Here is a 57,671-nt window from a genome sequence, read left to right on the forward strand (position 1 = left end):
TTGAGATGTACAACGACACGGTGTTGGGGTTCAACAAATCGGGCAAGGAAGCGGTGCGGCAGCAAGTGGAAGAGCCGATTTACATCCGCCCGGCGGAGCGGGTGAACTGGCTGTAAGCAGGGAGCCCAGAGGGGAACCCGAAGAGCAGGGGGCGACATGCGTCGCCCCCTGCTCTTTTTTTTCTGGGGTGCCGTATAATTTTTTGTAGAGAAGAGCTCGAAATTTATAAATGAACTGAGATGTTTTGAATTGAAACTGGCTTGATTAGGAGATGAGGTATCCGGTTTCTATTACGTTGGCCGGAAAATTTTATGAAGTGGCAATATATAAAATTTTGGGCTTACCTAGTTAATCGATAAAAATTGGTTTAAAACGGAATTGGTTGGTGGAATGGTTTGAAAAATTTTCAATTATTTTGACTTTTGAAGAATATTTTCAAAAATTGTTGTAAAAAAATCGGTATAAATGTTTTGATATACAAGGAACCCCTGATACAATTACAAATTAACTATTTGAAAATGTTGATTTCTTGGGCGATGAGGCCAAGGTGGGGTTATAAAGAAGCGTGACGAAACTTGTAAAAACAATAGAAGATATCCCGTTTTCGGCTCAAGCTGTATCCTTTGCCGAAATCATTAAAAATGGCGAAATTCCAAAACAATATATGGACAGTGAATATGTTATGCATCAATTTGTGGAACGTCTGGTTCACTATATTTTAAGTGTTCCGCAAGGTAAATTCTCAATGTCGGAGTTAGGGAAACTTTTGGAGAAAATGGATCCAACTCTCCAGGTTTTCTTTTTTAAACGGCTTAAAGAAAATAGTCCCAATAGCCTGAAGCAATTTGCACCCTTGTATTATGGGTTTATGGCCGAATTTCATCCTTTATTATTTACCTGAGCTCCCCAGAGCAATAAAAAAAGCAACCTTGTTGTACAATTATAATGAAAAAGTCCTAGAAGGATTCTGATTAGCAGTATATAATCAAAAGAGAGTACAATAATTTTTTTGTGAGGAACGGATAATGAATTCAATTTTACATCGTGCCGTGGCGAGTTTTTACAACTTGATTTATGAAGGACAAGCATTTGCCTCAACCATGGCCAGAATTGATGCGGCTGAACAAGAACGGTATTTTGGTCGGGTAGAAGGGCTTAACTGGGTTTTAGACCGCTGTCAAGAATTAGAGGATGTGGATATGAACCTGACGACAGCATCCCTTCAGAAGTTATTAGGGGATGTTAAGTCAGATCTGGAACATGAACTCTCCATACAACGTAGGGAAAAAGGGCGTCGCGCGGATGGAAGAGAAGAAGCCCTAATTTTTGTAACTGATTATCTCATCAGTTTAATCACTGCCACGGAAATCGAATCAACGAAAAGCCCTGTATAATTGCCTGCCCATCAGTGTTGGACCATTCCAGGAATGGTCCAAGCTCTGCTCTTTGTACTGAATACTCGGAACTAACATGGGGTTGTCTCGAAAAACAATGGTCCGTGAGTGGATTATTTTAGCCTTATGTTTAGGGTTGGGGGCCCATGTGGCATTGGGATTTCTTCTGCATGGTGGACAGAACTGGCCAATTGAATCTTATGGGTATTATGGTATTTTTTTTGGAGTCTTTATCTATGTGGTAGTCCAGATTGGTCGATCTCTATGGTGGTTTAAAAAAGGAGGTCGGAGTACACAAGGTTTATAAAAAGTCTATTCCCAAAAAATAATTACCGCTTTATTCTTAGAATTCGGTGAGGGCTAAAACCTTACATTGATGAGAGATCGGATTTCTCTATGGGAATGCCTTCTTCAATAAGCATAATGGGAATTTGATCACGAATAGGGTAGACCACAGTATTGTCTTTTCGAAGGAGTCCTCCATCAATTTGTTCAGTGACGAGTTGACCTCCCTTCGTCTTCAATTCTCCTTTTGAGATTTTTTGATTCAGTCGTTGAACAACGGTTTGATCCAATAAACACACCTCTTGCTTTGTCTCCGGACAACAGAGTATTGCCAAGAGGTCAGTAGCAATCTCACCTTTCCCTTTAATTGTATCCTCAGGGTGCACCATCTGATTCCTTTCAATACGTGCCAGCAAATTGACGGACTCTTCTCCCAATGAAGATTAGCACTGGCCTTCTTTTGTAGCAAGAAATTTTCAGAAAATTCGTATTTTTGAGCGCACAAATCATTGTGTCTCTGATGCTGCGGAGTGAGTAGGTTTTTGGTAGACTGCTCGCATTTCATAGCTCAACCTATTTTATGCCTGCCCTTACTGACCATACTTTCAAACGATATCTCCTGACTGGTTTATTTCTTATTATTCCAGCCTGGGGGACCTTATTGATCCTCTATACGCTACTCGAAGCCTTAGAGCATATGACGGTTGACATTGTGTGGGCGTTATATGGCGTAAGGATTCCAGGTTCAGGGATCACCTTTTTTTGTCTTCTTGTCCTCTGGGTGGGCATGGGAACGACCCATTTACTTGGGCAGCAAATCCATCGAAAATTGGAAGATTCTTTGGAGCGTATTCCCTTTGTGCGTAGTATTTACTATACCCTTAAAAGTATGGCGGATGTCCTCAAATTCCGCGATCGATTTGGCCAAAGCAAAGTCGTCGCATTTCCGTTTCCTCGTGAGGGGCTTTGGGCTTTAGGGTTTGACATGGGATTACCTCCACCCAGGCTACAAGTTGCCCCTGAAGGAACTCTAAGGATGGTCTTTGTTCCGACAGCAATCCATCCGTTTACCGGCTATCTGGCCTTTGTCCCAGAAGAGAGTGTGAATCGAATTCAGTTACCACCAGAAGAGGCAATGAAAATGGAGTTTTCAGCCGGACTCTACCGCCCCCGACCGGGATGGTTGTCACCAGCAAATGTTCCGACGAAGGATCGTTGACCTGGAAATGGATAGGTCATCCCCGGTGATAATCAGACGGGCAACCATGTCCGATTTGAATGCTATTGTGGGTTTCAACTTGGCTTTAGCCAGGGAAACTGAAAATCGCGCATTAGATGTGCGGATTCTTGAGTCGGGTATAGAGGCAATTCTCAAAGATTCGGGTAAGGGATGGTATGCAGTTGCAGAAAAGTCTCTTATTGGTGGCGGACTTATAGTAGTTGGGCAGATACTGGTCACCTTTGAGTGGAGCGATTGGCGAAACGGGAATTTTTGGTGGCTTCAAAGTGTGTACGTGCATCCAGATCAGCGTCAACAGCAAATCTTTCGGCAGCTTTATGAGTATGTGCAAAGCCAAGCCTACTTGAACAAGGAACCCGTTTGTGGATATCGCCTCTATGTGGAGGAGAAAAATCATCGGGCCCAACAGGCCTATGCCCACCTCGGATTTCAAGAAACGGCTTACCATATGTATGAGAAAGAGCATTCCTGGATATTCCCGTCCTTTCCCTAATCAATTGTGTGAATGACTCTTCCCTGCTATTGGTGAATGGGTTGGAGGACAGGTAGGACTGGCAATATGCGTTTTCCGAAATTGAATCAGGGTGTTCAGGCCTATCTTTTTAGCATGTTAGGAATTGGCTGGGCATGGACTGGCTCTGCGGTATTGGCCAATCCTTCTGCCTCCCAGGATTTGGTAGAACCCCGCCCCCATGTGCAAGATCTTGGGATCATTATAGGCCGGTATGCTCCGGGGGAAATGAATGCCATCACCGATGTCCAAGGGGTGAAAGTAGGACATGTCACCATTCATGAAGGCGAGGGGGCCTTGCAGGTAGGTCAAGGCCCTGTTCGGACCGGTGTGACGGTCATTATTCCGCGTGAAGATGTTTGGCATCATAAAGTTCCAGCAGGAGCGTTTGTATTAAATGGGACAGGGGAAATGACGGGATTGGCCTGGGTCGCGGAATCAGGGTTTTTAGAATATCCCATCGCGTTAACGAATACGTTGAATGTCCCTCGTGTGGCAGATGGCGTCATGAGCTGGATGATTCAGCGGTATCCCGACATTGGGATAACAGATGATACGCTCACGCCTGTGGTGGCTGAATGTGACGATAGCCGACTGAATGATAGTCAGGGAAGGCATGTGTCTCCGGAAGATGTGGTTCACGCCCTGGAAACGGCAACAAGAGGTCCTGTTTCAGAGGGATCAGTTGGGGCAGGGACGGGGATGGTGTCCTATCAATTTAAAGGTGGCATTGGTACCGCCTCTCGAGTGCTTCCATCTGAAGATGGAGGATATCGTGTCGGCGTCTTAGTAAATGCTAACCATGGCCGTCGTCATGAACTAACGATCGCGGGAGTGCCGGTGGGCCAAGTTTATAATACCGACCTGCCAATTGTTTCACGCAAAGACCCCGAAGAATCGATCGTGCCAGCTCTGGACGAGCTTCCGGGAGAGGTCCCCCCTCAAAGACGGCAGGACAGCGGGTCCATTATCATCATTATCGCGACGGATGCTCCGCTTGATGCACGCCAACTGTCTAGACTCTCGCGCCGGGCTACCATAGGCTTGGCGCGAACCGGGTCCATTTCCCATCATGGCAGTGGAGATTTTGTCCTGGCGTTTTCCACCGGCAATGTTATTCCTCATTATCCGGAACACCGGACATTTTTTATGGCACATCTTGCCGATACCCATATCAATCCCTTGTTTCAAGCCACGGTGGAGGCCACGGAAGAGGCCATTCTCAACGCCCTGCTGCAAGCCACAACGGTGACAGGAAGAGATGGGCGACGTTTTGAGGCCATCTCTGTTGAAAGACTCCGTTTGATTTTCAATGCCTATGGTCGCACAATTCAGTAAGCAACTTAGGTCAGGGGTTAATGTTCTTTGGTTTTATCGGGACGGGTTAGGAAAAGAGGACAAAAATTCACCAAATCTCTTTCATGGACATCGTTTGGCGGGGATTGCTAGACTTCGAAACAATTGAATTATGATGCAGTGTCACGTTGCCCTTTCCCAAGAAGCTCATCCCGAAGTTGCCGCTCAGGCGGTAGCCGCATCAGTGTATGAGGCATTAGGCCAGGCGGAATGTCATCTCGCATTTGTCTTTTTTTCTCCCCATTATTCCTCAGACATTCAACGCATGGTCGAAATCATCCACCAGAACCTTCGTCCTCAGGCACTGGTGGGGTGTATGGGACAAGGGGTAATTGGGGGCAATCAGGAAATTGAGGAACATCCTGGTCTGGTGCTCTGGGGCCTGAGAAGCACCGATATGCGAGTGGTGCCCTTCAAGTTAACGCCAAACTCAGAGGGTGAGGAAGCGTCATTGGCTGGCTGGCCTGTGGCATTAGAAGCCACCACCCATCCTTACACGTTTTTCCTTTTTGCCGATCCGTTTTCTACCCCCATAGATGAATTATTGTCCCTGTTGGAGGAGCATGCTCCAGGATCATCCGCTATTGGAGGAATTTCGAGTGGAGGCATGGATGTCGGGGAAAGCCGCCTGGTCTTAAATCGAGACATTATGGGATCCGGGGTCGTCGGCGTGGCTGTTAAGGGTGGATTGGAAATCCGGACGGTGGTGTCTCAAGGGTGTCAACCTATTGGTGAACGGTATGTTGTGACCAAGGTCGATCGGAATATCATTCAGGAGCTTGGGGGAATCCCGCCATTGGAACGATTGGAAACCACCTTGAAAGCGTTAGATGAACACGAACAACAACAAGTGGCTCACGGGCTGCAAGTGGGCATTGCCATGGATGAACATCGCCACGAATTCGGCCAAGGGGACTTTTTGATCCGCGGGCTGTTAGGAGCCGATCGACAATCTGGGAGTCTCGCCATCGCAGATTTTGTCCAGGAGGGCCAGACGATTCAGTTCCATGTGCGGGATGCTCATGCCGCGAGTGAAGACTTCCATTTACTTTTATCGAAGGAGCGAGTGACCCATCCGGACGGTCTGCCTAAGGGCGCGTTGTTATTTAGTTGTAATGGCCGTGGGAGGCGATTTTTCGAAACTCCTCACCATGATGTGTCCACTTTGCAACAACAAATGGGGACCATTCCGATAGCGGGATTCTTTGCAGGTGGAGAAATTGGTCCCGTAAGCGGGAAGAATTTTTTGCATGGGTATACGGCCAGTATGGCGCTGTTTTATGAAGAAATGTCTCGCCCATCAAAAACGGGCATGGTATTGGATACGTTTCATTCTAGCAAAGAGAGAGGTTCATGAAAAACGGTATGATGTTACAATCAGGTCTTCGATTACCCGTATTTATTATAGGATCCTGGATCCTCCTCCTCATTATATTTGTATTGAATCCTCTGTCTGGGAAGGCTGCGGAAGAAGCGATGATGACCACGCCTTCTGGATTACAGTATGTCGATCTCGCCATTGGTTCCGGGCGTGAAGCCCATCCGGGAGAAACCGCCATCGTCCATTACACGGGAACACTCACCGACGGAAAAAAATTCGATAGCTCTAAAGATCGTAATTCACCTTTTTCCTTTCGATTAGGAGCGGGCCAGGTGATTAAGGGTTGGGACGAGGGCGTCGAAGGGATGAAAATCGGTGGTATCCGCAAATTGGTAATCCCGCCTCAATTAGGATACGGTTCCCGAGGGGCCGGAGCAGCGGTTCCCCCCAATGCCACTCTTATCTTTGAAGTCGAATTGCTCGATCTGCGTTGATGAACGAAACCCCGCTTGTTCCCGCCCATCGTGCGCTCAATGCCAAGCTGGTGGATTTCGCCGGCTGGCTCATGCCCATTCAATATACTGGTGTCCTTGAGGAATATTTTGCGGTCAGGAAGTCGGCTGGTTTCTTCGACGTCAGCCACATGGGACGCATCGAGGTATCGGGGGACCAGGCTGAAGCCTTTCTTCAATGGGTCAGTACCAATGACGTCAGTCGCCTCCAGAAAGGGCAGGCTCAATATAGCATGGTCTGTCAATCCTCCGGAGGCATTCTCGATGACGTGTTTGTCTATAGAACCGGGTCCTCCTCGTTTTTGGTTTGCGTCAATGCCTCCAATCGGGAAAAGATGCTCCAATGGTTCTTGAAGCATCAGTCGGAAAAATTTCCGCGGGCGATCATTCGTGATCAATCAACAGAGATGGCTCAAATTGCCATTCAAGGGCCGGCATCAAAAGCCATTATGCAAAACCTCATAGGAATGCCAATCGAAGCCCTGAAGCCCCGGAATTGTTTGGCGCTGGAGGGCGCGGAGTTTTCCGGGTTACTTAGTCGAACGGGATATACCGGAGAGCTTGGATATGAATGGTATGTGCCTGCGGCGCAAGCGGTCTCCGCGTGGGATCGACTATTGAAGGCCGGCGCGGAATTCGAAGCCAAGCCCGCAGGGCTAGGGGCGCGGGATCTTTTGCGATTAGACGTGGGCTACTTGCTGTATGGCAACGATATGGATGAGGACACCTCCCCGCTGGAAGCAAGTGCCGAGTGGGTAGTGGCCTGGGATAAAGGCGAGTTTCAAGGGCACCTCGCGCTACGCAAACAGCAGAAAGATGGTCTCACTCGTCAGCTTGCCGCCTTTGAAATGGTGGAACGCGGTATTCCCCGCCACGATATGACTATTTTCAGCAATGAACAATTGGTGGGTAAGGTCACCAGTGGAAATTTTTCGCCAATTTTGCAAAAAGGGATTGGCTTAGGATATGTGCCCCCTGAACTGCGCAAGGAAGGCATGTCGCTTGAAATCGACATTCGTGGAAAGCGGGTACAAGCCAAGACTGTCACGCTTCCGTTTTACAAACGTCCAAAATCTTAAAGCGCTATTGTAGTATTACTCATTCTGACTGAAACGAGAACCCCTTTTGTTCACCGAACATATCTATGCCGGAAAAGTCTTAATTCTCAACCGCGAAACGGTGCAATTGCCCAATGGGCAATCCACCCAATTAGAAGTCATTCGCCATCCTGGTGCCTCGGCTGTCGTGCCGGTTAAAGGTGACGGTACTGTTATTCTCATTCGGCAATTTCGCCATGCAGCGGGAGGATTTATTTATGAAATCCCCGCGGGCAAACTACATCCTCAGGAAGCCCCGCTCATCTGTGCAGCACGCGAGCTGGAGGAAGAGATTGGCTATCGGGCCGGTCAGTTGGAGTTGCTCACCAGTATTTGGACCGCTCCAGGATTTACGGATGAAGTCATCCATATCTATCGGGGAACGGATCTGAAGGAAGGACGCCAGAATTTGGACCACGATGAAGTGTTGGACGTGGTGGAATGGCCGCTTGAAAAGGCGTTGGCCGGTATTCAGGACGGCACCATTCGTGATGCCAAAACAATCATCGGGTTGCAGCTCGTATTTCTAGCCTCCCATTCTTCATCCGTCTAGCCGGTTATAGATTGATCGAAAGCGTCCGGACTCCTCGCATTGGGTACACCCGCCACACAATTAGGAAGAAACTGCTGGAACGCCGTTGAATCCCACAGTTCAATTTTTCAAAAACCAGGCATCTGTGCTTTAGCCGAATTTTTTTGATTAGCTAGTTAGAGCGGTTGGCGTGCCTCAGGCTTAATCTGTAAGAAAATCTAGATGACGGCCTGCTTTGGGATTGGCATGACTGGGGAGGCACAAATCATGTTGAGTTCACTATTGGCCTACGCCTCGGAACCTTTTGTTCCTGAGTATGATTATTCGGGCCGTTATGTTTGCTGTTCCTTTTTTTACTTCTAAACAAGCCCTCAGCCACCAGACACTAAATTGGAAGGATTGAGGCAACGGTTTTGGGGCGCTGAGCTCTTTTTACTGGCAAGTCATTTTTTTGGACAGGGCGGTAAAAAGTACGCAATGACAGAATGTTTACAGAACAAATACCAGGCAATCAACGTGATAAGGGAACATGAGAAGCCGATGGTTCCCAAAAAACTTGGAGAAAAAATAGCTTTTCCAGTCCCCATATAAAGAAAAGAAAAAAGGCACATGAAAAAGAGCCAAATGCTCCAAGTACCCAGATAGAGTTGTCTAGCAAAAGGAGTTTTCGTAAGAAAGAGATAGCCGCACCAAGAAAGAGACGCCCCAAATGGCAGCAACAGGAATCTGGTTGCATCGCTCACGAATTGTCCATATGGACCATCTAATACCAATCCAGAATAATAGTAGAAGGCTAGAGGAGAAAAGAGGCCAGTCACGATAGCATAAAAAGTTAAAAATCTTAAAAAACCTGGCATCGCCAGAAAGTTTTGTCGCATCATTTCGAATCAATTCTGCGTAGAGCAATACTCTTTTACAAAATCAATTAATTTTATATTTTTGTAGATTATTCAGCCATCCAGGACGCTTGCCAAGGGCCAAGAAAGGCTATCTGAATAGGCGCTGGTTAATTCCACCCGGCCCAGATGGGGGGCCGGCCGTTGATGACGGCTCTCGCAACGGAAAGCGGGAGGTTCTCCCAAAATCGACATCAAATGATTGGCCAATTCCACTCTCGATACAGCCCGAGTGGCGGAGATGTGCCGGATGCCTGTCTCAGTGCTTTGTGCGAATTTCACAACGCGTCTGGCCAGATCCGTCACCCATACAACTGAGCGAGATTCATCCTCAACAATGGTAATGGGAAGATGTTGTTGCGTGCGGTATCGAAGCCAATCCAGATGCCCTGTGCGCCCGTTAGGGGAAGGGCCAATCGCCAGACCCGTCCGAATGACCAGTGACCCGTGTCGATTCAAGACCAGCTTTTCTGCGTTGACACGGGTCTGGCCGTACACACTAATGGGACACGGGGGAGAATATTCATGGTACTCCCCATCCCCTCCAAAAACATGGTCCGAGGACACATACACCAATCGGATATGGGCTGGTAGTTTCTCCACCACCCGGCGGAGATGTTGGACGTTGATCTCATGCGCCCAATCGGGGTCGGCTTCACACTTCGGCACATCACACACCGCATGGCAATACAACAGGACTTTCGGCTGATACTGAGCCAAGGTGCGTTCCACCCAATCTGAATTTTCCAACTGAAGGGTCGGCCACTCACAAACCGATTTCGAAGAATTGCCCGGGGAGATAAACGGCAGAATGGTTTCCGGAAATAATCTGGCGAGGTTGAAACCAAGAATAGAGGTCGCCCCAAAGAGGAGGGTGGAATGGATCATCTGCACCGAGTTATTGAGGCCATCGGGGAAGTCAGGACTGTTGCGATCTCCTGAAGTCGCACAATTTAAAATGCCCAACCCACAAACGTGTATCGCTCCCCTTTCGTGACTTCTTTGACTTCATGTGGATACATGAAGTTCGAGGGAAAAACGAGCATATCCCCGGTTTTAAGCTTCACCTCATAGTCGGAAGAGAATAAAAATTCGCCCCCTTCATAGCCCTCGTTCAGCACCCCTAATAAGGACAAGATGGGGATGCCTTTATATTTCCCGTCAAAAATCGAATGAATATGATCGTAATGTTTCCTCATCATGGTCCCGGTGCGGTACCGGTTAAACCGTATGGGCGTGAAGGTTTGGATAAAACTTTTAATGCGTTCATCTTCTTGTTTCGCAAACTTTATCATATATTCTTCGACGGATTGGCAAATAAACGGGGCTAACGTATCCTGTAAGGCTTGGGTGGTATTGAGGGTATCTAATTCTTTTTCAGGCTCGGATTTGAAATTATCGGCTGAATAGTTATACCAGGTATGGGGTTTCCACTCTTTGTTTTTAATTTCCTCTAGAACTTCCTGGCAAATATGTTGAGGAATCACGTTAGTCACAAAAATATAGTCTGATACATTATCCATTGCGCATCTCCTTGAAATTCAGATATCTGACACCGCCGGCGGAAGCTTGGAATGGCACCATCTGCACGCAATTCCGAAAGCAGTATTTCCAATCCCTCTTGTCCAAAGAAGCCCTTATGCGATTGTAATCCCCAATGTGACTGTGTGGCCAGTCCTCAGATACTTCCGCCTATAATGGGGGCCTCCCGGCCTTGCTAGGCGGGCCTTTTTGAACATCCTGCTTCGCTCAGGGAAGTTCGTGAAATTTTTGATCCTAATAAGCTCTCAGAAAAAATTGGAGTTTTTCAGCAGTTCGCTAGGGTACGGCAACGTCTCACCCAACTGAGGCACTTTGTGAACTTTCACGGCAGGATTTTCAAGCTGGGAAGGCCCTGCTGCATCACAGCCTTAAAGTGTGATCCCTTCCGGAGTAGAAATGATAGGACTGAAAAAGGTCTGGGTGGTGTGAGGTGTTTTAATGTTCTGTCATGAACCATCCGGCGATGGAGAGACGCTTATGGTCTCCAGCAAGTACGTCTACCCGGCAGACCCGATGTTGTCGAGGTACGGCAAAGATGGCCAATGATCCCGGCAATGGGGGGATGCAATGTGTCACCTGTAAAGACGTATTCTTTTTTGAGTTCGCGGGAGGACCATACAAGATAAGTTCCCCTCCCCAGTCCGGATGCCATTCCTCGTGGAAATAGGTGACCAAGGCGAGACGACGAGTTGGCGGTCGACGGCCCTCGGCATAGGTATAGAGGTCGTCGGTATCGTCGTGGGTTGGAAGACAATCACCCGCCCCATACGAAAAATAGTTAAAATTGACATGCCGCTTTTTTATGTTTGGAAAGGATTCAATGTAGGCGGCAATGCAGGACATTCCGACCCGTTGGATAAAGTGGGCAGCATCGGAAGAGCCAATGTCCGATTTCTGCCAATTTCCGCAATTGGGAAAGGCTCGAGCCACGGGTGGCATATCGGCCAGGGCAATCCATTTCGATTGTGCCATGGCTTCCCGAACAACCTTCCGTTCTTCCTGACTCCAAAAATCTTCCAGTATCAACACCGGATCCTCGGCAAACGAAAATTGGTCAGGATGAAATTGAGAGAAATTGGCTTTCATGCTTCAGGGGCAATCAAAAGTTAGGGTTGGATGCAGAGAACGTGGAGACTTCTTTTAGCAAGTTTCTCATAGGGTATCAAATGAGAAATGAGAGGCATGTTCGGCAAAAGGACCCCTTTCAGGTTTTACTGGATTAAAGGACTGTGACCCCGTCTCATCGGTAGAGACGTCTTCTCCTTTCTGAAACCAAGGAGGTTTTAGGAAAGATGATAAATATTTCCTTAGGAGAGCATCTTCTAAATGCATTGCTCTACAAGCATCACAAGGGATACGCCCCTTATCCATTTAGATAACTGAATTGGGACTTTCCTCACTCCTAATAGATAACGGGTAGAGCGCTAAGAAAATTTTACTTTTAATTTCAATGTGTTACTTCTAAGAATTTATTGAAAGATATGGCAGGAAGAGCTTGGCAATACTTTTGCTTATAAAGGAAGTTGGGCGGAACTGGGACCAATTGATTGATAACCTTTTTATCAGGTAGCGATTCATGAACCTGGGAACGATAGGCGAGGTCGCAGGCCAAGGAGCGATCCCCGACACCTATGTGGCTATTCCATGGGCGTACCATATGAAAAAACCCATTCTATTAATTGAAGACGACCGGCCTTACAGGCAGGCCTTGCGTCTGTATTTGGAGAGTCACGGCTTTACAGCTAAGGAAGCCGAGGATGGTCGGGAGGCCCTGGTCTTATTGGATGGAGGCCTCGACGTGGATATCATCATATCAGATTATCATATGCCCGTTATCAATGGGCTCGATTTTCTCAAAGCCCTGTCCTATCGTGTGAAGGGACAGGACGTGCGAGTCATACTCGTGAGTGGTAATATGACAAAGGAAATTGAAAAGGAAGCAAAGCAAGCAGGGGCTTTTGCGCTTCTGTCAAAACCGTTCGATTTTCAGGATCTTCTGGCGTTGGTGTCCCGGGCAGGTAAACAATAGGTTTCTCAAAGGCCTTTTGTGAGAAAATGGCATAAAATTCTTGACCATGAAATCCGACGACACCCACAAAAAATATACAATGTTGCGTCGGGAGGAAACGGTATCGAAACCCTGGTGAGGTGGATATGTGAAAGCGAAAATTTTACTCCTGGATGATGACCACGAATTATGTTCAACCTTGCGGGATCGATTGGAAATGGAAGGCTATGATGTTCAGACTGCCTCCGATGGCCGACTGGGATTAAGGCTCTATCATGAGAGTCCCGTTGATCTGGTCATTACTGATGTGCTCATGCCTGAAATGGACGGGCTAGAAGTAATACGGGTACTTGCTGGGACACCCTCTCCTCCGTTGATGATTGCCATGTCGGGAGGTGGGAGCCGTGATTTAGGATTTTTGGTAGAGGCGGCTGAGTTTGGTGCAACCCGCACACTCCCCAAGCCTTTTCTCCTGAATGATCTGGTGCGCCTTGTGAAAGAACTGCTGAGTACCCTGCCCCATTTATCGACATGAATCTTCAGTTCAACTCCAACGGGCGGCGGGTGTAAAGATCCCATGAATCTGCAACATGATGAATTGACGTACGGTGTGGGAAGACCGGAGGGAGGAATGGCCCCTTCCTGAGGTGAACAGGGCAATGAGCCTACTGTGCGATTGCTGAAATTGTGTAACAAGTGAGGTAGGTAATCGCAGTCCTGGCCCGGGATTCTTCCAAGGACCGCTCTGTGGAATCCTGCGGACAGAAGGGTTTTCCGCATGATTGACGCCCCCTTGCCCATTGCAATGTTGATGGGATGAAGTAAAAAACCCCCTGTAAACTTTTATTTCTAGAATGCCGAATAGGAAGGGTGACGGCTATAGCAGCTGACGGCCAAGTATTGTGGAAAGGACTGATTTCAGTCACCCTATACCATGAGGACTTCGTAAGGTGGAGTCAGAGACGAGAACCAGGGTAATCGCCAGAATTATGACGTCCAGAGTTGTGACCGTTGAGATGGATGATCCACTTGAGGTGGTCAAGGATATCTTCAAGAAAGTCCCCTTTCATCATCTACTCGTCGTGGACAATGACAAGCTAGTGGGAATAATTTCCGACCGGGATATGTTGAAAGCCGTCAGTCCGTTTGTCGGAACGATGTCGGAAACCACCCGGGATCGAGCGACCCTTAATAAACGTGTCCATCAAATTATGTCGCATCATCCGGTGACGGTTCGTTCATCCTGCTCTTTGCAGGAAGCGGCTGAACTGATGTTAGCCCGAGGGGTCTCTTGCCTCCCCATCACGACCATTGGTGGAGAAGTTTTGGGTATTGTCACGTGGAAAGATGTGTTGAGAGCAATTCTGGATTCCCATGGTTTCACCGGTGATTCATAAGTATCTTCGCGTTGTTTTCGGTCGGTGTCGGGGCTGCCGCTTGTTCCTCATTTCACTGGGTTCTTTAGCCTCTGGAATCCCTTCGGTATACTGACCCTAGAATTTCCCACATCATTATGAATCTTGTTGACGAGGCAGGCGAGCCTGGTGAGTTACAGGTATGCTACGCCTAGAGTCTACAGAAAAGGAGGATAGGGATGGTCGATAAAAGCTTTATTCTTGAACTTGGTAAACTGTTGATCGGTGCCGCATGGGCTGATGGGAAACTGTCGTCCACCGAAGTGAACGGATTAAAAGAACTCTTGTTTCAATTGCCGGATATTTCCGGAGAGGAATGGATGGAATTGGAGCTGTATATGGTTTCCCCGGTGAGCGAGGAAGAACGGCAACGTCTTTTACATCGGGTGCTAGGACGTATGGGATCGGCAGAGGATAAAGCTCTGGCTTTAGCGACGATTGGAAAGCTTCTGTCCTCAGAAACATCAGGTGGGGATCAACAAACAGAAGTGGTCCAACAGCTTAGGGCCGATCTTGAGGAGGGGAGTAGCGGGTTCTTAGAACATCTTCGACGACCATTTCGCCAAATATTGAATCTGCGGGGGCAGCGTTATACCGACGAGCATGATCGTGAAAGTCGATTGGAAGATTTCATTAAAAACACCATTTATTTCCAGGTCACGATGGAATTGCGCGATCGGGGCATCACCTTTGATCTCCCTGATGCTGAGATTCGCAAGCTGTGTCTGGCGGCAGGATTGATGGCACGAGTAGCCGGCGTTGATCATGTGGTGGATTCAGTAGAAACCACGGCCATGAGCGCTGTACTTAAACGTCACTGGTCATTAACAGACGAACAGGCACAACTGGTTGCGGAAATCAGTCATCACCGGATTTTCCGGGGGTTGGATAGCGTACGATTGGTGAAACGTTTTAAGGAATTAACGACGAGGACTGAACGGAAAGAGTTTCTCCATTGTTTATTTGAAGTGGCCAATGCGGCCGAACAGACCTCGTTTGTGGAGATTGAGGAAATTCGAAGCATTGCGAAAGGCATGGATCTCAGTCACCAGGATTTTCTTGATGCCAAGCTGACTATTCCGCGAGAAGATCGCAAGGGGCTCTGAGAATGCCGGGTTTCGCCCCGGGAGGCGACCTACTTTTCTTTCGGGAAAAGTAGGCAAAACCATTGACGCCCAGTCCGGCCACATTAGAGGGGTCTGACGCAGGATTGAAGAGCGGTCCAACTCGCTCCGCTCAAACAAGGCCCGCCGAATATAAAGAGCGTCCGACCCTAGGGCCGGCCAGCAGGCGTCGGACATTGGGAAGAGGAAGGGTGAGGAGGGAAATGGTGAATGGACGCGAGATGGCGGCGCAAGCGATTCGGCTCAAGGGCTGGCCGGAATCAAAATATAAATATATGAAGCCAATACTTGACCAGAAATTAATTTAGAAAATTCCCTAATATTTAGATTCCACAAATTTCAAAAAACTCATCCATCTTGTTTCGCATTTCTAATAAATAATCTTTACGTTCAATTGTGGACCGGCCGTCTATGTGGAATAGAGAATCTCCTGGATTCCATGGCTCAAAATCACTTGTAATGGCATCTGGAAGCGGTAGTTCACTTTTGCCATTAACGGCGTCTACTATAGGATCTAATTGTCCCAATAATCCCACTTTTTTCCCCCATTGGCCACCGATTTCCACTAACTTTGAAAAAATTGGATGAGAGACCTGTTTTAAGATTCTAGAGGTCTCCTCCTCAAACTTTTTTTCCCATTCCTGTGTCACGACCTCTAGGTCTAGATCCATCGCAGATGTTAATACCCTATTGATCCATTGGGGTACATCCTGACTGACTGGTGGTTGAGCATGGTAACAAAGTATTGCGTATATGAAATCACGATCGTGACTAGCCAATATTGCTTGCAGGCGATCAATTTTCCATTCATTTTGTCTCCAAATTTCCCAGTTGGGGGGAATCTTGATACGAGAAATTAAAGAGGTAGGAAAGTTCAGTGCCAATCCAGAAAGAGCTGAAGAATAGGGAAATATTGAAAAGAGATCTGTTGAACCGCAGTGATTGGCTAAAAGATGGAGTGATGTTACATAAACAAGGAAATCTGGATCATATAATTTAGAATTATAATCCTTCATAAATATATTCTTATTAACCAATGCTGCATCATGATTTACTCCCCTACATTCTTCGATTATCCAGAGGAACTCGGAGTACATGGCCCTAACTTCGGCTAATGAAGCCTGAGAAATAGGCATTCGAGCAATTAAGGACTTCTGATTATCAGTGCTGCCCTTAAAAAATCGTATGAAAGGAATTGGACTGTTGTGATCGAATTTCCCTGAGAAATCAAAACGAGAGCCAAGAGAAAGCGTCCACCGCCATGGTGGCCTTTCGCTGCACTTGGGTCCTTTAGTGAAGTAGTAACGGCTTGAGGAGACTCTATTAATGTGTTTGTTAGCCTCTACTATTTTGAAAAACATAGCAGGGTCATTTTTTTCACGGGCCACGAGCCCACAATAGTACGCACAAAGAATATTACGTCCCCATAAAGTACCGACATGATCTAACCAATGCGTATACTCGTGAGCAGCTAATGTTAGGGTTTTATTTCTAGCTTCTGGTTCCTTGCCCTTCAGAGCACTAAGTGTTGTGCTGTCAATATCGTCCAAAGTAACCAATTGAAGATCAAAGTGATACTGCCCAAGTGTTTTTACATTGAAGAATGGTTGCCAACGTTTTCCTATTGGAATAGGTGAAGCCACTTAAAACTCCGATTACATTGGGGTAAAGACTAATAGGCCATTACTAATTCCTATGAAAAGACATGTCTTGATATTAATCAAAATTCAGAGTTATAGATAGGATTCATGGCGTAGTTTAGAAAATGCCCGTGGTCAGGTATTGAAATACGATATCTGGCAGGTCTTGCCTCACGGGAACAATGCTGATTCAGTAAAAGTTTAAGTTGATGGAGAAACGAAAGGTGTGGCTAGGGCGGCTAGAAATAAATTTATGTTTTGGTAGCAGATTCAAAGCGATCAATCACCGCGGCGCCGACGGCATCGCCCCAGACGTTGACTGTGGTCCTGCAACGATCTAAAAACCAATCCACCACCAAGATCAGGGAAATTCCTTCAATTGGCAGGTCCACGGCTTTGAGCACAATGACCATCGTTACGAGTCCGGCCTCTGGGATACCTGCAGCGCCTATCGCAGAGAGGGTGGCGGTAAGCAGTACAATAATGGTTTCTCCCAACCCCATTTCAATTCCATAGGTTTGTGCGATAAACATGGCGGCAACCGCTTCATAGAGTGCGGTCCCATTCATGTTGATGGTGGCTCCTAAGGGAACCACGAAACTCACGACCCGTCGAGAAACCTTTGCTTCCTCAATCAGGCTTTCCATCGTGAGGGGTAGGGTGGCCGAACTGGAGCTGGTTGAGAAGGCGGTCATCAGTGGGGTACTCATGGCTTTGGCATAAGCTGGAACTGAACGTTGACCGAGACATTGTAAAGATAATGGAAGCATGACCAAGCCATGAATGGCTAAGGCAAGGAGCACTGTACCTACATAGGTTCCTAAGCTCGCCAATTGGGGACCAAATCCGGTGAACCCTCCGGCTTCGCCTAATCTCCCAGCTAACAAGGCGCCGATGCCTATTGGGGCGACCCACATGAGTAGGTGAACGATGGCCATCATAGCCTCGTTGATGCCTTCAAAGACCCGAATGACTAGCGTGCCTTTTTCGCCAATGGTGGTGAGGACGCCACCAAAGACCAAGGCAAAGACGATCAGCGGCAGGATTTGAGTTTCGGCCATGGCCGCGAATAAATTTTTGGGGACTAAGCTCGTGAGGATGGATTTAAACAAATCACTCAGAGTGGTGGGTTTGTCTTCCATGCGTTCTGACAGGCTTGTGGTCTGTACCGTTGATGTGTCAGGGCCGGCTTGTTCGGTTGGTGTTCCAGGGTGAATGACGATGACCAAGATCAAACCGACCAACACCGCCAGTCCAGTCGTGGTCATGAAAAATAGGATGGTGCGAAGGCCAATAGATCCGAGTTGCCGCACATCGCCTAAGCTGGCAATGCCGACAATCATTGAACTCATGACCAAGGGGACGACGAGCGCGAACAAGGCTTGTAAAAACAGGTCACCGATAAATGCGAGGCTCAATCCGATGGATGGTGCAAGCCCACCCAGGAGAATGCCGACGACAATGCCCAAAAGCATGCCGATGAGCAGATGATGCGGGCTGGAGGCTTTCATGTGGTTGGATGCTGTTTCCATCAAGAATAGGAACGGGCTATCCAATGGTCGATGAAAAGCCTAGAGGAAGTCTAGGAGCCTGTCGGACTTAGGATGAATCGGCTACAAAAGTGTCTAAGCGGCCCATATTTCGCCGATTTCTTGGACGATAGTCCCACTATGGGCCGGCGAAATCGTCAAAATCTGGCCTCGCTCAGTCAATTTTTCGCTCTCGATCCCCTAAGCCCGACAGGCTCCTAGGATGAATAGGTGTCCATGGGGGGACAGGTGCATATTAGGTTCCGGTCTCCGTAGACATTATCAATCCTCGACACAGATGGCCAAAATTTGTGCTGCCGTAACCAGGGGGCGGGAAATGCAGCGGTTTCACGGGAATAGGGGTGCGGCCAGTCGGATTGTGCGATGGTCTCAATAGTATGAGGCGCATGTTTTAAAGGATTATTGTCGCGAGGGAGGCGACCTGCTTCAATTTCGGCAATTTCCTGGCGGATCAGGATGAGCGCATCGCAATACCGGTCTAACTCCGCCTTAGATTCACTTTCGGTTGGCTCGATCATCAGAGTGCCGGGGACCGGCCATGAAATCGTGGGAGCATGGAACCCGAAATCCATGAGCCGTTTGGCCACATCTTCCACTTCAATGTCCGCTGATTTTTTGAAAGGGCGAAGATCTAAAATAAATTCGTGGGCCGCCATCCCATTTTTGCCGGCATAGAGCATCGAATAATATTTATCCAATTTGTTGGCCATATAGTTGGCATTGAGGATGGCCACTTGTGAGGCTTTGGTGAGTCCCTCTCCGCCCATGAGTTTAATGAAGACCCAGGAGATGGGAAGAATATTCGGGCTGCCATACGGGGCAGCGGCGATGGGCCCGATACCTTTTGGTCCTCCCACCTGTACCAGGGGATGACCTGGTAGAAAGGGGGCCAAGTGCGATGCGACGGCAATGGGGCCCATCCCTGGGCCTCCGCCACCGTGGGGGATACAAAAAGTTTTGTGCAGGTTGAGATGGCACACATCCGCCCCGAATGCAGCCGGATGCACCAAGCCAACCATGGCATTCATATTGGCGCCATCCAAATACACTTGGCCTCCATGCGTGTGCACGATTTCACAAACCTTGCGGATACCTTCTTCGAATACGCCATGGGTAGATGGGTAAGTCACCATTAAACAGGAGAGGGTGTCATGGTATTGGGCTGACTTGGCTTCTAAATCCTGAATATCAATGTTTCCATGGCTATCACAGGCGACAGGGACAACCTTCAATCCGGCGATGACCGCACTCGCGGGGTTGGTCCCGTGCGCGGAAACCGGAATAAGACAGATATTCCGTTTTTTCTGCCCTCGCTCCTCTTGATAGGCCCGAATGACCATCAATCCGGTATATTCTCCTTGAGAGCCGGCGTTGGGTTGAAGTGAAACAGCCTCAAATCCGGTGATCTCGGCGAGCCATGCCTCCAATTGCCGAAACAACAATTGATACCCTTCCGCCTGGTCACTTGGAGCAAAGGGGTGCATCCGACTGAATTCCGGCCATGTCACGGGAACCATCTCCGCTGTCGCATTAAGCTTCATGGTGCATGACCCCAAGGGAATCATGGAGTGGACGAGGGAGAGGTCCTTCGATTGGAGCCGATACATATATCTGAGCAATTCGTGCTCGGAATGATAGTCGTGAAAAACAGGATGTGTGAGAAAAGGAGATTGTCGCTGAAAGGTGCTTGGGATGGAGGAACCGACTTGTTCGGCCAGATCGTTTAAGGAGAAGGGAAGAGGTGGATTGTCGGTGAAAAGGGTCAGGAGCTGACTCACGTCTGTGATGGTGGTCGCTTCGTCCAACGCGATGCCAAAGGACCCATCCGGAAATTGTCGAAGATTGATGAAACTCTGCTGACCCTTCTTCATAATTTGGGCCGGGCTCAGATGCGGGCACCGAACCCGGAGGGTATCAAAAAAGGCATTGGAGTCGAGTTGACATCCCAGGCGACGAAGTCCTTCGGCTGTGAGCGCAGTGAGGTGATGAACACTGGTGGCGATGTTTTTTAATCCTTCCGGCCCATGGTAGACCGCATACATGCCGGCAATATTTGCCAGCAGCACTTGTGCGGTACAAATGTTACTCGTTGCTCGATCGCGCCGGATATGTTGCTCCCGGGTTTGGAGGGCCAGGCGATATGCCGTTTGGCCATGTGCGTCCTTAGATACTCCCACCATCCGGCCTGGGATGTTTCGTTTAAAAGAATCTTTTGTGGCCAGAAATGCCGCATGGGGACCGCCATAGCCCAGCGGGACCCCAAATCGTTGCGATGACCCCACCGCAATATCCGCTCCCCATTCTCCGGGTGGCACTAAGAGGGTTAGGGCGAGAAGATCCGTACTGACCACGACGAGTGCCCCGGCTTCATGCGCCTTCTGGGCCAGGGCTTCATAGGAGCGGAGCGTGCCGTCCGTGGACGGATAGGAGAGGAGAATGCCGAAGGTCTCATCGTTTGAAAAATTTAATATATCTGGATTCCCTATGGAAATTGAGATATTCAATGGCTTGGCCCGAGTCTGTAGGACGCCAATGATTTGCGGGTGACAATCCTCCGCGACGAAAAATGTACGTCCTTGCAGGGTGCTGAGTGCCCGACACATACTCATGGCTTCCGCCGCTGCCGTGGCTTCGTCTAGCAGTGAGGCATTCGCCAGGGGAAGCGCAGTCAGATCGGCGACCATGGTTTGGAAATTGAGTAAAGCCTCCAATCGTCCCTGGGCAATTTCCGCTTGATAGGGCGTATATTGGGTATACCAGGCGGGATTTTCCAGAATATTCCGTCCAATCACCGGTGGGGTCAGGCAATCGTAATAACCCATGCCGAGAAATGATCGATAGACCTGATTACGTGCGCTGAGGTGGCGGAGTTCAGCAAGCACCTCTTCTTCCGATTGTGCCGGGGGCAAATCCAAGGATCGGGCGAGGCGAATTTCCTGCGGAACCGTGCCTTGCATAAGGGTATTGAGTGAAGAGAGCCCCAGCGCTCCCAACATTTCTTGAATTTGGCTCTCACTGGATCCGATATGGCGGTTGGCGAACGTGGTCATGCCTGGCTACACCTCATGTGATGTGAAGGTTATCCCTCAAGCGGATGGGAAATTTGTTGCGATAACCGTATTGAGGAAATGATGATTTCTAGTTTTAGACCAATGGTGAAAAACTTCGAGAGGTATTCCGAAAGAAAACATAACTGACAAATGCGTCTCTCATGAATAGAGAAAGAGATAAGTCAATGTCTTCGAAGATTATCATGTTTATTATGAATCCGCAAAATTTCAATGCCGCCAAATGTTATCGATGTGATTTATTACCAGGTGTTAAAAAATGAACGCGACCAGAATAAGGGACGCTCAGAGGGGGCGCCGAACATCCCCTGCTTGTCCGGAGGAGTCGTCCAGGAAGGAGCCTGATCGAATGTGTTGCAGATATTGACGGATATACGGTAAAGACAAAGTGGAGGATTCATGAGATTTATATCTAGAAGAGAGGAATGTGATGATTGTTCTCTCAAATATACACAAACTCTATGATGGGACGTCCGCAACAACCAGGTCTATTCACGAACGAGTTGATGTGTGGATAGATGATGGAACCATCAAGGCCGTTTCTCCTCATAACCCCGCTCGTCCTCAGGGATCTAATGTTCATCGGATCGACTGTGCAACCTATACCGTCACCCCAGGACTTATCGACTGTCATGGGCATGTGACACTTTGGGGAGTGGGAAGTGGTGAACTGGACCGAATGAATTCACCGGAGGCCCCGTTTTGGGCTGAACGTATCTTATATCGCACCCTCGTTCAGGGAGGCGTGACGACTCTGCGGGATGTGGGTGGAGCCACCTCTGTTCTGAAACGACTCGTGGATCAGGGGGTGATGTTAGGTCCACGTCTCAAGTTGGCCATATGCATGCTCTCCACTACTGGAGGACATGCGGATTTTCGAGGGCCGGACCGGTGCTGCGGGGAGCTTTCCCGTTTGTGGCCTGCTGGTCCCGGTCGTCCGTCCAGTATCGTCGATGGGCCGTGGGAATGCCGAAAGCGGGTAAGAGAGATTGCCGCCTGCGGGGGCGATCTTGTGAAAATTTGTGCCAGCCCGGGTGTGGTGTCTCCTACCGACCATTTGGAGCATCGGGATTTTACTCTTGAGGAAATGGAAGCAATCTGTGACGAAGCGGCTGGGCGAGGGATGTATGTGGCGGCCCATGCCCATAGTCGAAATGGTATCAAGTTGGCCATTCAGGCTGGAGTGAAGGATATCCAACACATTTCTTTTATGAATGAGGATCTGGCCGAATTGGCCTATGCGAAGGGGTGTGTAGTGACTCCGACTGCATGGGTGGGGCAAAAATTGGCTCAGTCAGAGGGGTTCAACGCCTTCATTCGCGCCAAAGTTCAGCAGGTGGCAGAGAGCCATGCTCAGGCAGTCAAATCTGCGCAAGCTAGCGGGCTCAAACTGTTGGCTGGCACTGATCCGGTATTACCCGATATGCATGGCCGGAATTACATGGAGTTGGTGGCATTGATCGCAGAGGGCATACCGCCTCTGGCAGCATGGTTCGGAGCGACGGGGTTGGCGGCGGATCAACTTGGACAAACCGATTCAGGAACACTATTGGAAGGGAAACGCGCCGATATCCTGATCTGCAGGGAAGATGTGGTTGAGGACCCGTCGCGATTTGAATACGGAGCTCTTTTGGAGGTGTTGAAAGATGGCTGGGCCTATCGCAATGGACTTCCGGGTATGAGGCAACGGACTTTTCCGGATTGCGTGGACTTGGCCCTCGGATCAAGCTCTTCGTGAGGCTCTTCTTCAGAGCAGGATTGAACTATAATGTGTCCTATGCCAATGTTTGGGTATCAGTCTTGGGTGTAGGCGCTATATCATCCCCAGATTCCGCGACTTCCTCCAAGTCCACAATGAGTTCGCCCTTCGGAGAATAAAATCCCTGTCCGTCGATTTGCACAATGCCATTGCAGTTTTCTTGAAAAAATTCCAGAATCCATCCGTTAAAATCATAGCCCTCATCAGTCATATCTTTTTTCACCATTTGGGTGGTGGCAATGAAGCGGGCTTTTGAAATACATTCCCGGGCAATCTCGGCTTCGATATCATCAAAGACAGATATGCGGTTAAAAAATGCGGTTTTTTCTCCCTCAAACACGTCCTGATAGGTACCCCGGTCACGCAAGCAAAATAAGCGGATGGGCTTTCTCTCCCGGCTATACCCAAGGGATACATGGACCCAGTCCCAATCTTCCAGGGCGGCCGGGTCCATTTTGGGAATGAGTGGAACCTGATTTTTGGATTTGAGAAAGTCCAGGAGCAACTTCAGGGGTGGGCTATCCTCCCTCGTGCAAAACACCCTGGAATATATCAGTTCTTCTTGTTCTGAGGATTCTGATTGTTTGGGGAATGGGATAACAGGTAATTCTTTTGCCATGATCGATGCCTCGTGTGTGTTGTGCCAATTGCACGAATGATTAAAGTAATTAAAATGTGTATTTCAGCTACTTTACCGTGACAAAACCCGAGGCAGCAAGACAGAAAAGTCATTGGGAAACTTATGACAAAAGAATATTCGCCGCACTGGGCTTGTTTTTTGTTGACAGTTTTTGAGGCATTCGGTAGACTCTGCCGCCGTTGTGACAGAAGGGAGAGGTGTTCCCGCGTTAAACCCTTCTTCCAAAATGACAGACAAGGCAACCCTTCCTTGGAATTTTAGAATCAACAAATGGTGTTTCTTACTAAAACAATTCAAATGAGGAGGAAATGTGTATGGGAAAGGCCATGACAAAGTCGCAGATTGCCGATCACCTGGCTAAAAAAGCGGATGTTACCAAGAAAATTGCCACGCAAATTCTTGATGATTTTGCCGCGTTGGCTTACAAGGAAGCCAAAAATGCATTTGTGGTACCTGGAATTGGCAAGTTGGTCCTTGCACACCGAAAAGCCAGAATGGGCAGAAATCCCCAAACTGGAGCTGCGATTAAAATCCCAGCCAAACGTGTCGTGAAGTTCCGCGTAGCCAAGGCGGCTAAAGATGCGATCTTGGGGGTTAAAAAGTAACTGTACCCTTCTCTAGGCATGATCCTGTCGGCTTTCCCCTCTCTAAGCCGGTTGGTTTGAATGAATGAAAAGGCGGGGCCCTGCCTTTTTATTTTGAGTTTCTCACAACAGCCGAGTTCAGATGTCTGGACTCGGCTGTTGTGTTTTTAGGCCGAGTGGGATTCGGACAAACCAATATAGTTGGGACGCTTTTCAGACTGAATGTCGCAATAGCCCTTCGATCCGGTGAGGTCTCCCTGATCCTTGTCAGACAAATGATGTAATCTTGCTGAGGCGCGCTTACGTGTCATAGGTTTTCAGGCAGGTACAAGCCTAGAGAGTCGGGCAGGATGTATGTTTTACCGGTTTTCGTTTGAGAACTGAACAATTGTTACGGGATTTTCATTGCTATCATGGCCAGCTCTGCTTCTCGTCTTGGCGAAATTTTTCTTCATCGTGGCGATCTGTCAAAAGCGCGTGAGTGCTATGAACAGGCTACCGCAGAGGCAAGACAGCTGGGATCACCCAAGGCTTTGTCAGATGCTTTGGGTAATCTGGGAAATGTCAGCGCCTTGTTAGGACACTATGAACAAGCCGAGGCCTGTTATCGAGAAGTCCTGGAAATTCAACGAACCTTGCAGGAAGGGCATGCCATCGGGGAAACCCTGGTAAATTTAGGAAGTCTCAAAGCCGATAGGGGTGAACCGGAAACGGCTCACGCGTTCTATTTGGAAGCTATAGATTATTTAACCCCTTTAGGCCATGACCGGGCTTTGGGAATTTTATATAGCAATCTGGCCCTGCAAGAATTGAAGTTACATCGGTCCGAACCTGCCATTCAAGCCTTTCACACGGCTTTAGACTACCACCGCAAAGTCGGAAATGAAGACGGCCTGGCTACCACCTATGGGCAACTTGGGAAAACATTTTTTCATCTGGGCAATCTTACGCGGGCCGAGGCCTGTCTCAATAATGCGACTGAACATTTCATCAAGCTGGGACATAGAACGGGGGAGGCAGGAGCCTTGCGTCTACTGGCTGCCGTCTATATCGAGCGAAAAGATCACCTCTCGGCGCTTCGCTGCCTGGAGCGTGTCGTGCAAATCGATCTGACCTATAGGCTCCCACAATATGAGGATGATCACCAACGATTAACCTGGTTGCGTAGTTCCTAAGCGGACTCACGGAAAAATGGTCTCCATGTTGTGGGAAGGTGTATGACAGATCTGAGCTTGCACGCCATGAGCGCGGGCCTCAAAGGCAGGACATAATTCGGATAACCCGTTATGGTTTTTAACTTTTCCGTTCAACAATATAGGATCGCAGATTGCCGATTTTGGTCATCACCTCATCATGTTCCCGCTCAGGAACTTTAAATTCCTTGAGTGTCGCAGCCAAATGGTTAACCACGATATCGAACTCCGTGTCGGTGATTCCCAAACCCTTATGGGTCAGTTCTAGTGGTCGATTGATCTTCTGGCAGGGTCCCCCTGTGCTAAAGCACAAGAGGTTTTTGTTTTTTTGGCGTAATTGATCCCGGGTGTCAGTTCCCATTCCCACAAAAAACCGACCCACGACCGGGTCGTCCCAAACCTTTGTTAAAAAGACATCAACGACGGCAGAGATGGCATTATAGCCTCCCAGACGGTCATATAGGGATTTTTCTGTATTGGCAAAACTGAGATGCTGAAAAACCCCTACCCATAAGAAGATGGCTGTAAGGCCAAGAATAAGTGGGAAGCGAGGCAAAGAACGTTCCTTCATGCAATTTTCTCCTTGTTGAAACAAGAGCCCAATTTTTGATGAAACCCGTTAGGAATGACTTGGGGAGTGAGAGCACCTTTTTAAAAGTCAGGGCAAAAGGGAGGGAACGCAAAAGCCCAAGAGATTACTGGTAAAGAGGTGCATAATCTCGATTTCCCCTCGTGATCATATCGAACACTGCCTTCGCCTGACTACCCTCAACGAATTTTCCAGATTCTTGACATAATCGTAGCACGATATATTTTACCGGATGTGTTCCCATGTCATTTGCGCAATAGGGCGTGTTCCGACACCGCCCATAGAGCCTGAACACGTTGGTGTGATAAATTGACTTCTTCCTCGTGGCCAGCATTGGGCAACGTTCACACAAAAAGGGTTCTCATTTGACTAAGAGCTAGGGCGTAAGAATGGAAAACAATCGAGAGTACATAACATCGAAGCGTACATCCTCAGGTCAGGGCGTGAGTGTGAGCATCACCCCGGATACCTCAATGCACATGCTGTCGCAGCACGAAGTTGAGAAGCTCAGGGAGACCAGTGAGGGCGGCCTTCATGAAATTTTCAGAAGCAGTGCCTTAGCGGTTCTGACGAGTGGCAATGATACGGACGACACGAAAGCATTTTTCGCGCGCTATGCAGATTTTGACATTGCCTTGGAGCAACGGGATCGCGGAGTGAAGCTTGAGCTCATCAATGCTCCGGCCAGTGCGTTTGTGGATGGGAAGATTATTCAAGGGATTAAAGAGCATCTCTTTTCGGTGTTACGTGACATCATCTATGTCCATAATGAAATACATCACAATAAAAAATTTGATTTAACGACATCCAATGGGATCACCAATGCGATTTTCCATATCTTACGGAACGCCGAGATCATTCATTCTGTTGATGATCCACATTTGGTGGTGTGCTGGGGAGGCCATTCGATTAGTGAGGTGGAATATCGTTACACGAAAGAAGTGGGGCATCAATTAGGTTTGCGTTCCATGGATATTTGCACGGGCTGTGGGCCAGGGGCCATGAAGGGACCGATGAAGGGAGCCACGATTGCTCACGCGAAACAACGTATTAAAAACGGGCGATATTTGGGCATTACGGAACCGGGCATCATTACGGCTGAAGCTCCGAATCCCATTGTGAATGAACTGGTTATCATGCCGGATATTGAAAAACGCCTTGAAGCGTTTGTGCGTGTCGGACATGGGTTTATCGTATTTCCCGGCGGGGCGGGGACCTTGGAAGAGATTCTTTATCTCCTCGGCGTTCTGTTGCACCCAAACAATAATGAGGTGCCCTTTCCGCTTATCTTTACCGGCCCCAAAGGCAGTGCCAGCTATTTTGGCACGATTGATACCTTTATCAAGCAAACGCTCGGCCCTCAAGCCGCGCAACGATATCAAATCATCATTGACGATCCTCAGCGTGGGGCCTATGAAATGACAACAGGCATGCAACGCGTACGGGAATTTCGAAAACACACCCATGACGCCTTCTATTTCAACTGGCATCTAACCATCGACCATGAATTTCAAAAACCGTTTGAGCCCACACATGAGTCGATGGCGGAATTGGATCTCCATGTCGACCAACCCATCCATATGTTGGCCGCGAATTTGCGTCGGGCATTTTCAGGAATCGTCGCCGGTCATGTGAAGTCGCAAGTGCTCAATGCCATTGAAAAAAATGGGCCATTTACCATACACGGGGATTCAACGATTATGAAACTCATGGATGAACTCCTGCAATCCTTCATCAATCAGCATCGCATGAAAATTGATCAACAGAACTTCAAGCCATGTTATGAAATTATCGCTTAGTCGTCACATGTCATGCTTCGCTGCTTGAGTGGTAGTGCTCTCTGAAATTGAAGAGGAGAGTCCCCCTGTTATTTGCAGGCAGATCCAGGAGGGAATTGCAGAGAAGGACTTTTCGCATTTGGACTCATACTGGGTTGAAGAATGCTACTCACCATCTTCCTGTTTTTCCCGGTTATCCCCCCTCAATCATGCCTGGTATTCTCAAATAGCATGCAGTCGTGATTTTCTTGCGAAAAGAGATTCTCGGTAATTAAATCGCCTGCCCTTCCCATACTTTTCTGTGATGACTCTATTGGTCAAATAATCTGAGCCAAGATGTTGGCGAGAGATGTGAGACGAAATGCCTATATTTCGAGAATGCTCCGGGCCCTTTATTAAGAAATGGGTATAGGGCATGTGGTTCAATCCATCTCATATCATTTGATATTCTGCCTAGCGTCATTGATCGAGCATGGTCCCTCCATTCTGGTGTTCCCTTTGAGATATATCAACTTCTCTCTGGGTTTTCCCTTTGTGAATACGACGAAAAATTCTTTTTCAACAATGGAATTCACGCAAAAGTGATCTCTATACGAAAGTAAAAATACCAAGTCAATGGATAAGATATGGATTCTTAATGCGGACACTCCCAATGACTCCCCAATGACTATTCAAGTTTTCCCAGTTTATTTTCGTTTGAAACTGTAGGGATTCAGGTGCATTCGTAGGGTCCTCCCTACGCTACTTGTAGAAAAATCAGGATCACCCAAAAAGAAACCTTCGAGGCGGATTTTGCGCCCATGACTTAAGTTATGCCTTACAAAATGGTACTCCCGCACTTCGGCCGCTGATTTTGGCCTGGCTTTTGCCTTATATGCAAAAGTATGGGATGGAAAATTCGGTTATGAATGGGTTTCCTATCTCATTCATTGTTCTAGGAGAAGAAATGATTTTTCGGGAGAACCCCTACTTGAGTTTGCGGCGTTTCCGTATTGAAAAGATAACAAGCCCTGACAGGTATGAATGGTTACTCGATCTCAGCTTGCTGGGGAATATTTAATCAAACTAACAAAGGAGAGCTGGTATGAATTCCATGGCAACGAGTTTACGGAAATTGAGTGTGCTGCTGGTGATTCCGAGTCTATGTGGCTTGGGACTTTTTTCTGTGGTACATGCGCAAAATGTTAATGCTCAACCTCAGAAAGTTGAATCCCAACCTATGCAGAAGGAATTGATTGGGCCGAATCTTGAACCCTTTGCTGGAGCCTACAAGGAAATTTCCCAAATCCATACGACATACAAGGAGCGAATCATCCAGGCAGGTGACCCCACCAAAAGTGAAGCTCTTCAAGAAGAGGCTAACCGGAAGATGAGTCAGGCCGTGACAGATCATGGATTGACCATCAAGGACTACAATACAATTTTTCAATCAATCCAAGATGACCCGGCCCTCAAGGAAGAATTCATGACGGTACTGAATCGAACGCAGTAAAAGAATGTCATAATCCCCGCTCTACTCGAATTTTTAATAAAGAATAACGTCTCAAACGACAAAAACCCGGTTTCTCAGAGTGGGAGAGGCAAAAGGGTCAATTGGGGAGGGAGCAATGTCAGCAATGTATCAGATTTTTGGACAAACAGCGGCCTTAATTATGTTGCTTGTCAGCAGTGGATGTGCGGACTCATCCACTGACCCTGCTTCCCAAGAGCCTAAGGTAGATCAGTCAGGATTTACCGCAAGCCTATCCGGATCTGTGAGTGGTGAAGTGTCGGGGGAAGGTGTGGTGACCTACCTGCCCCCCAAGGAAGGGGACCCCGTGACTGGAGTGCGCCCCGGCTACTTTTTGGTTGCGAATCTCAATTCAGATAGGAATGACAAAAGAGAGTTTCTTATAATTTTTCGAGTCCCTGGTGAGGCACAGCCTGGCGATTATGATTTGGTGGCACCCGATCCTTTGAGGGTGGGTGAAAATTTTGAGGTGCAGGTTGAAATGGTAGAAGAAGGAAGATCCACTTCATACCAATCCAATACCGAGGGGACCATTACTTTAGAGGATTTCGCTCCTAACAGTGGTGGTTCCGGTGGTAGTAATATTACCGGAACATTTCAATTTGTGACGGAAAACAGCGAAGGGGGGCAGATTTCAGCCACGGGCACATTTGATTTGCCTTTAGGTAGGAGGGTTGTATTTCAGGATTCAGCCTATTCCGGAAAGGATGTGTCGAAGGGCTGAGGGAATGCCCCATTGTCGCCTGTTTGAAAAATTAGAAGACGGACCTGTATGTAGGTTGAAGGCCAACATGGGTTTTAAAAGTGTATCTTTGGTTTAGTTCCTCCTAAGCGAAGGTAGAATAGTGTGCGATCGCCATTTCGTTTAGCCACTAAACCTTTCCTGACCGGCCCCATTCCTGTCCTGTTGATCAATGACATATTCGCGTGGTGATGGTCTCTCGGATCCAGGATTCCTACCCGTTTCATGTCTAGCAGGGTGTTGAAAGTTGGCCAGCTGCGTTCTCTACCTTCGCCGGAGCGGGTACGGGCAAGCCGGTCGGCTCTGTGTCGTGCACGTATTCCTTTGTACGCTCAGCCCGCCAAAGCGCATGCGGCCTTGCTGGACGGGCCTGTTTGAACATCCTGCCGTTGGTGACTAAAGTCCCTGAAGTGTTGAGTCAATATAGACCTTTACATGTTTTTGAGTTTCAGCAGGCTGCTAGCTTTTAATTGACAATTTTGGCACAGTTCAAATATAGGATTCCCGCCACGAGCAGCGGGAAAAAATGAGTGATTCAAAATTTTCTATTCCCCATTAGAATCCAGCAATCGCAATGTCTGTGGTCAAACTTCAAAGAGCGTTCCTTCTCCTCGGTAAAAGATGCACCGTAGGGTTTGACTTCTCCTCCATTGATGCCTTTTCCAGGCAAATTATAAACGTCATCGTTTGGAATCACTCTGTGGCAATGGACCTGTTTCCAGTCACATGGGAACATAAGTTCAGTCCATAACAAGTCTCAGCCCATGCCGAAGATTATTCCTCGTCCCAATATAGAGGTGGTGTTACCTCCCAATTTGAACCATAAATATTTCGCCGATGCCAGCCAACATCCATTCCGGTTTAAGTCCCAAAGCTTTCAATTGGCGAATGCCTGGTGGTTGGCGGAAGCCGCCTTGCTGGCGTATGCCGAAAATGAATTTGCTATTCCTCAATACACTAAGGCCGGCTTGATCGTGGAAGGCAATCAGCCCTTTAGTAATGGTGGAAGTACCCAATGCTATGTGGCCCATACCCAGGATATTGTGATTGTGGCCTTTCGCGGCACGCAGGTGCTGAAGCCGGTAGGAGGTAAGCTCCCTGGTGAGATCTGGCGCCAGGTAGTCAAGGATTTGTGGACGGACGGAAAATTTCGGTTAATCGTATCTGGTCAAGGTGGGTCTGTGCATGAAGGCTTTAAAAAGGCATTGGACGAAGTGTGGGAACCACTCCAGGCGTATTTGAATGGATTGAAAGAGGAAAAGCCAAATCGAACTTTTTGGTTTACCGGCCATAGTCTTGGCGCGGCTCTGGCGACATTAGCTGCCGACCGCTATGGTGATGTGCAAGGGCTCTACACCTTTGGGTCTCCTTTGGTAGGGGATGAGAGCTTTGCGAGGGATTTCTATGTCAGTGGGTATCGATTTGTGAACAATAATGATGTGGTTGCTCGAATACCACTCTGGGGTCCCAATGCGTTGAACTTGATGAAGTGGGGTCGTTATGAACATGTAGGTCTCCTTAAATACATCGATGAAACTGGAAAGCTTTTCGATAATCCCTCCATGTTGGAAAGGGTACAGCGTGGTGTGGGAGGCCAGGTTCAACTTCTTCGTGAGGTGATGAATCAATGGTCCAATGGCGAGTTCAGTGACATACCCATTGATTGTTTCAATGATCATGCTCCCCTGTATTATGCCCTTCGTATTTGGAATTGTTATGAGCAGGAACTCCAAGGTGTCTAGGAGTAAATTTCCCTCAGGTTTCCAATGTGAATGCTGTTTCTGTGACTTTATTACATCAGGGGAAGCACATTGAATGGGCCAGTCACTCCTGTGGTATATTTATTCTCTTCGTTTCGTTAAAAAATGAAACGTATGCCTCTCTCTTCACGACGACAAATCGGTTATCTAAGCCAGGGTAGCTGAGGGGAAATCCGTTCATTTGGGCAAGGAACAGCCTGACCATTTGGGAATTCCGCGAAAAATTAGTGTGGAAGCCGATGGGAAATTCTGATTTGGATACTGTATTTCCGGCGCGTTTTCACACGGTACTTTCGTGCCAGAAAGGGATGGCTTTCTCGTAGAACCCTGAAAATGTTAAAGAAAAAGACTTTCTCGCTTCAATTGCTCAGAGCCAGGCTTATATTTCAGTCAAATTTTCCGCCCCCTCTTTCTGGAATTGGCTATCTTCTTCCGTTCTCTTGTGCTAGTTTGAATGAACTTAACGCCTAGGGCTTGGCGATGAGCAATCAAATTACCAAAGCCCGTAACCGGTGTTGTTTTGCCCGAGAGATTACTCGAAAAGTGTCTGTCCACTGTCGCATGAATGCAGCGTCCGCGGCCTACTCCTTCTCCAGGTTTTACCCTTTCTCGAGCCTAAGACAATATCATTTTTCAAAAGGAGGACCCCCATGGGTTCAAAATTGTATGTAGGTGGTTTGCCGTATTCCGCGACTCAAGCAGAATTAACCGACTTGTTTTCGGCACACGGCACGGTCGAGTCAGCCAATGTCATCAGCGACAAGTTCACCGGCCAATCGCGCGGGTTCGGATTTGTCGAAATGTCTTCGGGAGAGGAAGCGCAAGCGGCAATTTCAGCCCTGAATTCTACTGAGTTTGGTGGCCGCACATTGACGGTCAACGAAGCTAAACCCCAAGCTCCACGCACGGGTGGTGGAGGGTATGGTGGCGGCGGTGGAGATTTTGGCGGCGATAAACGTCGCAGCCGGTTCTAACCAGAACACCAATACGTTTCATAAAAGGGAGAGGTCAATACGATCTCTCCCTTTTTTTGTCAAAATTCAGCAGTTGGAATGTATGGTCTAATCCAAATGTGCCACATTAAACCTGTGGAGCGTGGATCGTCTAGGAAAAGGATAGTATGATGCCCGACATTTAGGCCATTTGTTTAATAGGGGATGGCTTGGCGGAGCACGCAGATAGAATTAATGGTTCCCGTCTCAGGGCACATCGGTTCGATGCTTAACGCGTTTCAGGGTGGACCGAGTGCATGGATATGAACCGAATGAAGAGTTGATCGTGTGAGAGGCAGGCGTAATCCGGCCATGACCATGCAAAATCGGCTGCGTGTATGAACAATGCCCCATCGCCACCGTCTGTCAACATGAAGGTCATGACTTCCTTCCCACCAAAAATGCCCCAGGTATCTGTCCTCCCGTATGCCATTGCGATCTTTCTCAGTGCCTTTCTGCTGTTTCAAGTAGAGCCCATCATCGCCCGGTATATTCTTCCCTGGTTTGGAGGCACCCCGGCGGTCTGGACGACGTGCATGCTCTTCTTTCAGGTCTTTCTTCTGGTCGGGTATGCCTATGCCCATTTTCTCGCAAGCTATCTCTCTCCTCGGCACCAGGCGCTGGTTCACCTGGGTCTGGTGGTGTGTTCTCTGGTTTTTCTCCCTATCACCCCAGGGGATGGATGGAAGCCGGATGGCACACAAAATCCGATGCTGACGATTATTCTCCTTCTCATGGTGACTATTGGGGTGCCGTTTCTCCTCATCTCGGCCTCTGGCCCTCTCCTGCAACATTGGTTCAATCGAGTCCATCCCACTGTGTCACCCTATCGGCTTTTCGCCTTATCAAATCTGGGCTCACTCTTGGGATTGGTCTCCTATCCTTTTTTTATCGAGCCGCAACTGGGTTTGCGTATGCAGGCCCTCTTCTGGTCGGCCGGGTACGGCCTGTATGCGGTCATGTGTGCCTGGGGCGCCAGGCCGCTGTTTCGATTAGCCAGGAGGAGCGGATTCTCAGAAAATCCTGAGTATAGACCAGACAAGAAGCCGGGTCTGCCTGAGAATCTTCTGACCCTCGCTCTCGCAGCTTGCGGATCAGTTGTCCTCCTCGCAAGCACGAATCAGATTTGTCGGGATATCGCGGTCATCCCGTTTCTTTGGGTCCTCCCGCTGGGTCTTTACCTAATCTCCTTCATTCTATGTTTCGATCACCCGCGATGGTACGACCGACGGGTCTGGGTGCCCGTGTTGCTGGTATTGCTCCCCGCAGTCGTCTACCTGCTGCACCAGGAATATGCGGAGACGGAGATCAATATCTACCTCCAGATTTTCATCTATTCGGCCGTCCTTTTTGCCTGCTGCATGGTGTGCCATGGCGAACTGGTTCGCTTGAAGCCTCCCGCCAAATTTCTCACATCCTTCTATCTCATGGTCGCGTTGGGAGGTGCGTTGGGTGGGGTGTTTGTCAACCTGGTCGCACCCGTTCTCTTTCAAGGATACTGGGAATTTCATTTTGGGCTGGTGGCCACGATGATGCTCCTGGGAATCTGCCTGTTTCGAACGAGGGATCCGCTCAAATCGCCACTCATGCTCTGGTCGGAAAGGGTTGTGTTTGTTGCGGGAATTGCCACTCTTACAGGTTTTCTGGCACTGCATATTCACGAGCAGCAAGCGAGTACTATCCTGACATCGCGTAATTTTTACGGTGTCCTGCGAGTAAAGGAGACGGACAAAGGGACGAAGTCCGCCAGCCGTTTCCTCTATCACGGTCGAATCAACCATGGCCGGCAATTTCTGACTTCCCCCCGGCATTCTTACCCGACAGCCTATTACGGGCCGTTCAGTGGAATCAGCTTAGCCATCAGCCGTCATCCTCAACAACTGAGGTTGAACACCCTCAAGGACAGGAAAGGACAGGGGGGCCTGCGGGTTGGGAACATCGGGTTGGGGGTTGGCACCACAGCAGTGTATGCCCGGCCCGGCGATACGTATCGATTTTATGAAATCAATCCTGAGGTGGATCGATTGGCGAGGGAGTACTTCACGTTTCTCAAAGATGCCAAGGGATCCCAGCAGGTTGTCTTTGGAGATGGACGAATTTCCCTTGAGCGAGAATTGGAGAAGGGGCATCGACAGGATTTCGATATTTTAGCGGTGGATGCCTTCAGTGGCGACGGCATTCCGGTGCACCTGCTGACAATGGAGGCCTTTGCTCTCTACTGGGAGCATATACAACCCGACGGAATTCTCGCCCTTCATGTCTCGAATCGCCACTTTGACTTCAGCCCCGTAGTCCGGGCCTTGGCCAGAGAGTTCGGCAAGCAGGCGCTCTGGATCAAAGACGTGGCTGACCCTGAGAAAGGGAATAGCTATAGTGATTGGATCCTGGTCACGAACAACCAGGCGTTTTTAAAAGACCCCTTCGTCAACTTCCGGATTGCACCCTGGCGATCCCTCGAGGAAATCCTCTGGACAGACGACTACAGCAATCTTTTTCAAGTGGTGGCGCCCTGACCTGTCCTCTGGCGTGATTGTTCTTGTAGCATGTGATTGTGGGTGGTTGACCATGTCTCAGAGCATGGTTCACAGACCCCTTCGGATACCGTATCGGTGCTTCGATCGAATTCTTTTGACGGTACCCTCTTTTCTCCATACTTCAAAGAGCCCGGTTTCCAGGCTGAATATATGCTTCTCTGTGAAACCTGTCACCTCACGGATAAGCTAAACTATTACAATCTTTTGGAGATGAGGAACGCCGGAAGTGCCCTCTCCACGAATTACGGCGTTTTGAGGGCTTTATTAACCATCCCGACAAAATCTGAAAAATTGTACGGTTTGTTAAATACGGCCAGAGCTCCCGCCTCATTTGCCCGTTGGTACATCTCGTCGGTGATATTTCCCGAATACAGAATGAAAGGGATAAAGCCAAATGAAGGGTTGGCTTTTACCTGGAGGAGTAAGTCCATGCCGGTCATGACCGGCATGTGGTTATCGGAAACGATGAGATCTATGCTCGGCCCTTGCTCCAACCTAGCCAGGGCGACGGCTCCGTGTTCGGCTTCCTCGCAGGAATACCCATGGTGTTCAAGAAAATGTTTCATGGCTTTCCTGGCCATCTCATGATCATCGACAAGAAGAATGCGTTTCATAATGGACGATCTGTTCCAGAAAGGTTAGGACCATTCTATCCTTAATAAAGCAAAAGACCGAGTCTCTTCGATCGAAGCGAGCTTTATCGGAGAGGATTTACTGTATTCTCTTCTTTTAATAATTTCAAAGGCGGTGTGATGGAGAAGGGATATGGCAATTTATCTTATTGGAGATTTCCCACGGCTGGGAAATCTGTTCAAGGTAGATTCGGGTCAGGGCCGGCAGGTGTTTTCCCCTGAACGTAGATTCCTTTGAAATGCAGTACTCTCGTTTGCGTAGTTTTAGGGGGTATTGACGAAGTGGCAATATTTATAATAATAATAACAATCAATATCAATTTTTGATTTCTACAAGGAAACAACCTCTGTAGCACGATGGAGACTTCTTTCTATTGAAATGATGTAATTGAATTACAACACTGCCGCGCTTTTTAGATAGTGTGAGGCTAGAGATCCGAGAGACCAAAGCCCAATGGTGCAATTGCACATTGGGCTTTTTTTATGGATTGGAAAAGAGGGTTCCTTGGGCAATGAATACAACTTTAAGGGATGACATATGTCTTGGAATCAGAAAGGGCATCAATATGAAGAACCTTATCCCGGATATCGGACAAACATGTATATGATCCAGTTACAGGTGGCACACATATTTGATCAGCATAAACAAGATGTGAAGCGTTTTCTCATCAGTCGTGTCGCTTGTGAAGCAACCGCTGCGGATCTGACCCAGGAAACCTTCCTCCGCTTATCTCAATTATCGGATCTTCAGTCGATTCGCAATATTCGGTCCTACCTTTTTCGCATTGCCGCAAATTTGGCGACGGATCACCTCCGAACTCAGATACGATGGAAAATGGCGTCATCGGAAGAGGAGCCTCTCCTGCTTGAGAAACCGGATACCTCATCCACTCCGGAATCGGTTCTGTTAGCAAAAGAAGAACTGAGGATTGTCATTCGGGCTATTGAGGAATTGTCGCCGTTGTGTCGGGAAATATTTTTGTTGAATCGATATGAAGGTCTTGCGCATCGTGAAATCGCGAACCGGTTGAATGTCTGCATGAGTACCGTTGAAAAAAATATTGCCCGCGCGTTGAATCAATGCCGTCGCCGACTGAATGAGGCGACAGAATTCTCCGAAAAACCCTAGCCGGTTTTCCCAAAAATCCTCTTATTCAATTTCAAGGGTCCTGAACACTCTCATAATCCTGAAATTTATCCAGCCTCCTGCCCGGGTTTTCAAGTACACCGTTGGGTCCGATTAAAACTGGCGCAGCCCTTTTGCCATTCGATCAATCTCCATCCGTGGACCATAAAAGGATAGTGAGGTGTAACCGCTTCTGTGCCACCATCCGGTTTTTGTCGATTGAATCGTTCTTATAGTGAATTTCTTAAACAACACAGGGTATTATCCGATGCAAAATATTCAAAAGGTGTGGAAGGGGAAATTGCCTGATGTCGGGCACTGATTATCCGGACAGCGAACACGATCGTCTTGAAGCGGAAGCCGTGACGTGGTTGGTCCGCCTCACATCAGGGGAGACGACTGAGAATGACCGTCGTGCGGCGGATTTGTGGCGCCGACAAAGTTTGGCGCATCAGCGAGCCTTCGAAAAGGCATCCCGGCTTTGGGATGGAATGGAACCCTTGCGAGATTCACTGATCAGTCCGGACAGATCCCGGGAAGTCCGCAGACAGCTCCTGCAGACAGTCGGCGATTCTCTTTCCACATCACCATATAATAACCGTCAGAGCTGGTGGGTCTGGAAAGCGATTGTCGCCGCTATGGCGGTAGTGGCTCTTTCCTATACTCTTCAATCCAATTTTCTCAACTACTGGGGGGCTGATTATTCCACCGGAACGGGAGAACAGGCCACATGGGAATTGACGGACGGCAGTATTGTCCGGTTAAACACACATGCTGCGGTCAATCTTACCTATTCGCCAAAAATACGGGGTGTGGACCTGCTGGATGGAGAGGTTGCGTTTCGTGTCGCCAAGGATCCTTCACGACCCTTTATTGTGCAGGCCAACCAAGGAACGATTCGGGCTGTCGGGACGGAATTCTTCGTCTATAAGTTGGATCACTCTGTCCGCGTGACGGTGATAGAAGGTGTCGTTGATGTATCGATTCCCCCAGGGCATGGACAGCCCAACTCCTCTGCGCGTCTACAAGCCGGTCAGAGCGTTCAATTCGGGGACGAATCAGGATTAGGCGAAGTAAAAAAGGTCGATTTACGCGTGGTTACAGCCTGGCAGCGTGGAAGACTTATTTTTGAAGCTGTTCCCTTGACTGAGGTGGTGGAAGAGATCAATCGTTACCGCTCCGGACACATCCTTATTGTCAACGATACCCTTCGAAAACATTTGGTCAGCGGTGTATTCGATCTTGATAGTTTAGACTCCGCTGTGACCACGATTGAGCGGACCTTGCCTATTGCCTCACTGCATCTCACCGATCGCCTTATTATCCTTCAGTAAGATTGTCTCCTCACCCAATCAACTCCATTCACTCAACAAACCTTCTTGGGAAAAAAGACATTTGTTCGACTTTTGCGGGGAGAGATCCCTCCAGCAAAATTTTTGCATTTTGTCTGTCTGGGTTTCTTCTGCTGAACCGTCTTGTGAAGTAGGCATGTTCAAAGGAGGCTGATCTTCTTTGTCCTAAGTGCTCACTTTCAAATCGAAATTTTAAAGAGAAGCGGTGCTTTCTTCTTGAGCGGCGCTTGGCCAGCAACCTGAAGAGTTAGCGGCATGGTCCATCATTTTATGCTTTATACATACCATACCTCATTCACATGATGATTTAGGAAGGAAGTGAAACGATGTCAAAAATTAGAGTAGGAGCACAAAGACACAAAGCAAAGGAGTTCAGGCGAAAGCGAGTGTCAGGGTGGTTGATGGGGCTGACCTTGGTGATCCTCCAACTCCTGGGAAATTGGACGACCTCTGCATCCGCACAGGAATCTATCCGGTTCGACATTCCTTCGCAAGCTCTGAATACCGCACTTACAGCTTTTGCGGAACAAAGTTCATGGCAATTATTCTATAGCACGGAAATCGCGGAAGGTCTGCAGAACAAAGCCCTGTCGGGTGCGCATGAACCCGAATCCGCCCTGAAGCATTTACTGTCAGGGACAGGCCTCGAATATCGCATAACTGGTCCTCAGATCGTGAGGATTAGCAAAAGGGAGAATTCTGCAGTCTTGCCCCCTGTGCCTCTGGCGGATACTTCCGTACAACAATCCACTCAAAGCGTGAATGGCCAAACTTCCCAGCCTAGGACAGTGAAGGTGCCGGAGGTGGTGGTGAAGGATGTTCGTGATCGTCCGTACACAACCGAAGATGTGTCAAGTGCCTCAAGAATTCCTGTTCCCGTTCAGGAGATGCCCCGGTCGGTTGAAACGGTGACGAAGGAGGTGATCGAAGACCAGAAGGTCATTCGTATGAACGAGGCGCTTCGAAATGCAAGTGGTACCTATCAATCCAGTACACAAGGCGGTCAGGGCGGCACCTTCATTATACGGGGCTTTGCGTCCGATCTGAATGTGTTCAAGAACGGCTTTCGGGACGACAGCACGTTTAGTTCGCGAGCTCCACGCGACATCATCAACCTTGAGAGCATTGAAGTGGTAAAGGGTCCGCCGTCTTATCTTTACGGGCGATCCGATCCCGGTGGTGTGATCAATCAAATTACGAAAGCCCCTTTGAAGAACGCTTTCTATTCCGGAGAAATGATTGGCGGCAGTTATGAACTCTATCGACCGACGGTAGAACTCGGAGGGCCGTTGAACGAGAGTAAGACGTTGACCTATCGGTTCAATGGCATGTTCGAATCGGCGGAAAGTTATCGGGAGGGGGTCAAGTCGAAACGCGCTTTTCTCGCTCCGGTTTTCGGGTGGGACATCAGCTCGCGGACGACGTTCCGGCTTGAAGGTGAATATCTCTATAATAAGGCCCCTATCGATCGGGGGTTGGTGGCCATCGGTGACGGAGTCGCGCCGATCTCTATCAAAAGTTTCCTCGGCGACCCGACAAAAAAAGATGAGAATAATAGCGGAAAGGTCACCGCGACAGTTCTGCACGAATTCAATGATATGTTCACATGGCGCACTGCGTACAGAGGGGCCTGGACCAGCAGCCGATATGACTCTCTGGAGTCCTGGTTTTTGGTCGGTCCTGAAAGTGATGGAATCCTCGATCTGGCGCGATTTAAAATTCCGACAAACGTTTCAAGCAACTACATGCAAAACGAAGTCCACGGCAAGTTCTCAACCGGTTCAATTAAGCATAAGACTCTTTTTGGCATCGAACTGGGTCGAGAGAGTTCCTCGGCAAAAGCCTACTCAGATTTCGGTGGTGATACAACCACACCGGGAGGATTCAGCTACATTAATATTTTCGATACATCTGACAAGCAGTTCGTAGACATTCCTCTTGATGAATTCAGCCATACCAAACAAACCAACTACATTTTCGGTCTGTATTTTGGTGATCAAATCGACCTCCTGGAAAATCTCCATGTCCATGGAGGCGGTCGGTTCGATATCTTTGAACAGAAACTCACCAACCGCCCAACGGATTTTGATCCTGACACGAACAAGGATAAGCAAACCAAAAAGAGATTCAGTCCGTCGGTGGGTGTTACGTATCAACCGTGGAAGCCTATGGCCATCTTTGCCAATTACACAGAGTCCTTCGTGCCACAAGCAATCGGATCAAGAGGGATCGACGGAGAACTGTTTAAGCCTGAGCGTGGAAAAGCATGGGAAGGTGGTTTCAAATTCCAGTTTTTTGACAACAAATTGCGGGCTAACATGGCGGTGTTTCAGATCGACAAAACGAATGTGTTGACGGCCGACCCCGCCAACGGATTCGCATTTTCCCAGGCAACCGGCAAGCAGCGCAGCAGGGGGTTCGAATTTGACGTGGCGGGGACGATATTGCCTGGGTGGGAGATTATTGCCAACTATGCGTATACCGATACGCGGGTCCGCAAAGACGTCATGTTTAAAGAAGGAAGCCGAGTCTCCAACGTCCCTTTAAACCAGGGCAGCATATGGACAACCTACTTTTTCCAGGAAGGCGTGGTGAAAGGCTTCGGGGCCGGAATTGGCATATATGCGCAAGGCGAAAAAAATGGTGTCTTCGAATGCGAGGATCCGGCCAACTGCCAAGCACCGTTTGAGATGAAAGGCTATGTCAGAATGGATGCGGCATTGTATTACCGTAAGCCGAATTTTTCCCAAGGAACTAACCTGCTGGCTGCGGTGAATTTTACGAACCTTCTGGATCAACGGTACATGACCGGCAGCCAGAATTTTAGGGAGATCGTCTATACCGGTGCGCCTCTCACAGTGATTGGCTCTCTCAAGTTTGAGTTTTTCTAACGTTAACTAAGATGCATTTATATCTATTACGGCTAAGAACGAGGAAGGCGAGTTGATGATGTCAAACGTCTCTACATATATGAAACTCACATCTGAAGTATAATCTTGCAATGCAGTCAACAGTACATTAATTGATTGTAGAAAGGTAGATTGGTTCAAAGACTCAGAATTGTGGCTGAGTCCAGTGAATGAGGAGGATCAGGAGCACAGAAAAGAGGGAAAGGAATCCAAAAATCAGGGCGAGGCGTGGGGCATAGGAAAGCACAAAAATCAGCGTGAGCCCGCCCATGGACAGAAACCCTACCCAGTGGACCGGGCCAAACGACCATCCTGCCGTGGCAACTGCCACCACCAAGGATAGTCCCAGGATCAGGCAACCTACGATTTTCAGTATCAGCAGGACCGGGGACGGATTTGAAGGAAGGAATGACTGTCCCAGGATGGCTTGATAGTGCTTCGGCATGGCCAGGCATAAAGTGAATAATCCGCCATAGGAGAGTAGGAATACGAGAATGTCCATGTTCGGTTTTTTTTATCCACCTGAAGCGACGGGGTGGGAGTTCCAGTGACGAGATGATGCACGTGCGGATTGGTCAAGACGTCTGGCCGTCCACGCTAATCCCAAGCCGCTCACCAGGAACGAGAGGTCGAGCCCTGCCACTTCCCACTCTCCTTGGGAAAGAGATTGGAGCAAGTTGCTCTCCGTGGTGATGGCGTTCACGATCGGTAGTAGTCCGAATAACATGGCCGCCATGGCGAGTTGCGTTCTCCATATTCGCAATGATGGACAGTGCGCGAAAAATTTTTTGAGTAGGGCATGCCCCAGACACAGACCCCAGGTTGTGAATAATACTTGTAATTCCCTGAGTTCACGTCCAGGAAGCTCGGCAGGCAACAAGCGATTGGCCCAAAAGTACGCCGCCGTGGCCACTAATAATCCCGCTACTGCCGCCACATTAAATCCTTCCACGAGCCGATATCCCACTCCATCGGTTGCCGTGTGACGCCCCTGCCGCTTGACGACCCACAGAACCAACCCTGTGGCAATCATGGCGCTTGATGCCAAGCCCATTCCAAAATACAGCCACCGCATCGTGGCACCGCCGAATTGCACAAAGTGCAATCCTGAAAGGACTGACTGAGCCATATACGCGGGTTTGGAATTGATCCAAACGGTCTGGATTTCACCACTAACCCCATCGAAACTCACGCGGTCATTATATAAGCTCAAGCGATCGTTCGACCGACGGTAAATGTGCACCAGCGCATGACGATCGCCAGGATGACTCACCACGATCGACTGGGTTTGGCCTCCCTTCCAATATGGCCTGGCTTGGCGTTCCAGGTCCATCAATGAAACCAAGGGGGCCTTCTGATTTGCCCTCTCCGGTTCAATGAAGGATTCAGCTTCGGCCCAAAAATCGTCCATATTGCCATCATATTGCACCTGTATCCCCGCCGGCATGTAGATCGACCAAAAGATGACGAGTCCGGTAAAAGTAATCATGAGGTGAAACGGGAAGACCAGGACACCTGTGACGTTATGCGCATCGAGCCAGGCCCGATGAGACGACGCTTTGGGACGAAACGTAAAAAAATCCTTAAAGATGCGATGATGAATGACGATTCCGGTCACGAGCGCGACCAACATAGCCATGGCGGCTGCACCCACAATCCAGATGCCAGCCTGGTCCAATAAGAGTTGATAGTGAAATCGATAGAAGAATTCTCCTCCATAAGTGTCCCGAAGAGGGAGGGGTTGTCCTGTCTGGGCATTGATCACCCGGGACACGGATGCACCATCCTGGCTCCATCGAATGGTGGAGACCGGCGTGCGTTCGCTGGGTAGCTCAATCCACCAGCGCTCGGCCTGCGGGGCAAGCTGTTCCAGGGTATGCACGGCGGCCTCCACATTAAGCGGGGCGGGGGTGACCTGATGCAACTCCGGTTGCATCCAGTAGGTGATTTCTTGATCGAACACCGTCAGCGTGCCGGTGAAAAAGATCGCAAACAACAGCCAGCCGAAGAGCAGGCCTGCCCAGGTATGGAGCCAATCCATGTTTTGCGTAAAACTTTCTTTCATGGATCAGTCATTTCTTAAGATAGACTGTCTAGCCCTGACACGCCGTTCTACGTCATCAGTAGCGTCATGCCCCCCAAGAGCCCGGTGGATATCAAGAGGACGAGCCATGCCCGCATTGGAGTGATTGCCGCAAATGCCCAGAGAATGGCTGCCGTATAGATCACGAAAGACATCATGCTGGCCGTTAGCACTGCTTCGGATTTGGCCAACGGTAGGATAACGGATAACCACGCAGTACAGGCATATGTCAGGGCATACCCGCCACACGCGGCAGCGCCAACCCGGGAGGACACCGTGATCCAGGTGATGGCGGAGGATTTTGACCGCCGAGCTTTAGAAAACAACGATACGACCTTTTGGGCTCCTGACGTGGATGCTAAATGGAGAAATCCCTACACAGAGAAAGACGAATGAATTCGGCAAAACCTTACGGATAATTGAATTAAAAATAGGCAGTTTATTTTTCCGCTCAATTACAAAGCTTGTCAGTAAGCGGGGAGGTCTTGGCGAAGAGGAGAGATCGTGACCTGCATGCCTTCTATTGGAATGTCCACACCGGACAAGACGACCTTGTCCCCTGCTTGCAACCCCCCGCGGACCACAATCCGACTAGTTTCGGATTTCAAAATATCAAGATTTTTGACCTTGAGCCGGTTGTCATCACCAACGACCAGGACCTGCTCTGTACGGGTGTTAACGACGGCTGGTGGTAAGACAAAAACCTGGTGATATTCCAGGCCTTCGATCTCCGCCTTGAGGAATGTTCCCGGTAATAAGGGTCGCCCATGGTTCTGATCGGACTCCGGTTCCGGGACCCGTGCGACAAGGGAAAGCTGCCCGGAGGTTGGTTCTATTGCGCCTTCGGTTCGAATGATGTATCCAGCCCAACGAGCCATGCCGTTGCCAATGGTCGTTTGCAAGGTCACGGAAGGCGCCGTGTGCGTTGAACCGTTTTTTTCCGAAATCCATGGGATGTCTAAAAAAGCTAATTGTTCCATGGATACCGGGAGACGCACTTCCAGGCTGTCGGTGGCATAGAGGCGGGCGACTTTTTCTCCTGGAACAAGGTATTGGCCCAGATCCACATGCTTAGCCCCAATTCGTCCATCGAACGGGGCTCGGAGCACGCAACGGATTTGCTGCAATCGGGCTTTCGCCCCATCCGCTTTGGCTGCAGCGACTTTTGCACGTATTTCCCGTAGTTGCGGTGTGCGTAAAGCCAGGGGGGTCGCTTCACCCTTACCGAGAACCTGCCATTCGTTCCGTGCTTGTTCGACTTGCGCCTCTTCCTGGGCTAAGAGTCGCTGGGCTTCCGCGAGTCGGCTTTGCGCCTCAATCCTGGCAAATTGGTAATCTCGGGGATCCACGACCACGAGAATGTCTCCACGATGAAACGATCCGCCGGCGGCGAAGGCGGGATGAACATGAATCACCTTGCCGGCGACCTCTGTGACCAGATCAATCTCCGTGCGCGGCATTGCGACTCCCTGCGAGGTCACGGTCACGCGCACGCTTTGGGGTTGGACCTCAAGGACCTCAACATGGGGCGGCTCCGGCTGGAGTCTTGATGTTTCCGGCTGGGAGCGATTGTTCAGGACCAGGAAGGCAGAGATTAGGCCCATCGATAGCACACCGATGGGCAGCAGTGCTCGGTTCATATGGTGCCTCCAAGTGCCAGATATAAGTCAATGCGGTTGGTCAGCAGACGCCGTTTGACGGTCAAATGCGCACTTTGAGCCATTAAGGTTCCGCGGAAACTGTCGAGCAGCGTGAGAATGGTCGTAAATCCATGGCGGTAGGCATAGACCGCCATCTGTTGGTTCGCGTGGGCATGTTTCACCGCGTCTGATAACGCATGCTCCTGTTCCGACAATCGTTCTTCGGCTGCCAGGGCCTGCTCCACTTCACGGAATGCCTCCAATGCGGTTTGTTGAAAATTCTCCATAGCTTCGGTGACGGCCGCGCGGTTACGTGCGATCTCACCCTGTAGTTGGTCTCCGGCAAAGATGGGTTGGAGCAAGCCGGTTCCTACATTCCAGGCAAGGGCTCCCGGCTGCGTCAGTTCTTTTAGTGAATTACTACGGGTTCCGCCGGTCCCCGTTAAGGTGATGCGCGGCAACAGCGCAAGGTTGGCGCTGATGAACCGCTGGTCTTCTGCACGGAGACGCTCCATGGCGGCGGCAATGTCGGGTCGGCGATTGAGCAATTCAGATGGAACGCCCGCAGTGAGTGTTGAAGGTAATGCCGGTAATGGCAATTGGGCTTTCAATTCTCCGGCGGGATAACGGCCAAGCAACACTTCCAGCCGGCGGGCGGTCATTTGGACTTGATTGTGTGCCTCGGCCAGTTGAGCTTCAGCATTGGCGAGGTCCGTCAGCGCCAATCCAAGGTCCAATCCGGGTGTGAGCCCGCGGTTAAAACGACCGCGGACCAGCTCCACAAGCATCCGTCGATCGGCGACTGATTGTGAGGCGACCGTTTCCTGAAGGCCTGCTTCAATCAATTCAAACCAGGCTTGCGCTGTTCGTGCCGCGAGTGATAACGCTGCTCCCTGCAAGTCCGTTTCCACGGCTATGGAATCCAGGGAGGCTGCCTCCTGCGAGGCACGAATTCGTCCCCAGATGTCCAGCTCCCAGGAAAGGTTAAAGACCACTTCCATGAAGCTGTAATTCTCGTTGGCGATATCGCTATCGAATGTCCCGAAACGGCCGTGGCGAAAGTCCGGGGAAAAATTGACTTGAGGAAGACGAGGAGCTCCGGCGATGCGGACATTGGCTCGGGCAATCTCTACCCGCGCCGCTGCGGCTTTGAGGTCGTGATTAAAGTTCAACGCTTCGCGGACCATATCCGTCAGTATCGGCAGGTGAAACGTGTCCACCCATCCATCCGTGACTCGTTCGACCGTCCTGTCCGTGATCGTGGACCATTGTTCGGGCACAGGGTCCATGATGCGTTCCCCATGACGTTCCGGGGTCGAGATGCATCCTGAAAGCAGGACGAGGCAGACTCCGACCGTCATGAAGAGAGGTCGGTATGTTTTAGTCATAAGGCGATATCGGCGAATCCATTTCTTTGGCCATCTCATGTGCTATTGACCTCACAAGAGATTGGAATATCTTAAGGGTCTGTTGAAAAAAAGCCGCCAGCGGCGTTCTCGCCATTTTTCCGTGCTCACGTACTCAGCGTACGCTCCGCGCGTAAAAACGGTTGCGGCCTTGCTGGACCGATTTTTTTGAACCGACCCGGAGCCTTTGATGAGTATTCTAATCCTGGGCAAATTTGCCCCTGAAAATCTAAATTATTCAACACTCCCTTTAATGCGGGGTTCCGGATCGGAATGTGAATTCGCAAAAAACACTCTTGGGGAAAACCTACGGTCTTCTGTTATTCATCATCGAGTGAGGAGCCTGTTGCATCCTTCACGTTCGATGGTTGAGTCGGTTACCCTCATGGTGGGTACGAATGATCAGGAAGAAACCTTGACTTCTTCTCGTAGTCTTCCTTCCATAGTAGTAGACGTTTAAGTTTCCCAAAACCCCCACGAGATGGCGTCTTGAAGAATCAATTAAGAATATTCGGATGCGTCACTATGACTTGAGAGGGTCGCGGGGTGGGTTCGGGACAGGGACCGTTCTAATATCAGCGTCGTGGCCGGAATAAGTAATAACGTGGCGACCAATCCTCCAAACAGCCCTGCAGCTAATGCAACAGCCATGGGAACCAGGAACTGAGCCTGAGCACTCGTCTCAAACAACATGGGCACGAGGCCCACCAGGGTCGTCAGAAATGTCAGCACAATCGGGCGAAATCGCATTTCACACGCCTTGTAAATAAGACCTTGTGGACTAAGGGCTGTCTCTTTCGGCTTGCGTCGTTGAACGTAATTGAGCAAGACCAAACCATCATTGATGATTACTCCACTCGCGCCGATCATGCCGACTAACGATTCCATGGAAAGGGGTAATCCCAGGACAAAGTGAGCGAGCACACCGCCTACCCAGGCCATGGGGATGGCAAGGAGGATGAGGACGGGGTATCGAAATGAACGGAATGAGACGGCTAACAGTGCATAGATGATTCCCACCGCAAATAGAGCATTGCGCCCGAGTATTTCAAAGGCTGCCATCTGGTCTTGTCTCGTATGGCCGACGGTGATATTCAATCCGGGAAAACGCTGTTTGAGGTTTTCGAAAAACCCTCTTTGCATCGTTGCGTAGATGGCGTTGGCATCGGCAAGTTCCGAATTGAGCCGAGCTCTGACCCAGACCAACTGTTGTCGGTTTTGTCGTGTAATGCTCTCCGTTTGAGGGAGCCAACGCCATTTCGCCAGGACTTCCAGGGGGGCCTGGTCACCCGTGGGCAACAGGATCGGTAACTGCCGAAAATCATTGAAATTACGTCGCTCGTTCAGGGGTAGGCGTACCACGACTTTGACCTGTTCACGTTGTCGCTGGAACCGTTGCACCTCTTCTCCGAGATAAGCCTGACGCACTTGTGTGGCCACGTCCTCAAGTCGTAGCCCGAGTCGCTCGGCCTCCGGTCGAAGTTCCAGGCTCAGCTGTGGTTTGCCTTTGATGTGTGAATGCATGACATCGAACACCCCAGGAAGGCTGGAAAGGTGTTCGGTGAGTGTGGCCAACGCAGCGGTCATAGTTTTAGAGTCTGTGGTGCTGACTGCCCATTCCAGGTCGTAGTAATTGTCTCCCTGTCGATACAAAAAGTCGAGTTTGGCCTTGCCGATATCGCCAATATATTTTCGCCATTCCCGTGCGATCGTTTCGACGGAAAATCGTTGTCGAGCGCCTGGTGCTAATTCGACCCAGAATCCTGACCCGTTATCGAAGATCATGCTCTCAATCCCCGAGACGGGGCTGGGTTCACCAGGTGGTTGGCGGGTTTCCAGTGAATGACGTAGTTCCTTGTAGGCCTCTTCAATCCGGGTGGATAATCTTTGTACGGTCGTAAATGGCGCACCAGGGGGGACGTCGAGATACAGGGTAATCGTATCTTTCGGCACATCGGCTTGGATGGAAAGCCGGACATGGCCACCCGAAACCAGTGCGGCGGTGATCATGATTGCTGAAGCGCAGAACGCAATTATCAGATAAGGTTGGCGACAGGACCGATCCAAAAACGGCAAATATCCATGATGGATGAACCCCTCCAGCCCACGGGTCACTCTGTGCCGAAGGGTTGCCATCCATCCGGTTGAGACGGGAGCGGCTGCGGTGAGATGAGCAGGCAGAATGCACAGGGCTTCGACAAGTGAAAAACCCAACGCCAATATCATGACCATGCAAATAGGGCCCAACAGGGCTTCAGCCCATCCATGAAGGAAGAGGCCAGGGAGAAACGCAATCCCCGTCGTTATGACGGCCAGGGTGACGGGTCCTGCCACCTCCTTGACCCCGCCAATGGTCGCGGAGCGCATGATTTTTGCCCTCAGCCTTGCGGGTTCGGTTCCGGTGAGCTGCTGTGCCGCGACGCTCTGATGCCGGTTGATACTCTCACTCACAATGATGGCATCGTCCACCAAAATTCCCAATGCGAGCACAAATCCGAATAGGCTAAGCATGTTGAGAGAAACACCCAGCACCCACATTCCTGCCAACGCTCCCAGCAACGCCGTGGCGAGCCCTGCTGCCACCCAGATCGCGAGCTGTCGATTCAGGAATAGGGTCAAGAGGAGGAAAATGAGGATAAAACCGGTGAGTCCGTTTTCCAGCAAGGTTCGGACCCGCTCCTCGAAAGCTTGAGATTCATCGTACCAGTAAATGAGGTTCAGCCCTTCCGGGAGACGTGGGGCCATCTCTGCCACATAGGCTTTGACTCGTCGAGCGACCGCGACCTCGTCCTCCTTCGCGTAGATAGCCCAACCTTGCGCGGGCAAGCCGTTGTGGTGCCATGAAAAGTTTTGTTCAGCCAAACCGTCCCGGATAGTGGCGATATCCTGGAGGGGAATTGTGTTTCCATTTGAGGCGGGGAGGAGGACTCGACTCCCAAATGTGGCTTCATCGATGGCTTGCCCTTGGGTTTGCAATACGATATCGCCGGTTTGAGATTTGAGAAGCCCCCCCGGCAGATTAAGGGAGCTTTGCCGAATGGCATCGGCAATCTGGCTGAGCGTCAATTTGGATCGACGCAGCCGTTCCGAAGGAATTTCGATCGCTAACTCGTATGGAATGTATCCGTAATTTTCAGCTTCCTCGACTCCTGGAATACGTGAGAGCGCAGCCTTGATCTCCTCTCCGATCCGGACTAAAGAAAGCCTATCGGTCTGGCCGTAAAGCGCCACCCAGATCACTCCATCATCATCGGACGCCCGCCCCTCTTTCACCTCTACTCGATCTATCCCCGTCGGGAGGTGGGGAATATTCTGAATGCGGGCCTGGATCGCTCCAATAAGAGTTTGGAGATCTTGGCTTTCCGCTGCTTGTACGTGAATCGCACAGACTGCTTCCTTTCGGTCAGTATGCCCGGCTGTGGTATTTAGACGGGTAATTCCCGGTAGATTATGGATGGCCTCTTCTATTGGGATGCAAATCCGTTGTTCGATCTCTTCAGGACTGCCTCCCGGATAGAACGCATTGATATCGATCCTTTGCTGACTGAAACGGGGAAACACCTCTTTTTCTACACTCAACAGCCCGATGAACCCGGACAGGACAATAAGCCCCATGAGGACGTTCGCTGCGACAGGATTTTTAATGAACCAGGTTATGACCTTCATGGTGGCAGTCTTTTTTGGCGATTCTATCGGTCCATCATTTTGGCGGGTTTGAATCTATCAGGTGGGAACTTTAGGGGCCACCCAAACAGGAGTCTTGTCTATCAAATGGTGGGAAAACGCACAAGAGGGGAAAGGGCCTAGCCCGAAGGTTCATTCAAAAAGCCGAGGATCATGTTAAACATGAGGAGGACACTTGGAGTTAGAATTTAAGACCAAAAATTGAAGCTCCTCTCAATATAGGACAAATTCCCACATCATATTCCGGTTGGAGTGAAAGGGAGAGCCTCAGTGGTTCGTGGGATTATCCATGCTGGGATGAGGCGGCGGGGGAGCTTCGAGGTAGTGATACCCTTTTGACTGCATGCAGCCGCTCAGGTTGATGCCGCCGGCCAACGTACTTTTCCCATGCTCCTTTCCCGACAGTACTTCGGCCTTGCAAGTATCCCAATCCTCTTGGGTTTCCATCGAGGTCCTGGTCGGATGCACCCACTGGCCTTCGGCGCAGGCAGTGAGAGCAAGACCCATCATGATGAATACGACTTTTATCTTTGACTCGTTCATAATGACCTTTCTTTGGAGAGAGAGTGACCGAGTCGGCAACTTCTCCTCCTGACGGATGTTTACCTCAAATTTTCCTTGCATGGCACTCCTAGAATCGTACTCCCACGGTTCCCAGCACCGTCAGAGGCTCGCCGAAAAAGAAACTTGATGTACCGTTATATGACGTGGCGACGTATCGCTGATCGAGCAGGTTGCGGATGTTAAGCGAGGCATTCACTCCCTTCGCACCCAACCAGTTTCCCGGTGGCAATTCACGATTGTAGTACAACGCGGCGTCGGCCCTGACATACCCGGGCATGGTGGGTAAATCTTCAGAAATAGTGGCATTGCGATCGGTGTATGCGAAAATGCCCCCGCCAACCCCGAATCCTTTGAGTACTCCTTCCTGAAAATGATATGTGGACCAGAGAGTAAATTTATTGTAAGGCACATTGGCCAGACGCTTATGCTCTAATGTCGGATCGTTGTCTTTGGTTACCTCAGCATCGGTATAGGCATAACCGGCGATCACGTTCCACCCCGCGGTCAGTTGGGCGGTGATATCAAATTCAATTCCCTGGCTGCGTTGCTCACCCGACTGGACCATGAACCCTTGGGCTGCCTGCGCAGGATTTGAATCAGGCGTCAGCAGATTCTTCCGAGTCAGGTGGAACAAGGCGAGTGTGGCGGAAATGCGATTATCCCACAGAAACGCTTTAATCCCGACTTCATATTGGGTGGAGCGTTCAGGCTTGAACGTTTTCCCATCAGGGTTAACTGACGAGGCTGAGCTTGGCTGAAAACCTCTCGTCCAGGAGGTATAGAGGGACACGGGTTTGATCGGTTGATACACTAATCCTAACCGAGGACTCCAGGCATCGTTGTCCAACGAATCTTTGGTGGAGTCTCCCGCAAAGGTAAACTTTTGGTACTGGTCGACATAGTCGTATCGCACGCCACCCAGAAATTTCAAATTCGGGAGAATCGTCACCTGGTCCTGCATATAGACCCCGACGCTTTTTGTGTCGCCCACATTGCTGATCCTGGGTCCGTCAAAAGGGTTAGGGCGCAGGGAATAGTCGGGATTGAAGAGATCCAGCGGTGGAGCCTCGCCGAAGGCAAAGGTGAACTGATCGGTTTTTTCCTGCCGGAGTTCAACGCCGGTCAATAGTGTATGTTCCATCTTCAGGAACTCCAGATGCCCCACCACATTCGTCACCATCGAGTGGGCATGCCGACGGGCCACCACCGGCTGCAGTACCTGAAACCGTTGGATGGTGCGTTGGTCGGGTTCCAGGATGCCGTCATAGCCGGCGTACAAGTTATCCTTGTCATCTTCCACGATCGAATATCTGTACGCATTGCGAATGGACCACTTGTTATTGAATTGATGGGAGAGGTCGTAGCCCAGCCGGTAGGAGCTTCGATTAAATGTGCTGAAGCTACCGAGGGTCGTCGAGGTACGACGAGAAATGGGGCCATTGACGTTTGGGAGGTACGTACCCTGGGCTGGAAGTCCGTAGGGGTCGTTGCTCCACCGCCGCATGTAATCAAAATCGACCGTGAAGGCGGTCCGTGAACCTATAAGCCAGGTCAGGCTTGGAGCGACTGCCACAAGATCACGGTTGGCATAATCAATGAAGCTACTCGCCTTTTGGCCCGCTACATTCAGACGATAGAGCAGGGTTTTATTTGCATTAATCGGCCCCGTGGCGTTGAGTTCAGATCGATAAAAGTTATAATTCCCCAACGTGGTGCTGGCGGAATAGGCCGCATGAGGCAAGGCTTTGTTGGTGACGAGATTGATGATCCCGCCTGGATCTCCCTGTCCGTACAGCACCGATGCCGGCCCTTTCAGTACTTCGATTCGCTGGATATTATAGGTGTCCGACGCCATAAACTGAGCGAAGGGGTCGAGCAAGCCATTGCGATAATAGGACCGGTCGGTGGCAGCGAATCCTCGAATGATGAGTGAGTCGTAGAGAGAGGCTGCAGACTCCGTCGCGTTGATCCCTGAAATATTTTCCAGAGTGTTTTGTAAGCGAAAGGTTCGCTGTTCTTCGATCACCTTTCTGGTGATGACCTGGATTGACTGCGGCACGTCACGAATGGGCGTATCCGTTCGGGTCGCCGTATGCGACTCTTCGGCCACATATGTCTTTTCGTCGTCCCGCTCACGCACCTCTTTCACCACAATCTCCGGCACCTTCACCGTTTTGGGTGTGGTGGCCCCATTGCCTGAACGGGGGAGTTTCGCCGAGACCACCGGACGTGGCGATGGAAGGGCAGAAGGGGCAGCTGCCGATGGCGATTCCGGAACCAGGATGACTGCGTTGGAATCGGCAAGCTGATAGGTCAATCCCGTTCCTGACAGCAACGTTTGCAACGCGACTTCCGGAGTGTAACGGCCACTGACTCCCGGGGACATACGACCGGCGGCGAGTTCCGTTGGCAAACTCATCTGCCATCCGGTCGCATCGGCAAAGGCATTTAATGCGGATCCGACCGGTTGAGAGGGAATGTCGAATCCGACTATCTGGGTTGGTCCTGCCTCAGCGAATGCCTCTTGAGCCATGGCCGGTGAGATAAGGATGGCTAGAAGCAGTCCCACGACCATTATTTTCTCAAGACACTTTAACGGATCTTTCCGTTTCGCGTGTTGTCGCAGATTAGGTTCAACTGTCGATACATTCTCTGATAGCATGCGTCGCCTCCCGTGTTGTTCGTATGCCTGATTAGACGGAAGCGAACAAAAATTTCCTCACGTCATCTGACAAATATTGTGAGAAAAAAGATTTTTTAAAAGAGAATTACGAACCGGTTGGCAAGATTGAGCATGTGAGTTGGAAAGGTCTTGGCAAGAAGGGAGAGGCTCTTGGAGGGATCTTCCAGATTGTACGTGCCTGTGACGTGCATGTCGCGTAATGGTTGATTCCAGAGCACGATAGTGCCTGGATAATACCGGCGTACCTCGTCAATTACCTGTTCCAGCGGGACGCCATTGACGATGAGCCGCTTGTTTAACCAGGCGGATACCGTCGGGAGATCGACCGAAAAAGGACGACCCAATCGTCCGTCTTCCAATTGAACCCGGGACCCGGCGGATACCAGGGCGGGCGAATCATGATCATGGAGGCTGCTGACTTCAACCGTTCCTTCAAGCACTGTCACTTGCTCATGTTCCTGCTGAGTTCGAACCATAAATTCCGTTCCCACGGCCCGGGTGGTGGTTTGTTGACTTTCGACGACGAACGGACGATGGGAATCAGGTTGGACGTTGAACGAGGCTTCACCCTTCAGCAAACGGACGTGTCGAGCTGTTTGATCAAAGGAGGTGGCAATGGCTGTTTGTGTATTCAGTATGACTGTGGATCCGTCCGGTAACGTAATCGTTTGTTGTTCCCCGATGGCCGTCCGGTAGTCTGCCTGAAGCCACGTCAGCGGATCATAGTGCGCGATCGCTATGGTGATCAGCACGGCACAGGCCGCAAGCGCCACCGCATGCCGCAGCCAACGACGGGGTGGCGCGGATGGTTGATGAATGATAGATGATGATTCCTGGGCGCGTAGAGTGGCGGCTGCGTGAAGATCCGGGTCTTCCCAGATTGCAGATACTTTCTGAAACACCCGTAAATGTGTGGAGCTTTTCGCCTTCCAGGCTTCGCAAGCCTGGTGGTCTTCCGGAGCCATCCGACTGTTATGCAGCCGAATGACCCAGGCAATCGCTTCTTGTCTTAACGTCGTCTCGTCCTCATTGTGCGGCGAATGCTCGGACTGTTTGTCTGTTGATGCCATAGACTGCCCGCGATATGCCCGGTATTGAAAGGAAGGGCTAGTATATCTAGTGACGAATTTGTGAGCCAATCCCCTCACTCATCGGCATCAAGAGGATCGAATAAGGTACAAAATTGATCCAAGGCGCGCATGAGCAGCTTCTCCACCCCGCTATCCGAGATGCCCATGCGTGCGGCAATTTCACGATAGGAATACCCGTAGACACGATAGAGGAGAAACGCTTCCCGGGTTCGTGGAGGAAGTTTGTCGATGGCCTGCAGTGACAACTGAAACCGCTCCTTGCCGAGCACGATGCGCTCTGGACATGGCGATCCGCATGGCACCTCCATGGCGGCATCCAGGGAATCGACGGCATGAAAGGGTTTTTTCTGTTTTCGAAGATAGTCGATCGCCAGATTGGTGGCAATCCTGTGCAACAGGGCACGGGGATGCTCGACGGCCTTGGTGTTCACCAGACCTAGGAGCTTCACATAGGTTTCTTGCAGGAGATCCGCTGCGGTATCACGGGAATTGACCATGGTCACGAGACGACGGGTCAATTCGTCACGGTATTGATGAAACAGATCTTCAATTTGGTCAGAGGTGAGAGTCATATGGTGTCTTAAGTGTTTCATGATATATATTATCATTTTCACTATCAACTAATATCTTCCTGTACATACTTGATGGGCTTCCTTGAAAATAACTGCCTGAACATGCGAGATGTCTCAGTATTCTGAGCGGCTGTGGTGTGGGATTCCTCGATTGATTCGTCTTCTTAATGATCAAGAAATACTTCTCAAATCATCTCGTACTTTTTCAGGAGTTTCAGAATTATGAATGCGAAAACCGCCCTTCCTTCCTATCAGGTTGATACCGAAGAGTTTGTATCCCTTCCACCGATTCACATATGGCATGCTTGTCTGATCCGGCATCGGCTGAAACCCAGCAAACAGCGAGATGTAATTCTTGGCGCATTTGCGAGAAATAATCATGTCACGGCTCCAGGTTTATACGGGCTACTTTTCGAAGAAGGCCACAGAGTTTCCTTGGGAACCGTGTATCGGACCTTGAACCTGTTGTGTAAATTGGGTTTTGCCAAGACTCGACACTTCTATTCCCAAACTCTCTATGAAAATGTTTTGAGCCAGGCTCAGCACAAGAACAATCGAATCCCTTGCCGACTGGTTTGACCGGGAACCAAATTACGGTTCTTGATGTATCTGGTATTCTCCACGTGACTACCGGAGAAAAATATTGAGGTGATTCATGTCACTTGCCTGAGAGCAGACGGGTGGAATGGATTGGAAACCGACACGGAAACTCCGCTGGAAATTAATCAGAAGGTTGGCCAAGAAGATCACGCGAATTGTCAGGCTGAATGCAATCCATGACAAGGCATCCCTCTCACCATTATCTAACAAAAGCCCAATGGCGTTAAGACACGATAGCCAGAGAGGGATGTGCCAGACCGTCATGTGGTGGGGAAAGGTTTTGACATATGCCTTGCACTACTTGGTTTTTCCATCGGGTCAGCTTTTCTTGGTACGGTGTTAAGAATGGATTGATTGAACCATACCCGTAGGCACGTGAACACACGATTTCTTTAAAGAAAAAATTTTCCACTTCCCCGAAGATTTGTACCAATTCCCAGGCCACCTCAATAGGATTAAACGATCCAATCAACAGGACTCTTCGGGTAGACTGGTGAAGCGGAGGAGGTGCCTAGAATGGCAATTTCTTGAATCATGAATCCCAGGGCTACCTTTCGTTATGACCACAGTTAAGAAATCTCCACTGTAACTTCATTCCCTTTCTATAAAAACTTTTGAGATGGCCTATGCATGAAATCTAATCCGGGTTCCCCTTCAGGTTATTGGGAAAATTTTATTTTGCTGCTGGAATAGGTGTATGCTCTTTAGATTGGTTGTGTGACATCTGGTTTTGTCCTGTCAGTTTCCGCCACCAGATGATTATGCCGGTTATGGAAAGAATTGCTGTCCCTAGGCCCATGACCGATATTAAAATACGACCGGGCAGACCCAGGATGCGCCCGGAATGCAGAGGGAACTGGGCTTGCACGAAGATGTCCGCTGCCGTACCTTTCCACGGTTGCCGGTCCCCCAGATACCGCCCGTCGCCGGCATCGAAATAGAGCACGGGGGGGCCAACACCCGCAGCACCGTGATCGTCGCCAGGATGATAGAAACCGACCCCATAGACACCGAAATGTTCCGCATAGAACACCTCTCCTACCGGCTCAGGCCAGTTCCGTTCCGACGCAATCTCAACCGCGTGATCAATGATTGGGGCAAAGCCAATTTTGGGTGAAATAGGCTTGTGTAAGTCGGTTTCTGTTCGCAAGTCGAAGGGACTTGGGGTGACCTCGGTCATGACGGACATGACCGGATAGAAGACCTCCCGATAAAGGTTAAGCGAGAAAGCTGTGAACGCGAGCATGAAAAGAAGGCCCCATGCCCAGAGCCCAAAAGCGCGGTGGATATCAAAATTGATGCGCTTGACCGTTCCCGAGACCTTGATCTTCCAAGCCGGTGCCCACCGATTTCGCCAGCTTTGAACCAGGGGTCGATCAGATACGGCAAAGGATCCTGAAGTTGATGCGCGCCGCGGCAGTGTCAGATAGAAGCCGACAAAGCAGTCCACTGTCCAGAGTAGAGCGATGCCTCCCAATAGCCATTCACCCCAATGGTCAATGCCCCATATCTCCGGCATGTGAAGTGAAAAGTGCAGCTTGTAGAGGAAAGAGACGAAGTTTTCCTGAGTGACCGGCCAGACTGCACCCCATTCCCGCCGACCCAGCTCATCTCCCGTGACGGGATCAATAAACACCTGGTTATAACCGAGTTCATACAATTTGCCTGTGGCAGGATTTACGTGAGGGCCGATACCGAAAGCAAGCGCCTCGCCTGTTTCCGGGGCAAGCGGTACAAAGGTCACTCTCGCCCGCGGG

49 protein-coding genes (1 of these 49 running past the window's edge) are annotated in these 57,671 nt (G+C 49.6%); 27 read left to right on the forward strand and 22 right to left on the reverse strand.

Annotated elements, in window-relative coordinates:
- Nucleotides 1-565 precede the first annotated feature (565 nt).
- The 3 genes from ACTRXD_RS01385 (at nt 566) to ACTRXD_RS01395 (ending at nt 1,701) form a co-directional block, all read left to right on the forward strand.
- Nucleotides 566-901, forward strand: coding sequence for a hypothetical protein (locus ACTRXD_RS01385; RefSeq protein ID WP_442430089.1), 336 nt, complete (start codon nt 566-568; stop codon nt 899-901).
- 124 nt (nt 902-1,025) lie between these two features.
- Complete coding sequence (locus tag ACTRXD_RS01390; RefSeq protein ID WP_442430090.1) at nt 1,026-1,394, forward strand: hypothetical protein; 369 nt, start codon at nt 1,026-1,028, stop codon at nt 1,392-1,394.
- A 76-nt stretch (nt 1,395-1,470) separates the two neighbouring features.
- Entirely contained in the window at nt 1,471-1,701 is a 231-nt protein-coding gene (locus ACTRXD_RS01395; protein WP_442430091.1) for a hypothetical protein, read from the forward strand.
- 61 nt (nt 1,702-1,762) lie between these two features.
- On the opposite strand, the gene ACTRXD_RS01400 is transcribed toward ACTRXD_RS01395, so the two are convergent.
- Complete coding sequence (locus ACTRXD_RS01400; protein WP_442430092.1) at nt 1,763-2,068, reverse strand: Trm112 family protein; 306 nt, start codon at nt 2,066-2,068, stop codon at nt 1,763-1,765.
- Nucleotides 2,069-2,259: 191 nt separating this feature from the next.
- Between ACTRXD_RS01400 and ACTRXD_RS01405 the strand changes: the two genes are divergently transcribed.
- From ACTRXD_RS01405 to ACTRXD_RS01435, 7 genes are all read left to right on the forward strand, one after another.
- Nucleotides 2,260-2,898 carry a DUF502 domain-containing protein gene (locus ACTRXD_RS01405; RefSeq protein WP_442430093.1) on the forward strand — a complete coding sequence of 213 codons (639 nt, stop codon included), beginning with the start codon at nt 2,260-2,262 and terminating at the stop codon, nt 2,896-2,898.
- 7 nt (nt 2,899-2,905) lie between these two features.
- Entirely contained in the window at nt 2,906-3,412 is a 507-nt protein-coding gene (locus ACTRXD_RS01410; protein ID WP_442430094.1) for a GNAT family N-acetyltransferase, read from the forward strand.
- A 66-nt stretch (nt 3,413-3,478) separates the two neighbouring features.
- Entirely contained in the window at nt 3,479-4,768 is a 1,290-nt protein-coding gene (locus ACTRXD_RS01415; protein WP_442430095.1) for a DmpA family aminopeptidase, read from the forward strand.
- Nucleotides 4,769-4,898: 130 nt separating this feature from the next.
- Nucleotides 4,899-6,143, forward strand: a complete 1,245-nt coding sequence (locus ACTRXD_RS01420) for an FIST signal transduction protein (RefSeq protein ID WP_442430096.1) — start codon at nt 4,899-4,901, stop codon at nt 6,141-6,143.
- 119 nt (nt 6,144-6,262) lie between these two features.
- On the forward strand, nt 6,263-6,601 hold the full coding sequence (locus ACTRXD_RS01425) for an FKBP-type peptidyl-prolyl cis-trans isomerase (RefSeq protein WP_442430143.1): 339 nt from the start codon (nt 6,263-6,265) through the stop codon (nt 6,599-6,601).
- Entirely contained in the window at nt 6,601-7,698 is a 1,098-nt protein-coding gene (gene gcvT, locus ACTRXD_RS01430) for a glycine cleavage system aminomethyltransferase GcvT (protein ID WP_442430097.1), read from the forward strand. The genes ACTRXD_RS01425 and gcvT overlap by 1 nt, the downstream gene beginning before the upstream one ends.
- Before the next feature lie 46 nt (nt 7,699-7,744).
- Nucleotides 7,745-8,269 (forward strand): NUDIX hydrolase, encoded by a 525-nt coding sequence (locus tag ACTRXD_RS01435; RefSeq protein ID WP_442430098.1) that lies wholly within the window; start codon nt 7,745-7,747, stop codon nt 8,267-8,269.
- Between the two features lie 422 nt (nt 8,270-8,691).
- On the opposite strand, the gene ACTRXD_RS01440 is transcribed toward ACTRXD_RS01435, so the two are convergent.
- The 4 genes from ACTRXD_RS01440 to ACTRXD_RS01455 all read right to left on the reverse strand — a co-directional run bounded on the left by ACTRXD_RS01440 (nt 8,692) and on the right by ACTRXD_RS01455 (nt 11,772).
- Nucleotides 8,692-9,129, reverse strand: coding sequence for a hypothetical protein (locus ACTRXD_RS01440; RefSeq protein ID WP_442430099.1), 438 nt, complete (start codon nt 9,127-9,129; stop codon nt 8,692-8,694).
- 69 nt (nt 9,130-9,198) lie between these two features.
- The gene (locus ACTRXD_RS01445) at nt 9,199-10,032 is read right to left on the reverse strand and encodes an SDR family oxidoreductase (RefSeq protein ID WP_442430100.1); all 834 of its coding nucleotides are present in this window, start codon (nt 10,030-10,032) and stop codon (nt 9,199-9,201) included.
- A 65-nt stretch (nt 10,033-10,097) separates the two neighbouring features.
- A complete protein-coding gene (locus ACTRXD_RS01450; protein ID WP_442430101.1) occupies nt 10,098-10,667 on the reverse strand; it encodes a 2OG-Fe(II) oxygenase in 570 nt (189 codons plus the stop codon).
- Between the two features lie 454 nt (nt 10,668-11,121).
- Nucleotides 11,122-11,772, reverse strand: a complete 651-nt coding sequence (locus tag ACTRXD_RS01455; RefSeq protein WP_442430102.1) for a 2OG-Fe(II) oxygenase — start codon at nt 11,770-11,772, stop codon at nt 11,122-11,124.
- Between the two features lie 490 nt (nt 11,773-12,262).
- On the opposite strand from ACTRXD_RS01455, the gene ACTRXD_RS01460 reads away from it, so the two are divergent.
- From ACTRXD_RS01460 to ACTRXD_RS01475, 4 genes are all read left to right on the forward strand, one after another.
- Nucleotides 12,263-12,715: a response regulator gene (locus tag ACTRXD_RS01460; RefSeq protein ID WP_442430103.1), complete on the forward strand. Its 453-nt coding sequence runs from the start codon at nt 12,263-12,265 to the stop codon at nt 12,713-12,715.
- Between the two features lie 127 nt (nt 12,716-12,842).
- Nucleotides 12,843-13,229 carry a response regulator gene (locus ACTRXD_RS01465; protein WP_442430104.1) on the forward strand — a complete coding sequence of 129 codons (387 nt, stop codon included), beginning with the start codon at nt 12,843-12,845 and terminating at the stop codon, nt 13,227-13,229.
- A 454-nt stretch (nt 13,230-13,683) separates the two neighbouring features.
- The gene (locus tag ACTRXD_RS01470) at nt 13,684-14,091 is read left to right on the forward strand and encodes a CBS domain-containing protein (protein WP_442430105.1); all 408 of its coding nucleotides are present in this window, start codon (nt 13,684-13,686) and stop codon (nt 14,089-14,091) included.
- Nucleotides 14,092-14,288: 197 nt separating this feature from the next.
- The gene (locus ACTRXD_RS01475; RefSeq protein ID WP_442430106.1) at nt 14,289-15,215 is read left to right on the forward strand and encodes a TerB family tellurite resistance protein; all 927 of its coding nucleotides are present in this window, start codon (nt 14,289-14,291) and stop codon (nt 15,213-15,215) included.
- 341 nt (nt 15,216-15,556) lie between these two features.
- On the opposite strand, the gene ACTRXD_RS01480 is transcribed toward ACTRXD_RS01475, so the two are convergent.
- The 3 genes from ACTRXD_RS01480 to gcvP all read right to left on the reverse strand — a co-directional run bounded on the left by ACTRXD_RS01480 (nt 15,557) and on the right by gcvP (nt 21,473).
- The gene (locus ACTRXD_RS01480) at nt 15,557-16,876 is read right to left on the reverse strand and encodes a hypothetical protein (protein WP_442430107.1); all 1,320 of its coding nucleotides are present in this window, start codon (nt 16,874-16,876) and stop codon (nt 15,557-15,559) included.
- 248 nt (nt 16,877-17,124) lie between these two features.
- Nucleotides 17,125-18,384 (reverse strand): dicarboxylate/amino acid:cation symporter, encoded by a 1,260-nt coding sequence (locus ACTRXD_RS01485; protein ID WP_442430108.1) that lies wholly within the window; start codon nt 18,382-18,384, stop codon nt 17,125-17,127.
- A gap of 236 nt (nt 18,385-18,620) precedes the next feature.
- Nucleotides 18,621-21,473 (reverse strand): aminomethyl-transferring glycine dehydrogenase, encoded by a 2,853-nt coding sequence (gene gcvP, locus ACTRXD_RS01490; protein WP_442430109.1) that lies wholly within the window; start codon nt 21,471-21,473, stop codon nt 18,621-18,623.
- A gap of 448 nt (nt 21,474-21,921) precedes the next feature.
- Between gcvP and ACTRXD_RS01495 the strand changes: the two genes are divergently transcribed.
- The gene (locus ACTRXD_RS01495) at nt 21,922-23,229 is read left to right on the forward strand and encodes an amidohydrolase family protein (RefSeq protein WP_442430110.1); all 1,308 of its coding nucleotides are present in this window, start codon (nt 21,922-21,924) and stop codon (nt 23,227-23,229) included.
- Between the two features lie 37 nt (nt 23,230-23,266).
- Here the strand turns inward: ACTRXD_RS01495 and ACTRXD_RS01500 are convergent, their stop codons facing one another.
- Complete coding sequence (locus ACTRXD_RS01500; RefSeq protein WP_442430111.1) at nt 23,267-23,869, reverse strand: hypothetical protein; 603 nt, start codon at nt 23,867-23,869, stop codon at nt 23,267-23,269.
- 335 nt (nt 23,870-24,204) lie between these two features.
- Here ACTRXD_RS01500 and ACTRXD_RS01505 point away from each other — a divergent pair, with 335 nt between their 5' ends.
- Both ACTRXD_RS01505 and ACTRXD_RS01510 read left to right on the forward strand, forming a co-directional pair.
- Nucleotides 24,205-24,495, forward strand: a complete 291-nt coding sequence (locus ACTRXD_RS01505) for an HU family DNA-binding protein (protein WP_312645035.1) — start codon at nt 24,205-24,207, stop codon at nt 24,493-24,495.
- A gap of 392 nt (nt 24,496-24,887) precedes the next feature.
- A complete protein-coding gene (locus tag ACTRXD_RS01510; protein ID WP_442430112.1) occupies nt 24,888-25,649 on the forward strand; it encodes a tetratricopeptide repeat protein in 762 nt (253 codons plus the stop codon).
- A 118-nt stretch (nt 25,650-25,767) separates the two neighbouring features.
- Here ACTRXD_RS01510 and ACTRXD_RS01515 read toward each other — a convergent pair whose 3' ends face one another.
- Nucleotides 25,768-26,238 (reverse strand): group I truncated hemoglobin, encoded by a 471-nt coding sequence (locus ACTRXD_RS01515; RefSeq protein WP_442430113.1) that lies wholly within the window; start codon nt 26,236-26,238, stop codon nt 25,768-25,770.
- A 407-nt stretch (nt 26,239-26,645) separates the two neighbouring features.
- Between ACTRXD_RS01515 and ppnN the strand changes: the two genes are divergently transcribed.
- The 6 genes from ppnN to ACTRXD_RS01545 all read left to right on the forward strand — a co-directional run bounded on the left by ppnN (nt 26,646) and on the right by ACTRXD_RS01545 (nt 35,551).
- Nucleotides 26,646-28,055 carry a nucleotide 5'-monophosphate nucleosidase PpnN gene (gene ppnN, locus ACTRXD_RS01520; RefSeq protein WP_442430114.1) on the forward strand — a complete coding sequence of 470 codons (1,410 nt, stop codon included), beginning with the start codon at nt 26,646-26,648 and terminating at the stop codon, nt 28,053-28,055.
- 1,063 nt (nt 28,056-29,118) lie between these two features.
- Nucleotides 29,119-29,526, forward strand: a complete 408-nt coding sequence (locus ACTRXD_RS01525; RefSeq protein WP_442430115.1) for a DUF4168 domain-containing protein — start codon at nt 29,119-29,121, stop codon at nt 29,524-29,526.
- A 115-nt stretch (nt 29,527-29,641) separates the two neighbouring features.
- Complete coding sequence (locus tag ACTRXD_RS01530) at nt 29,642-30,268, forward strand: hypothetical protein (protein WP_442430116.1); 627 nt, start codon at nt 29,642-29,644, stop codon at nt 30,266-30,268.
- Nucleotides 30,269-31,050: 782 nt separating this feature from the next.
- Nucleotides 31,051-32,028: a lipase family protein gene (locus tag ACTRXD_RS01535; RefSeq protein ID WP_442430117.1), complete on the forward strand. Its 978-nt coding sequence runs from the start codon at nt 31,051-31,053 to the stop codon at nt 32,026-32,028.
- 668 nt (nt 32,029-32,696) lie between these two features.
- Nucleotides 32,697-33,020 (forward strand): RNA recognition motif domain-containing protein, encoded by a 324-nt coding sequence (locus tag ACTRXD_RS01540; protein WP_312645020.1) that lies wholly within the window; start codon nt 32,697-32,699, stop codon nt 33,018-33,020.
- A gap of 398 nt (nt 33,021-33,418) precedes the next feature.
- Complete coding sequence (locus tag ACTRXD_RS01545) at nt 33,419-35,551, forward strand: spermidine synthase (RefSeq protein ID WP_442430118.1); 2,133 nt, start codon at nt 33,419-33,421, stop codon at nt 35,549-35,551.
- 263 nt (nt 35,552-35,814) lie between these two features.
- Here the strand turns inward: ACTRXD_RS01545 and ACTRXD_RS01550 are convergent, their stop codons facing one another.
- Entirely contained in the window at nt 35,815-36,186 is a 372-nt protein-coding gene (locus ACTRXD_RS01550; protein WP_442430119.1) for a response regulator, read from the reverse strand.
- Between the two features lie 556 nt (nt 36,187-36,742).
- Here ACTRXD_RS01550 and ACTRXD_RS01555 point away from each other — a divergent pair.
- The 3 genes from ACTRXD_RS01555 (at nt 36,743) to ACTRXD_RS01565 (ending at nt 41,573) form a co-directional block, all read left to right on the forward strand.
- Nucleotides 36,743-37,333, forward strand: coding sequence for an RNA polymerase sigma factor (locus ACTRXD_RS01555; protein ID WP_442430120.1), 591 nt, complete (start codon nt 36,743-36,745; stop codon nt 37,331-37,333).
- A 305-nt stretch (nt 37,334-37,638) separates the two neighbouring features.
- Nucleotides 37,639-38,664 (forward strand): FecR family protein, encoded by a 1,026-nt coding sequence (locus ACTRXD_RS01560; RefSeq protein ID WP_442430121.1) that lies wholly within the window; start codon nt 37,639-37,641, stop codon nt 38,662-38,664.
- 344 nt (nt 38,665-39,008) lie between these two features.
- The gene (locus tag ACTRXD_RS01565) at nt 39,009-41,573 is read left to right on the forward strand and encodes a TonB-dependent siderophore receptor (RefSeq protein ID WP_442430122.1); all 2,565 of its coding nucleotides are present in this window, start codon (nt 39,009-39,011) and stop codon (nt 41,571-41,573) included.
- A 163-nt stretch (nt 41,574-41,736) separates the two neighbouring features.
- On the opposite strand, the gene ACTRXD_RS01570 is transcribed toward ACTRXD_RS01565, so the two are convergent.
- The 10 genes from ACTRXD_RS01570 to ACTRXD_RS01615 form a co-directional block, all read right to left on the reverse strand.
- Nucleotides 41,737-42,093 (reverse strand): DUF3325 domain-containing protein, encoded by a 357-nt coding sequence (locus ACTRXD_RS01570; RefSeq protein ID WP_442430123.1) that lies wholly within the window; start codon nt 42,091-42,093, stop codon nt 41,737-41,739.
- A gap of 12 nt (nt 42,094-42,105) precedes the next feature.
- Nucleotides 42,106-43,656 carry a PepSY-associated TM helix domain-containing protein gene (locus ACTRXD_RS01575; protein ID WP_442430124.1) on the reverse strand — a complete coding sequence of 517 codons (1,551 nt, stop codon included), beginning with the start codon at nt 43,654-43,656 and terminating at the stop codon, nt 42,106-42,108.
- A gap of 47 nt (nt 43,657-43,703) precedes the next feature.
- Nucleotides 43,704-44,000, reverse strand: a complete 297-nt coding sequence (locus ACTRXD_RS01580) for an iron transporter (protein WP_442430125.1) — start codon at nt 43,998-44,000, stop codon at nt 43,704-43,706.
- A gap of 141 nt (nt 44,001-44,141) precedes the next feature.
- Nucleotides 44,142-45,314, reverse strand: coding sequence for an efflux RND transporter periplasmic adaptor subunit (locus ACTRXD_RS01585; protein ID WP_442430126.1), 1,173 nt, complete (start codon nt 45,312-45,314; stop codon nt 44,142-44,144).
- Entirely contained in the window at nt 45,311-46,741 is a 1,431-nt protein-coding gene (locus tag ACTRXD_RS01590; protein WP_442430127.1) for a TolC family protein, read from the reverse strand. The genes ACTRXD_RS01585 and ACTRXD_RS01590 overlap by 4 nt, the downstream gene beginning before the upstream one ends.
- A gap of 480 nt (nt 46,742-47,221) precedes the next feature.
- On the reverse strand, nt 47,222-50,386 hold the full coding sequence (locus ACTRXD_RS01595; RefSeq protein WP_442430128.1) for an efflux RND transporter permease subunit: 3,165 nt from the start codon (nt 50,384-50,386) through the stop codon (nt 47,222-47,224).
- Between the two features lie 285 nt (nt 50,387-50,671).
- Nucleotides 50,672-50,947 (reverse strand): hypothetical protein, encoded by a 276-nt coding sequence (locus tag ACTRXD_RS01600; RefSeq protein ID WP_442430129.1) that lies wholly within the window; start codon nt 50,945-50,947, stop codon nt 50,672-50,674.
- An 88-nt stretch (nt 50,948-51,035) separates the two neighbouring features.
- Nucleotides 51,036-53,630: a TonB-dependent siderophore receptor gene (locus ACTRXD_RS01605; protein ID WP_442430130.1), complete on the reverse strand. Its 2,595-nt coding sequence runs from the start codon at nt 53,628-53,630 to the stop codon at nt 51,036-51,038.
- A gap of 95 nt (nt 53,631-53,725) precedes the next feature.
- Nucleotides 53,726-54,721, reverse strand: a complete 996-nt coding sequence (locus tag ACTRXD_RS01610; protein ID WP_442430131.1) for a FecR family protein — start codon at nt 54,719-54,721, stop codon at nt 53,726-53,728.
- 74 nt (nt 54,722-54,795) lie between these two features.
- The gene (locus ACTRXD_RS01615; RefSeq protein ID WP_442430132.1) at nt 54,796-55,335 is read right to left on the reverse strand and encodes an RNA polymerase sigma factor; all 540 of its coding nucleotides are present in this window, start codon (nt 55,333-55,335) and stop codon (nt 54,796-54,798) included.
- Between the two features lie 201 nt (nt 55,336-55,536).
- Here ACTRXD_RS01615 and ACTRXD_RS01620 point away from each other — a divergent pair, with 201 nt between their 5' ends.
- Nucleotides 55,537-55,893, forward strand: coding sequence for a transcriptional repressor (locus ACTRXD_RS01620; protein ID WP_442430133.1), 357 nt, complete (start codon nt 55,537-55,539; stop codon nt 55,891-55,893).
- Nucleotides 55,894-56,587: 694 nt separating this feature from the next.
- On the opposite strand, the gene ACTRXD_RS01625 is transcribed toward ACTRXD_RS01620, so the two are convergent.
- On the reverse strand, nt 56,588-57,671 hold the 3' portion of the coding sequence (locus tag ACTRXD_RS01625) for a PepSY-associated TM helix domain-containing protein (RefSeq protein ID WP_442430134.1). 200 nt of this gene lie beyond the right edge of the window; only the last 1,084 of its 1,284 coding nucleotides appear in the window; the start codon falls outside the window, past its right edge; the stop codon is at nt 56,588-56,590.

This window comes from Nitrospira sp. T9 (genome assembly GCF_052156535.1).
In the GTDB taxonomy this organism is placed as follows: domain Bacteria; phylum Nitrospirota; class Nitrospiria; order Nitrospirales; family UBA8639; genus Nitrospira_E.

Excerpts from the sequence above, each read along its gene's own strand:
- ACTRXD_RS01390 (WP_442430090.1), top strand. The coding sequence starts at position 1,026 with ATGAATTCAATTTTACATCGTGCCGTGGCGAGTTTTTACAACTTGATT.
- ACTRXD_RS01395 (WP_442430091.1), top strand. The coding sequence starts at position 1,471 with ATGGGGTTGTCTCGAAAAACAATGGTCCGTGAGTGGATTATTTTAGCC.
- ACTRXD_RS01400 (WP_442430092.1), bottom strand. The coding sequence starts at position 2,068 with ATGGTGCACCCTGAGGATACAATTAAAGGGAAAGGTGAGATTGCTACT.
- ACTRXD_RS01405 (WP_442430093.1), top strand. The coding sequence starts at position 2,260 with ATGCCTGCCCTTACTGACCATACTTTCAAACGATATCTCCTGACTGGT.
- ACTRXD_RS01410 (WP_442430094.1), top strand. The coding sequence starts at position 2,906 with ATGGATAGGTCATCCCCGGTGATAATCAGACGGGCAACCATGTCCGAT.
- ACTRXD_RS01415 (WP_442430095.1), top strand. The coding sequence starts at position 3,479 with ATGCGTTTTCCGAAATTGAATCAGGGTGTTCAGGCCTATCTTTTTAGC.
- ACTRXD_RS01420 (WP_442430096.1), top strand. The coding sequence starts at position 4,899 with ATGATGCAGTGTCACGTTGCCCTTTCCCAAGAAGCTCATCCCGAAGTT.
- ACTRXD_RS01425 (WP_442430143.1), top strand. The coding sequence starts at position 6,263 with ATGATGACCACGCCTTCTGGATTACAGTATGTCGATCTCGCCATTGGT.
- gcvT (WP_442430097.1), top strand. The coding sequence starts at position 6,601 with ATGAACGAAACCCCGCTTGTTCCCGCCCATCGTGCGCTCAATGCCAAG.
- ACTRXD_RS01440 (WP_442430099.1), bottom strand. The coding sequence starts at position 9,129 with ATGATGCGACAAAACTTTCTGGCGATGCCAGGTTTTTTAAGATTTTTA.
- ACTRXD_RS01445 (WP_442430100.1), bottom strand. The coding sequence starts at position 10,032 with ATGATCCATTCCACCCTCCTCTTTGGGGCGACCTCTATTCTTGGTTTC.
- ACTRXD_RS01450 (WP_442430101.1), bottom strand. The coding sequence starts at position 10,667 with ATGGATAATGTATCAGACTATATTTTTGTGACTAACGTGATTCCTCAA.
- ACTRXD_RS01455 (WP_442430102.1), bottom strand. The coding sequence starts at position 11,772 with ATGAAAGCCAATTTCTCTCAATTTCATCCTGACCAATTTTCGTTTGCC.
- ACTRXD_RS01460 (WP_442430103.1), top strand. The coding sequence starts at position 12,263 with ATGAACCTGGGAACGATAGGCGAGGTCGCAGGCCAAGGAGCGATCCCC.
- ACTRXD_RS01470 (WP_442430105.1), top strand. The coding sequence starts at position 13,684 with ATGACGTCCAGAGTTGTGACCGTTGAGATGGATGATCCACTTGAGGTG.
- ACTRXD_RS01475 (WP_442430106.1), top strand. The coding sequence starts at position 14,289 with ATGGTCGATAAAAGCTTTATTCTTGAACTTGGTAAACTGTTGATCGGT.
- ACTRXD_RS01485 (WP_442430108.1), bottom strand. The coding sequence starts at position 18,384 with ATGAAAGCCTCCAGCCCGCATCATCTGCTCATCGGCATGCTTTTGGGC.
- gcvP (WP_442430109.1), bottom strand. The coding sequence starts at position 21,473 with ATGACCACGTTCGCCAACCGCCATATCGGATCCAGTGAGAGCCAAATT.
- ACTRXD_RS01495 (WP_442430110.1), top strand. The coding sequence starts at position 21,922 with ATGATTGTTCTCTCAAATATACACAAACTCTATGATGGGACGTCCGCA.
- ACTRXD_RS01500 (WP_442430111.1), bottom strand. The coding sequence starts at position 23,869 with ATGGCAAAAGAATTACCTGTTATCCCATTCCCCAAACAATCAGAATCC.
- ACTRXD_RS01505 (WP_312645035.1), top strand. The coding sequence starts at position 24,205 with ATGGGAAAGGCCATGACAAAGTCGCAGATTGCCGATCACCTGGCTAAA.
- ACTRXD_RS01510 (WP_442430112.1), top strand. The coding sequence starts at position 24,888 with ATGGCCAGCTCTGCTTCTCGTCTTGGCGAAATTTTTCTTCATCGTGGC.
- ACTRXD_RS01515 (WP_442430113.1), bottom strand. The coding sequence starts at position 26,238 with ATGAAGGAACGTTCTTTGCCTCGCTTCCCACTTATTCTTGGCCTTACA.
- ppnN (WP_442430114.1), top strand. The coding sequence starts at position 26,646 with ATGGAAAACAATCGAGAGTACATAACATCGAAGCGTACATCCTCAGGT.
- ACTRXD_RS01525 (WP_442430115.1), top strand. The coding sequence starts at position 29,119 with ATGAATTCCATGGCAACGAGTTTACGGAAATTGAGTGTGCTGCTGGTG.
- ACTRXD_RS01530 (WP_442430116.1), top strand. The coding sequence starts at position 29,642 with ATGTCAGCAATGTATCAGATTTTTGGACAAACAGCGGCCTTAATTATG.
- ACTRXD_RS01535 (WP_442430117.1), top strand. The coding sequence starts at position 31,051 with ATGCCGAAGATTATTCCTCGTCCCAATATAGAGGTGGTGTTACCTCCC.
- ACTRXD_RS01540 (WP_312645020.1), top strand. The coding sequence starts at position 32,697 with ATGGGTTCAAAATTGTATGTAGGTGGTTTGCCGTATTCCGCGACTCAA.
- ACTRXD_RS01545 (WP_442430118.1), top strand. The coding sequence starts at position 33,419 with ATGACTTCCTTCCCACCAAAAATGCCCCAGGTATCTGTCCTCCCGTAT.
- ACTRXD_RS01550 (WP_442430119.1), bottom strand. The coding sequence starts at position 36,186 with ATGAAACGCATTCTTCTTGTCGATGATCATGAGATGGCCAGGAAAGCC.
- ACTRXD_RS01555 (WP_442430120.1), top strand. The coding sequence starts at position 36,743 with ATGTCTTGGAATCAGAAAGGGCATCAATATGAAGAACCTTATCCCGGA.
- ACTRXD_RS01560 (WP_442430121.1), top strand. The coding sequence starts at position 37,639 with ATGTCGGGCACTGATTATCCGGACAGCGAACACGATCGTCTTGAAGCG.
- ACTRXD_RS01565 (WP_442430122.1), top strand. The coding sequence starts at position 39,009 with ATGTCAAAAATTAGAGTAGGAGCACAAAGACACAAAGCAAAGGAGTTC.
- ACTRXD_RS01570 (WP_442430123.1), bottom strand. The coding sequence starts at position 42,093 with ATGGACATTCTCGTATTCCTACTCTCCTATGGCGGATTATTCACTTTA.
- ACTRXD_RS01575 (WP_442430124.1), bottom strand. The coding sequence starts at position 43,656 with ATGAAAGAAAGTTTTACGCAAAACATGGATTGGCTCCATACCTGGGCA.
- ACTRXD_RS01585 (WP_442430126.1), bottom strand. The coding sequence starts at position 45,314 with ATGAACCGAGCACTGCTGCCCATCGGTGTGCTATCGATGGGCCTAATC.
- ACTRXD_RS01590 (WP_442430127.1), bottom strand. The coding sequence starts at position 46,741 with ATGAGATGGCCAAAGAAATGGATTCGCCGATATCGCCTTATGACTAAA.
- ACTRXD_RS01595 (WP_442430128.1), bottom strand. The coding sequence starts at position 50,386 with ATGAAGGTCATAACCTGGTTCATTAAAAATCCTGTCGCAGCGAACGTC.
- ACTRXD_RS01600 (WP_442430129.1), bottom strand. The coding sequence starts at position 50,947 with ATGAACGAGTCAAAGATAAAAGTCGTATTCATCATGATGGGTCTTGCT.
- ACTRXD_RS01605 (WP_442430130.1), bottom strand. The coding sequence starts at position 53,630 with ATGCTATCAGAGAATGTATCGACAGTTGAACCTAATCTGCGACAACAC.
- ACTRXD_RS01610 (WP_442430131.1), bottom strand. The coding sequence starts at position 54,721 with ATGGCATCAACAGACAAACAGTCCGAGCATTCGCCGCACAATGAGGAC.
- ACTRXD_RS01615 (WP_442430132.1), bottom strand. The coding sequence starts at position 55,335 with ATGAAACACTTAAGACACCATATGACTCTCACCTCTGACCAAATTGAA.
- ACTRXD_RS01620 (WP_442430133.1), top strand. The coding sequence starts at position 55,537 with ATGAATGCGAAAACCGCCCTTCCTTCCTATCAGGTTGATACCGAAGAG.